This is a genomic window from Allobosea sp. 2KB_26, assembly GCF_052115715.1.
Classification (GTDB): domain Bacteria; phylum Pseudomonadota; class Alphaproteobacteria; order Rhizobiales; family Beijerinckiaceae; genus Allobosea.
Genome location: NZ_JBFRHE010000025.1, coordinates 1 through 54,943, shown reverse-complemented (window position 1 = coordinate 54,943; position 54,943 = coordinate 1). Strand labels below are relative to the sequence as shown.

Annotated in this window: 51 protein-coding genes and 7 pseudogenes; 28 read left to right on the top strand and 30 right to left on the bottom strand. The window is 62.5% G+C overall.

What is annotated here, in order from left to right; all coding sequences use genetic code 11:
• Positions 1 to 97: pseudogene (locus AB4099_RS32605) on the bottom strand (IS6 family transposase); the annotation flags it as partial.
• An 82-nt stretch (positions 98 to 179) separates the two neighbouring features.
• On the opposite strand from AB4099_RS32605, the gene AB4099_RS32600 reads away from it, so the two are divergent.
• Together AB4099_RS32600 and AB4099_RS32595 are read left to right on the top strand one after the other, a co-directional pair.
• On the top strand, positions 180 to 971 hold the full coding sequence (locus AB4099_RS32600) for a transglutaminase-like domain-containing protein (RefSeq protein WP_441481116.1): 792 nt from the start codon (positions 180 to 182) through the stop codon (positions 969 to 971).
• A gap of 164 nt (positions 972 to 1,135) precedes the next feature.
• Positions 1,136 to 1,477: a hypothetical protein gene (locus AB4099_RS32595; RefSeq protein ID WP_441481115.1), complete on the top strand. Its 342-nt coding sequence runs from the start codon at positions 1,136 to 1,138 to the stop codon at positions 1,475 to 1,477.
• Between the two features lie 1,261 nt (positions 1,478 to 2,738).
• Here AB4099_RS32595 and AB4099_RS32590 read toward each other — a convergent pair.
• On the bottom strand, positions 2,739 to 3,008 hold the full coding sequence (locus tag AB4099_RS32590; RefSeq protein WP_441481114.1) for a hypothetical protein: 270 nt from the start codon (positions 3,006 to 3,008) through the stop codon (positions 2,739 to 2,741).
• Between the two features lie 133 nt (positions 3,009 to 3,141).
• Positions 3,142 to 3,648, bottom strand: coding sequence for a YciE/YciF ferroxidase family protein (locus AB4099_RS32585; protein ID WP_441481113.1), 507 nt, complete (start codon positions 3,646 to 3,648; stop codon positions 3,142 to 3,144).
• Between the two features lie 627 nt (positions 3,649 to 4,275).
• Here AB4099_RS32585 and AB4099_RS32580 point away from each other — a divergent pair.
• Positions 4,276 to 4,539 carry a glycine zipper domain-containing protein gene (locus AB4099_RS32580; protein WP_441481112.1) on the top strand — a complete coding sequence of 88 codons (264 nt, stop codon included), beginning with the start codon at positions 4,276 to 4,278 and terminating at the stop codon, positions 4,537 to 4,539.
• 133 nt (positions 4,540 to 4,672) lie between these two features.
• Here the strand turns inward: AB4099_RS32580 and AB4099_RS32575 are convergent, their stop codons facing one another.
• The 3 genes from AB4099_RS32575 to AB4099_RS32565 form a co-directional block, all read right to left on the bottom strand.
• The gene (locus tag AB4099_RS32575) at positions 4,673 to 5,152 is read right to left on the bottom strand and encodes a Ros/MucR family transcriptional regulator (RefSeq protein ID WP_441481111.1); all 480 of its coding nucleotides are present in this window, start codon (positions 5,150 to 5,152) and stop codon (positions 4,673 to 4,675) included.
• Between the two features lie 298 nt (positions 5,153 to 5,450).
• Positions 5,451 to 6,326, bottom strand: coding sequence for an SDR family oxidoreductase (locus AB4099_RS32570; protein ID WP_441481119.1), 876 nt, complete (start codon positions 6,324 to 6,326; stop codon positions 5,451 to 5,453).
• A gap of 717 nt (positions 6,327 to 7,043) precedes the next feature.
• Positions 7,044 to 7,208 carry a hypothetical protein gene (locus AB4099_RS32565; RefSeq protein WP_441481110.1) on the bottom strand — a complete coding sequence of 55 codons (165 nt, stop codon included), beginning with the start codon at positions 7,206 to 7,208 and terminating at the stop codon, positions 7,044 to 7,046.
• Positions 7,209 to 7,479: 271 nt separating this feature from the next.
• Between AB4099_RS32565 and AB4099_RS32560 the strand changes: the two genes are divergently transcribed.
• Positions 7,480 to 7,785, top strand: coding sequence for a hypothetical protein (locus tag AB4099_RS32560; RefSeq protein ID WP_441481109.1), 306 nt, complete (start codon positions 7,480 to 7,482; stop codon positions 7,783 to 7,785).
• Positions 7,786 to 7,901: 116 nt separating this feature from the next.
• On the opposite strand, the pseudogene AB4099_RS32555 reads toward AB4099_RS32560, so the two are convergent.
• Together AB4099_RS32555 and AB4099_RS32550 are read right to left on the bottom strand one after the other, a co-directional pair.
• Positions 7,902 to 8,323: pseudogene (locus tag AB4099_RS32555) on the bottom strand (integrase core domain-containing protein); the annotation flags it as partial.
• Positions 8,324 to 8,453: 130 nt separating this feature from the next.
• A complete protein-coding gene (locus tag AB4099_RS32550) occupies positions 8,454 to 8,786 on the bottom strand; it encodes a four-helix bundle copper-binding protein (protein ID WP_441481108.1) in 333 nt (110 codons plus the stop codon).
• A 284-nt stretch (positions 8,787 to 9,070) separates the two neighbouring features.
• Here AB4099_RS32550 and AB4099_RS32545 point away from each other — a divergent pair, with 284 nt between their 5' ends.
• Complete coding sequence (locus AB4099_RS32545) at positions 9,071 to 9,415, top strand: hypothetical protein (protein ID WP_441481107.1); 345 nt, start codon at positions 9,071 to 9,073, stop codon at positions 9,413 to 9,415.
• 51 nt (positions 9,416 to 9,466) lie between these two features.
• Here AB4099_RS32545 and AB4099_RS32540 read toward each other — a convergent pair whose 3' ends face one another.
• From AB4099_RS32540 to AB4099_RS32525, 4 genes and pseudogenes are all read right to left on the bottom strand, one after another.
• Complete coding sequence (locus AB4099_RS32540) at positions 9,467 to 9,661, bottom strand: hypothetical protein (protein ID WP_441481106.1); 195 nt, start codon at positions 9,659 to 9,661, stop codon at positions 9,467 to 9,469.
• A 999-nt stretch (positions 9,662 to 10,660) separates the two neighbouring features.
• Positions 10,661 to 12,206: pseudogene (locus AB4099_RS32535) on the bottom strand (FAD-dependent oxidoreductase).
• 147 nt (positions 12,207 to 12,353) lie between these two features.
• Positions 12,354 to 13,379, bottom strand: a complete 1,026-nt coding sequence (locus AB4099_RS32530) for a DUF6328 family protein (protein ID WP_441481105.1) — start codon at positions 13,377 to 13,379, stop codon at positions 12,354 to 12,356.
• Complete coding sequence (locus AB4099_RS32525; protein WP_441481104.1) at positions 13,292 to 13,843, bottom strand: phosphatase PAP2 family protein; 552 nt, start codon at positions 13,841 to 13,843, stop codon at positions 13,292 to 13,294. Before AB4099_RS32525 ends, AB4099_RS32530 begins: the two co-directional genes overlap by 88 nt.
• Before the next feature lie 1,159 nt (positions 13,844 to 15,002).
• Here AB4099_RS32525 and AB4099_RS32520 point away from each other — a divergent pair.
• From AB4099_RS32520 to AB4099_RS32510, 3 genes are all read left to right on the top strand, one after another.
• Complete coding sequence (locus tag AB4099_RS32520) at positions 15,003 to 15,488, top strand: cupin (RefSeq protein WP_441481103.1); 486 nt, start codon at positions 15,003 to 15,005, stop codon at positions 15,486 to 15,488.
• A gap of 490 nt (positions 15,489 to 15,978) precedes the next feature.
• Positions 15,979 to 16,278 carry a PepSY domain-containing protein gene (locus tag AB4099_RS32515; protein WP_441481102.1) on the top strand — a complete coding sequence of 100 codons (300 nt, stop codon included), beginning with the start codon at positions 15,979 to 15,981 and terminating at the stop codon, positions 16,276 to 16,278.
• 13 nt (positions 16,279 to 16,291) lie between these two features.
• Entirely contained in the window at positions 16,292 to 16,828 is a 537-nt protein-coding gene (locus AB4099_RS32510) for a hypothetical protein (RefSeq protein WP_441481101.1), read from the top strand.
• 282 nt (positions 16,829 to 17,110) lie between these two features.
• On the opposite strand, the gene AB4099_RS32505 is transcribed toward AB4099_RS32510, so the two are convergent.
• Positions 17,111 to 17,320 (bottom strand): cold-shock protein, encoded by a 210-nt coding sequence (locus AB4099_RS32505; protein ID WP_441481118.1) that lies wholly within the window; start codon positions 17,318 to 17,320, stop codon positions 17,111 to 17,113.
• 429 nt (positions 17,321 to 17,749) lie between these two features.
• On the opposite strand from AB4099_RS32505, the gene AB4099_RS32500 reads away from it, so the two are divergent.
• Together AB4099_RS32500 and AB4099_RS32495 are read left to right on the top strand one after the other, a co-directional pair.
• The gene (locus AB4099_RS32500; protein ID WP_441481100.1) at positions 17,750 to 18,004 is read left to right on the top strand and encodes a hypothetical protein; all 255 of its coding nucleotides are present in this window, start codon (positions 17,750 to 17,752) and stop codon (positions 18,002 to 18,004) included.
• 374 nt (positions 18,005 to 18,378) lie between these two features.
• On the top strand, positions 18,379 to 18,975 hold the full coding sequence (locus tag AB4099_RS32495) for a helix-turn-helix transcriptional regulator (RefSeq protein ID WP_441481099.1): 597 nt from the start codon (positions 18,379 to 18,381) through the stop codon (positions 18,973 to 18,975).
• 790 nt (positions 18,976 to 19,765) lie between these two features.
• Here AB4099_RS32495 and AB4099_RS32490 read toward each other — a convergent pair.
• The 3 genes from AB4099_RS32490 to AB4099_RS32480 all read right to left on the bottom strand — a co-directional run bounded on the left by AB4099_RS32490 (position 19,766) and on the right by AB4099_RS32480 (position 21,233).
• Positions 19,766 to 20,056, bottom strand: a complete 291-nt coding sequence (locus AB4099_RS32490) for a hypothetical protein (protein WP_441481098.1) — start codon at positions 20,054 to 20,056, stop codon at positions 19,766 to 19,768.
• A 104-nt stretch (positions 20,057 to 20,160) separates the two neighbouring features.
• On the bottom strand, positions 20,161 to 21,018 hold the full coding sequence (locus AB4099_RS32485; RefSeq protein WP_441481097.1) for an SDR family oxidoreductase: 858 nt from the start codon (positions 21,016 to 21,018) through the stop codon (positions 20,161 to 20,163).
• Positions 21,019 to 21,044: 26 nt separating this feature from the next.
• Positions 21,045 to 21,233, bottom strand: coding sequence for a DUF3008 family protein (locus AB4099_RS32480; protein WP_441481096.1), 189 nt, complete (start codon positions 21,231 to 21,233; stop codon positions 21,045 to 21,047).
• Positions 21,234 to 22,177: 944 nt separating this feature from the next.
• Between AB4099_RS32480 and AB4099_RS32475 the strand changes: the two genes are divergently transcribed.
• The 7 genes from AB4099_RS32475 to AB4099_RS32445 all read left to right on the top strand — a co-directional run bounded on the left by AB4099_RS32475 (position 22,178) and on the right by AB4099_RS32445 (position 25,608).
• Positions 22,178 to 22,375, top strand: coding sequence for a hypothetical protein (locus AB4099_RS32475; RefSeq protein WP_441481095.1), 198 nt, complete (start codon positions 22,178 to 22,180; stop codon positions 22,373 to 22,375).
• A gap of 51 nt (positions 22,376 to 22,426) precedes the next feature.
• A complete protein-coding gene (locus AB4099_RS32470) occupies positions 22,427 to 22,798 on the top strand; it encodes a phasin family protein (RefSeq protein ID WP_441481094.1) in 372 nt (123 codons plus the stop codon).
• 145 nt (positions 22,799 to 22,943) lie between these two features.
• Positions 22,944 to 23,168, top strand: coding sequence for a hypothetical protein (locus tag AB4099_RS32465; protein WP_441481093.1), 225 nt, complete (start codon positions 22,944 to 22,946; stop codon positions 23,166 to 23,168).
• Between the two features lie 55 nt (positions 23,169 to 23,223).
• Positions 23,224 to 23,577: a CinA family protein gene (locus AB4099_RS32460; RefSeq protein WP_441481092.1), complete on the top strand. Its 354-nt coding sequence runs from the start codon at positions 23,224 to 23,226 to the stop codon at positions 23,575 to 23,577.
• 10 nt (positions 23,578 to 23,587) lie between these two features.
• Complete coding sequence (gene xth, locus AB4099_RS32455) at positions 23,588 to 24,385, top strand: exodeoxyribonuclease III (protein ID WP_441481091.1); 798 nt, start codon at positions 23,588 to 23,590, stop codon at positions 24,383 to 24,385.
• A 187-nt stretch (positions 24,386 to 24,572) separates the two neighbouring features.
• The gene (locus AB4099_RS32450) at positions 24,573 to 25,016 is read left to right on the top strand and encodes a PPC domain-containing DNA-binding protein (RefSeq protein ID WP_441481090.1); all 444 of its coding nucleotides are present in this window, start codon (positions 24,573 to 24,575) and stop codon (positions 25,014 to 25,016) included.
• Positions 25,017 to 25,362: 346 nt separating this feature from the next.
• On the top strand, positions 25,363 to 25,608 hold the full coding sequence (locus AB4099_RS32445) for a hypothetical protein (RefSeq protein ID WP_441481089.1): 246 nt from the start codon (positions 25,363 to 25,365) through the stop codon (positions 25,606 to 25,608).
• 336 nt (positions 25,609 to 25,944) lie between these two features.
• On the opposite strand, the gene AB4099_RS32440 is transcribed toward AB4099_RS32445, so the two are convergent.
• Positions 25,945 to 26,346 carry a PRC-barrel domain-containing protein gene (locus AB4099_RS32440; protein WP_441481088.1) on the bottom strand — a complete coding sequence of 134 codons (402 nt, stop codon included), beginning with the start codon at positions 26,344 to 26,346 and terminating at the stop codon, positions 25,945 to 25,947.
• An 895-nt stretch (positions 26,347 to 27,241) separates the two neighbouring features.
• Here AB4099_RS32440 and AB4099_RS32435 point away from each other — a divergent pair.
• The 3 genes and pseudogenes from AB4099_RS32435 to AB4099_RS32425 form a co-directional block, all read left to right on the top strand.
• Complete coding sequence (locus tag AB4099_RS32435; protein WP_441481087.1) at positions 27,242 to 28,414, top strand: DUF2252 family protein; 1,173 nt, start codon at positions 27,242 to 27,244, stop codon at positions 28,412 to 28,414.
• A 215-nt stretch (positions 28,415 to 28,629) separates the two neighbouring features.
• A complete protein-coding gene (locus AB4099_RS32430; RefSeq protein ID WP_441481086.1) occupies positions 28,630 to 28,896 on the top strand; it encodes a hypothetical protein in 267 nt (88 codons plus the stop codon).
• An 84-nt stretch (positions 28,897 to 28,980) separates the two neighbouring features.
• Positions 28,981 to 29,910 (top strand): annotated as a pseudogene (locus AB4099_RS32425) (DNA cytosine methyltransferase); the annotation flags it as partial.
• Positions 29,911 to 30,000: 90 nt separating this feature from the next.
• On the opposite strand, the gene AB4099_RS32420 reads toward AB4099_RS32425, so the two are convergent.
• The 3 genes from AB4099_RS32420 to AB4099_RS32410 all read right to left on the bottom strand — a co-directional run bounded on the left by AB4099_RS32420 (position 30,001) and on the right by AB4099_RS32410 (position 32,849).
• A complete protein-coding gene (locus AB4099_RS32420) occupies positions 30,001 to 30,990 on the bottom strand; it encodes an ATP-dependent helicase (protein WP_441481085.1) in 990 nt (329 codons plus the stop codon).
• 8 nt (positions 30,991 to 30,998) lie between these two features.
• The gene (locus AB4099_RS32415) at positions 30,999 to 31,550 is read right to left on the bottom strand and encodes a dihydrofolate reductase (protein ID WP_441481084.1); all 552 of its coding nucleotides are present in this window, start codon (positions 31,548 to 31,550) and stop codon (positions 30,999 to 31,001) included.
• Between the two features lie 69 nt (positions 31,551 to 31,619).
• Positions 31,620 to 32,849, bottom strand: coding sequence for a transposase (locus AB4099_RS32410; RefSeq protein WP_441481083.1), 1,230 nt, complete (start codon positions 32,847 to 32,849; stop codon positions 31,620 to 31,622).
• A gap of 285 nt (positions 32,850 to 33,134) precedes the next feature.
• Between AB4099_RS32410 and AB4099_RS32405 the strand changes: the two genes are divergently transcribed.
• Complete coding sequence (locus tag AB4099_RS32405) at positions 33,135 to 34,187, top strand: glycosyltransferase family 4 protein (protein WP_441481082.1); 1,053 nt, start codon at positions 33,135 to 33,137, stop codon at positions 34,185 to 34,187.
• 233 nt (positions 34,188 to 34,420) lie between these two features.
• Here AB4099_RS32405 and AB4099_RS32400 read toward each other — a convergent pair whose 3' ends face one another.
• Both AB4099_RS32400 and AB4099_RS32395 read right to left on the bottom strand, forming a co-directional pair.
• Positions 34,421 to 34,948 carry a hypothetical protein gene (locus tag AB4099_RS32400; RefSeq protein WP_441481081.1) on the bottom strand — a complete coding sequence of 176 codons (528 nt, stop codon included), beginning with the start codon at positions 34,946 to 34,948 and terminating at the stop codon, positions 34,421 to 34,423.
• Between the two features lie 375 nt (positions 34,949 to 35,323).
• Positions 35,324 to 36,394, bottom strand: a complete 1,071-nt coding sequence (locus AB4099_RS32395; protein ID WP_441481080.1) for a YihY/virulence factor BrkB family protein — start codon at positions 36,392 to 36,394, stop codon at positions 35,324 to 35,326.
• Positions 36,395 to 36,587: 193 nt separating this feature from the next.
• Between AB4099_RS32395 and AB4099_RS32390 the strand changes: the two genes are divergently transcribed.
• Entirely contained in the window at positions 36,588 to 36,989 is a 402-nt protein-coding gene (locus tag AB4099_RS32390; RefSeq protein WP_441481079.1) for a hypothetical protein, read from the top strand.
• Positions 36,990 to 37,897: 908 nt separating this feature from the next.
• Here the strand turns inward: AB4099_RS32390 and AB4099_RS32385 are convergent.
• Both AB4099_RS32385 and AB4099_RS32380 read right to left on the bottom strand, forming a co-directional pair.
• A pseudogene (locus tag AB4099_RS32385) lies at positions 37,898 to 38,331 on the bottom strand (transposase); the annotation flags it as partial.
• A gap of 143 nt (positions 38,332 to 38,474) precedes the next feature.
• The gene (locus tag AB4099_RS32380) at positions 38,475 to 40,136 is read right to left on the bottom strand and encodes a winged helix-turn-helix domain-containing protein (RefSeq protein ID WP_441481078.1); all 1,662 of its coding nucleotides are present in this window, start codon (positions 40,134 to 40,136) and stop codon (positions 38,475 to 38,477) included.
• A gap of 240 nt (positions 40,137 to 40,376) precedes the next feature.
• Here AB4099_RS32380 and AB4099_RS32375 point away from each other — a divergent pair, with 240 nt between their 5' ends.
• The 4 genes from AB4099_RS32375 (at position 40,377) to AB4099_RS32360 (ending at position 48,100) form a co-directional block, all read left to right on the top strand.
• Positions 40,377 to 41,318 carry a hypothetical protein gene (locus tag AB4099_RS32375; protein WP_441481117.1) on the top strand — a complete coding sequence of 314 codons (942 nt, stop codon included), beginning with the start codon at positions 40,377 to 40,379 and terminating at the stop codon, positions 41,316 to 41,318.
• Positions 41,319 to 41,469: 151 nt separating this feature from the next.
• Positions 41,470 to 42,093, top strand: a complete 624-nt coding sequence (locus tag AB4099_RS32370; RefSeq protein WP_441481077.1) for an invasion associated locus B family protein — start codon at positions 41,470 to 41,472, stop codon at positions 42,091 to 42,093.
• 428 nt (positions 42,094 to 42,521) lie between these two features.
• On the top strand, positions 42,522 to 45,911 hold the full coding sequence (locus tag AB4099_RS32365; protein ID WP_441481076.1) for an autotransporter domain-containing protein: 3,390 nt from the start codon (positions 42,522 to 42,524) through the stop codon (positions 45,909 to 45,911).
• 992 nt (positions 45,912 to 46,903) lie between these two features.
• Positions 46,904 to 48,100: a Fic family protein gene (locus AB4099_RS32360; RefSeq protein ID WP_441481075.1), complete on the top strand. Its 1,197-nt coding sequence runs from the start codon at positions 46,904 to 46,906 to the stop codon at positions 48,098 to 48,100.
• Positions 48,101 to 48,163: 63 nt separating this feature from the next.
• Here AB4099_RS32360 and AB4099_RS32355 read toward each other — a convergent pair whose 3' ends face one another.
• Positions 48,164 to 49,165 carry an IS30 family transposase gene (locus tag AB4099_RS32355; protein ID WP_441481074.1) on the bottom strand — a complete coding sequence of 334 codons (1,002 nt, stop codon included), beginning with the start codon at positions 49,163 to 49,165 and terminating at the stop codon, positions 48,164 to 48,166.
• Positions 49,166 to 49,384: 219 nt separating this feature from the next.
• Positions 49,385 to 50,239, bottom strand: a complete 855-nt coding sequence (locus AB4099_RS32350; protein ID WP_441481073.1) for a metallophosphoesterase — start codon at positions 50,237 to 50,239, stop codon at positions 49,385 to 49,387.
• Between the two features lie 289 nt (positions 50,240 to 50,528).
• Here AB4099_RS32350 and AB4099_RS32345 point away from each other — a divergent pair, with 289 nt between their 5' ends.
• Positions 50,529 to 50,747 carry a hypothetical protein gene (locus AB4099_RS32345; protein WP_441481072.1) on the top strand — a complete coding sequence of 73 codons (219 nt, stop codon included), beginning with the start codon at positions 50,529 to 50,531 and terminating at the stop codon, positions 50,745 to 50,747.
• A gap of 127 nt (positions 50,748 to 50,874) precedes the next feature.
• Here AB4099_RS32345 and AB4099_RS32340 read toward each other — a convergent pair whose 3' ends face one another.
• On the bottom strand, positions 50,875 to 51,414 hold the full coding sequence (locus AB4099_RS32340; RefSeq protein WP_441481071.1) for a 3'-5' exonuclease family protein: 540 nt from the start codon (positions 51,412 to 51,414) through the stop codon (positions 50,875 to 50,877).
• Positions 51,415 to 51,580: 166 nt separating this feature from the next.
• Positions 51,581 to 51,718, bottom strand: a pseudogene (locus tag AB4099_RS32335) (transposase domain-containing protein); the annotation flags it as partial.
• Between the two features lie 73 nt (positions 51,719 to 51,791).
• On the opposite strand from AB4099_RS32335, the gene AB4099_RS32330 reads away from it, so the two are divergent.
• Complete coding sequence (locus tag AB4099_RS32330) at positions 51,792 to 52,805, top strand: IS110 family RNA-guided transposase (RefSeq protein WP_441481070.1); 1,014 nt, start codon at positions 51,792 to 51,794, stop codon at positions 52,803 to 52,805.
• Between the two features lie 271 nt (positions 52,806 to 53,076).
• Here the strand turns inward: AB4099_RS32330 and tnpC are convergent.
• Together tnpC and tnpB are read right to left on the bottom strand one after the other, a co-directional pair.
• Positions 53,077 to 54,420 (bottom strand): annotated as a pseudogene (gene tnpC, locus AB4099_RS32325) (IS66 family transposase); the annotation flags it as partial.
• Positions 54,421 to 54,519: 99 nt separating this feature from the next.
• A partial coding sequence (tnpB, locus tag AB4099_RS32320; RefSeq protein ID WP_441481069.1) for an IS66 family insertion sequence element accessory protein TnpB occupies positions 54,520 to 54,943 on the bottom strand: 424 nt, incomplete at its 5' end.

The window sequence follows — 54,943 nt, the reverse complement described above, 5'->3', positions numbered from 1 at the left end:
GAAGGCTCAAGGGAAAGCGAAAATACAGCCACACCGCATGCGCGATGATCGCCGGAGGGAACCGATGGCGCTTGTAGCTGATGGTCGGCAGGGTCATGCACGCCCACCTACACGGCTTGCCGCCATGCCGGAGTTAACGTGACAACGCCCACATTCGGTGTGGCTATCGGATCGAGGTCGTGTGCCACCTGCCGACTCCCGCAATCCTGTTGCTCGATCCCCATCCAGCCCGGCATCCTGACATCGTGAGCGGCCCCGCCAGTACCGTTCGAGCTTTGTCGAGTGGTGCCGACGTGCCGCATGCAGAGTATCTCGACGGCTTCGGGAATCGCTGCCGTCGTCTCATCATCCCGCCTGGCGGGGCCGCCTTTGGGAACGACCTGATTCTGGTGGACTCTGGCGAGGTCGACTTTGTCGATCGCGACGCTCCCGAGATCTTCCCGGGAGATCTCCCCTCCGAAGTGTACGAATACATGCTGCCAAGCCGCTATTGCGAGGTCGACGAATTGTCGCCGATGGCCTGGCAGCTATTCGGAAATGTCGCCCGGGGTTGGAATCGCGTTCAGCAGATTTGCGACTATGTAAACGCTCAGATTCGCTTCGATTATCAACTCGCCAGGAATACGCGGACGGCATCCCAAGCGCTGGCGGAAGGGGTGGGCGTCTGCCGCGATTTCACACATTTGGCGGTTGCGCTTTGTCGCTGCCTGAACATTCCTGCCCGCTACTGTAATGGGTTTCTTGGCGACATAGGGGTCCCGAGTGATCCAGCGCCGATGGACTACAATGCCTGGTCCGAGGCGCTTCTCGGAGGCCGATGGTTCACGTTCGACGCCCGCCACAACAGGCCGCGCATCGGTCGAATCCTGGTTGCCAGGGGCCGGGACGCCGCTGACGTCCCCCTGATCCACACCTTTGGCCCGCACATTCTCCAGCGCTTCGAGATCATTACGGACGAAGTTACAGGCTAGCCTTCATTGGCTAAGGAAGACGGGTGCCTTTGGCGGATTTCCGCCCATTTCCGACCGTGTTTCGGACGAGCAGACCCTAGTCCTCTCCGACATTTCCCAGACCGGGTATAGGGCCGCCCAGAACGCAGATATTCAGGACCGCGATATAGTCGCGATCTCGGGCCATGGGCCAGGTCGGCCAGTTCGCGCTCCCGCAGGCGATTGAGCCGCCGTTGTCCCGGGAGTATATTCAGAGCATGTCCGACGAATTCCCTGACATTCTCCGCTCGCCGCTCTGCCAAACCGCCAGGCGCGATGGGGTGGTGGTGCAGGTCGAGATCTACCGTCTCGCGGACAGCGAGGGCTGGACGCTTGAGCTCATCGATGAAGATGGGGGATCGATAGTTTGGGAAGAGACGTTTGCCACCGACGGCGCGGCATTGGCTGAGTTCAATGAAGCGCTTGAGGAAATAGGGCTCTCGAAGTTGATTCAGCCGGATGCAGGCGAACAATCTACGCTGCAGTGACCGATCATCGCGCAACGCCGGGATGCATTATAATGGGTGAGATCGTTCTTGGGCAGGTTCGCGGCCAATGAACACCCACCGACAATCCGAAATTTGGGTGACGATGACGATCATGGCAACACCGTCCTCACATTCCAGCTTGAATGTTTGCTGAAAGACCGAGGTTCCAACTTCGGGTTGCTCGCTGAACAATCGGCCGGCTCGCCCGCACTGCCCGGTTTGCACATACTGGTAGTTCACGCTCCGGCGCAAACCATCCTGGTCGACCAACACACCTTTCCCGGTGAACATAGCTCATAACCGCGAAATGGGTTTGTAAACGCCGCGATGAAGACAGCCGCTGAGTAGGCGCGCGATCGAGGAAGAACTCAACCAATCTGCCTTTGTAGTCATGCCCGCAAGCTCTTCCTGTGCGACTTTGGGACCGCTTCCAATCGTATCCTTGCGGCTCCCAAGGGGAGGACACGATAGCGTCTCGGGCCCGCTCATAGCGCTGCTCTCGCCAAAGCATCTCAGCTCCTTCGACGGGGCTCGACCTTCGAGATCGATGAACGCTCTCCGGTATCCCACCGCACCTTGTCTTGATCCGCCAAGGTGTATTGGCCGACCGCCGAGACAGCGCCTCTCGCCATCGGGTCGACGACGCCGGCCGAGCCCCGTCAGAGCCAGGTGTTGGCGCTCCTCTCTTTAATTCGTGGAACCTACGAAAACGCCTTAGCGTTTCTTCGTCGCGGTCGTCCGTGCCTCAAGCAACGGGAGCAGCGATCATGAACGCCTTGCGTTTCTCCATAGCCTGCTTTGTCTCTCTTCAGGCCGGTCTCGCACTGGCGGGCCCTTGCACTGGGGAGGTCGAAGCCCTCACCAAGACGATGGCTGCAACGGATGCCGGTTCGGGACCCACGTCCGGCGGTATGGCCTCGGCCCAGCCTGGCGCCGGGGCGGCGCAACATCCGCCGGCCGAAATCATGAAACGCGAAGCTCAAGGGAAGGCGACGTCGCCTGAAGACGTCCGCCGCCAGACTGAAGGTCAACCGACCGCCGCCGAGGCAGGAAAGGATGCTCGCCCGTCTGGAGCGAACAAGGCCGAAGCTTCGGCAGCGCTCGAACGGGCGAGGGGCCTCGATCGCTCCGGTCGCGAAAGTGAATGCATTGAGGCGGTTCGGCAGGCAAAGGCTCTGCTTGTGCCTTAGTGAACAGGAGGTTTGGCAAGCTGCTAGAGGCTTTCGCGCCCTCCTGGAGGCGGTCAATTCCGCTGCGCGCCTTACTCCACTGCTTTCAATCGCGCTGTTGGCATCCCTAAGGGGGCGCCGGCGACGATCTTCTCGAAACGACGGACCGCCAGCAGCGCCAGATCGGCCGAAGGGTCGGCCAGCCATAGCTCAGCGATGATACACGCAAGGCGATCGCGATGGCGCGAAGCGCTCGATGTGTCGACCCGAGTCTGGATCTGGCTCCAAGCCTCATCGAACGCCTCGGCCATCCGGGCGATCTCCTCCGGCGTCGCGACCATCGTCCGAAACGGCATCGCCATCCCCCGACGCGATCCGGGCGGATGATACCAGATTGACGAGAACGGGTCGATATTCCGGCCGGTGGGATGGCCGTATGCGATCGCCGGAAAGCCCGCCGAGTGCTGCTCAGCGGGCCATCCCGGATCCCGAACGTCAGGCCGCCTTGGCGACCGCCGCGGAGTTTGCCGGGCCGCTGAGTTGCGTCAGCAACTTGTCCGTCTTGGTCTCTTCGGCGAGGGTTGCGTCGAGTAGGGGCACCACCTCCTTGTGCCCGAGCTGTTGCGCCCACGATTTGAGCGTGCCGTAACGCGTCATCTCGTAGTGCTCGACCGCCTGGGCCGAGGCGACGAGACCGGCGTCGAGAGCAGCGCTGTCGGCATAGTCCTCCATGACGGCCTTGCCTTCATCCAAGATGCCGAGGATCGCGTCACAGGTCTTTCCGCGGGGCGCCTTGCCGATCGCCTCGAAAACCTCGCTGAGGCGCTCGACGTGACCCTCGGTCTCCGTACGATGTGTTTCGAAGGCCTTTTTGAGCTCGGGCGACCTCGCGGCCTTCGCCATCTTGGGGAGCGCCTTCAAGATCTGTTTCTCGGCGTAGTAGACGTCCTTGAGCATGTCGTGGAACAGCTCGTCGAGGGCTTTGGGTTCAGAGGTCGCCATGGTGGTTCTCCCAGGTCGGTGAATGATGTCCAACGAGGATCGGCGCGGCCTGTTCCATGTCCGCTTCGTGGTTTTGAATCGAGCCTGAGATGAGGGGCTTCGTTGCCCTCGGCATTTTGGCAGCGCCGCCAGTAGGGTTGACCAGCGGAGCGCCAACGCCGATCTGCCATGGCTCCAGTGACAAATCCGGTCCTGTGAGGCGCTCACAGAGATTGCCGGTCAGATCCGCGAAGACACAGCGCATTGAAGATAGTTTTAGCGCCGCCAGGTCGGGGGCTCGACGCTGGGCTGTTGACCGCGAATGGAGGGGTAGCATGGCCGAGTGCTCGAGCGTCTTCAGATGTCAAAATGAAGGGCTGAACCCTGGGCCCCGCCGCTCCTGGGAGGACGGCGAGGCCCTCCGGCCGTGCCGGCGTCGAAAGGGGGGATTTGCGGCGCCACCACGCGTAGCCAACCCGTAGCGAAGCGTCGGGTTCCGCAGCGTGTCAGGGAATTTTCGCGGCCAATTCCGAATTGGAACATTCACGTATCGTCATTGTTCCTCATCCGGATAAATCGCGGCGTTGGCGCTCGATCCTCATCGGCCGTGGCATTGTGTCTATGAACTTCGTCCAGGGAGACACCACAATGGGGAAGTTTTTCATCCTGATCGCGATTGCGACCTCACTCGGCGCTTGCACGCAGCGCGAGCAGAATACCGGCACGGGCGCCCTGCTTGGAGCTGGTACAGGCGCGGTCGTCGGTGGTTTGGCCACCGGTCGCGCCGGCGGCGCGCTGGCTGGGGCGGCAATCGGGGGCGCCGGCGGGGCGATCATTGGCTCCGCGACGACGCCGGACCGGGTTTGCTACGGCCGTGACGAGTGGGGACGTAGCGTCCGCTTCGCCTGCTGATCGGCCGCTTGAGTACTTTCAGGCCTATGCAGCGCTCAGGCGGGTCGCGCCCGACCAGGGATAGCGGGCATGATCGACCAAGTCTCCGACGAACAGAGGCGAAGGGGCGGTCACGATGCGCAGGCGCGGTCTGCTATGAGTCGGGCTGCTTTCGCGGACGGCCGGGCTTTGCGCGAGGCGGCTTCGCCAAAGGAACGGAGGCTGAAGCCGGTTTGGCCTTACGGCCCAGGCCTGCTGCCCTTGCGAGAGCGGCCCGCGCCTCTGAATAGTTCGGTGCAACCATCGGATAGTCCGAAGGAAGGCCCCATTTTACGCGATATTGCTCTGGGGTCAGATTATAGGCCGAGCCCAGATGACGTCGGAGGGATTTGAAAGCCTTGCCGTCTTCCAGACAGATGATGGCGTCCGGCGTTACCGACCTCTTGATGGGAACGGCTGGTACTAGCACGGCTGGTGCGGGTGATGTTTCAGATATGGCGCCGAGCCGCGCAAACGCGGAACTCGTGTTCGCGATCAAGCCAACGAGTTCGCTCCGGGGAACGTTGTTGTGCGCGACATAGGCTGAAACAACCATCGCCGTCAGTTCGATCAGGTTGTCATCTTCTTTCGACATAAAAATTCCTGAGTAGAAATCCGCGCTTAAGCATCATCTAATCTGTGGTATGCGTCACTTGCAATAGTGCGGGCAATGCGGGCGCCTCGCTCGGCACGGTGGCAGGCGGATAGATTCGACCGTCGAATGCTCCCGCGCTCCGAGGCTTACGATGATGTCGATGCCGGCCCGAAGTCGCTGCGAGGTCAGGGAGCCTGGAAGAAACTCACAATCCACGCGGTGGTATTGCCGCCGAATGACCGCAACTCCGCGACGGCGGCATCCTGATCTCCTGGCACACGTCGGCACGGTCCAGCCTTCACGCCACCGTGCCGCCACCGTTCGCGCCGTAGATGCCGCCTGTCGTAAAGCTCGCATCATTTGCCGCGAGCTGGACGTAGATCGAGGCGAGTTCGGCGGGCTGGCCTGGGCGCCCCAAGGCGCTCATGCCGCCGAATTTTTGAAGCTTTTCCTCCGTGGCCCCACCGCTGACCTGCAGCGGCGTCCAGATCGGGCCCGGCGCCACGCCGTTGACGCGGATCCCTTTCGGGCCGAGCTGCTTGGCAAGCGACATTACGTAGGACGTCGTGGCTGCTTTGGTCTGGGCGTAGTCGTAGAGATCGGCAGACGGGTTGGTCGCCTGCTCGGATGTCGTGCCAATGATGCACGAGCCAGGCTTGAGGTGGGGCAATGCCGCCTTGATGATCCAGAACGGCGCATAGATGTTCGTCTTCATCGTTGCATCGAAATCGTCGTTCGAGATGTCGAGCACCGAGGCCCTTGTTTGCTGACGAGCTGCATTGCTGACGACGATATCGAGGCCGCCAAGCGCAGCGACTGCGTCGCCAACCAGCTTGGCGCAGAATTCCGCACTACGGAGATCTCCCGGAAGGGCGATCGCCATTCGGCCTTCCGCTTTGATCAACTCGATCACCTCGCGCGCGTCAGGCTCCTCGTCGGGGTGATAGTTGATTGCGACATCCGCGCCTTCGCGAGCGTATGCGATGGCAGCAGCCCGCCCCATGCCGGAATCGCCGCCGGTGATCAGCGCCTTTCTGCCAATGAGGCGGCCGGAGCCCTTGTAGCTCTTCTCGCCGTGATCGGGCCGCGGGTTCATTTTTCTCGCCAATCCCGGCCAGGGCTGAGACTGCTTCGCGAAGGGCGGCTTGGGATATTTGGTCGTCGGATCGGTCATCGGTTGCACCGTCGGGCCCGGCCCGGATTGCGCCAAGGCACCGCTACCGGCCGCAGCGGCAGCGAGGCCGGTTCCCGCCGCGCTGACAACGTTCCGCCGAGTGAAAAGGATGGTGTCATCTGTCATTGGTCTGCTCCTGTCGAAAGGAGGGTCGACAACCGGTATCCGCCGCAGCGTTCCCTACGAGGCGGCTCGCGAGCAAATTAAGAGGGCGGAGAGAGGGAGCCAGCTCTCACCAGCGGCTCGAAGAGATCCTCGAAATTGCAACCGAGCCTGCGCGCTAGTGATCGGATAGACTGAGGTTGGAAGGCCAGGACCGCTTTCCGAAAATTTGCTTGGCCCGCGAGATCGCGCATGCTTCGACGTACAAACGTCGCGCCGATGAGGTGTTGGTCAGGCCCGTCTTCGACAGCCATTTCAATAGCGGATCTCGTCGCACGGTAACGAGCTGAATCGGAAGGCCGGCACTCAGCAATCGGGAGTACAACCGCGGCGGCCCGAACGTGCCACTCCGAATAGGTGAATGGGAGCTCGGCGCGATCATCGGCGAGAGCGCGAAGCTCTTGGAAATTGTTGCGATAATACCAGGGGATGGCCAACATGTAGGTTTCGGAGGGCGTATCCATCGCTGCCCCTCCAGCGAGGCCGATGTTCGGATTGATCAGGATGGAACCCTTGGACGCGCTTCGAGTTCCATGCGCCGGCGCCAACGGTGCGTCAGCCCGATCTTGGTTTCCGCCAGCCAGCAAGGCGATTGAGCGAGATCGAGCGGGCCGCGATGTCCTCCTTGAGCACCTCGGTGTTGATCGCGAAGGCCGCTGCGGCACCCTCTTCAGTTGCGACGATGGCGAGTTGGACGTGGCGGGCGACGTCAGCTGACAAAAACTCCGGGAACTCCAACGGCTCCTGCCGGGAACGGTTCCCCCATCACGTGGCGCTGGGCTCAGGCCGGGAACGCCGCCACGACCGAAACCTCAATTACACCAACGCTCTCACCCGTTACTTCGGGCCAATCCCGAGCTATAATCGTCTCCGCATCGTCCAGTCACCGGCGGGAGAATGTAAGTGAAATGCGCGCGGTTGGCTTTAGGCGAGGCAGCGCTGCGGGGGGACCATATCGCGTCCAGGGGAGTTCAGGCTGAGGAGAAACGACGTGCCCCTGACAATCGCTCCACGTGATCCAATTGGACAGCCAAATCACATCGGCACTCTTGCCGCATTGGAGGCCACGGTGATGATCCTGCTCGGTCACGTCGCGGCGCTCGGCACCGATAGCCCTGAAGAGGCCAACGGCAACCTTGCGGTAATCCGGGGCCATTGCCAGCAGGTCAGGGAAACCTTGCTATCGATGGTTGCGCATTCTGGCAGCTTCGATCCCGACGAATTTGATGACGCCTTCACGAGGGAACTTGATCGCATCTTCGAGGCTCTTAGCTTCACCGTGAACAAGCCGCAGTAGGTCGAGCAATGCCTATGCTGCGTATCGGGATCCCGGCCGCGGCAAGGGGTACGTCTCCCGGGAGCGGACGGCGCAAAGCCATCATCTGAATCTCCTGGGAGTGAGGGCGGGAGCGGCTAGGTGTTCAGTCCCGGCATTTGATGGATTGGATCGAGCCTGAATCGTTCTGGCTCTGAAGTCCAGCATTTGCAGATGAACTCGTAGGGTGTGAGCGCCCTAAGGGTCTTCAGCCGGCGGCCGAAATTGTAGGCGGCAACGAAGTCTGTGAGGTGCGCCTCGAACTGGCGATGATCGTCATAGTGGAAGCGCTTGACGGTCGCTTCCTTGATGGTGCGGTTCATCCGCTCGACCTGCCCGTTGGTCCAGGGATGCCTCACCTTGGTGAGGCGATGCTCGATGCCATTCTCGTGGCACCGCATGTCGAACATGTGGGTGATGTAACGAGCTGTCGGCCCGTCGGCGTAACGAGGCGGGAAGGTGAACTGGATTCCGTTTCCGTGAGCACGGTGTGGACCCGGTACGGTACTGCGTCGATCAGAGCCACCAGGGAAGGCGGAAGCCGAGGTCCGGCCGGTCTTTCTGATCACGCTCCCATGGTGAACCTGGCCCATCGCGCCTCCTTCCACTCACGCGAAAAGACTGCACCATCAACGCCCGGGATCAAACACCTAGGCCGCCATCTTTCGACAGCGTTCTGCGCAACGGCGACAAGCTTGGACGCAGTCGTCCATATTCCCGATCCGCTTGCATTCGGCGGCGCAGTTTTCGCAGATGTCGGCGCAATCCGTGCAAAGGCGTTTATGATGTGGCGAGCCGATGATCATGATCTGGGCGCTGGCGCGACAGGTCTCGGCGCAGGTGAGCATGAGTTGGATATGTTCCGGCGCGGCGTGCGCCCCACCGAGCCTCAGGCAATGGTTTGTGATCATGCCCAAACAGGTTTGGTAGCAGCGCAGACACTCGTCGATGCAGGCCTGCATTTCTGGGGCGAACCGATCCATGGCCTTTCTCCTCGCGCTCGCAGTGGCGCAGAGGCCGCTGCGCGATGAAAAGACGCGTGCAGGGGGCGAGGGTTCCTGGCGCTTGCAATCCAACAATCTCCCGCTCGCCTCCCGCGGGGAAGAGGTCCACGTCGGTCCCGCTCGAGAAGAATGCGATTCCTGATCTTGCGGGTGGTCGCGTTGAGCGCCCGAACCGCGGGCGCGTCGAAAAATGCCCCCTCACGCGCAATGACACCGGATCTGCACGGTATCGTCCCGAGCTGGCCTTGCTATCGACAAGGAGGTTGCGCCTGCTGCTCGGTCTTCTTCGTCAAGTCCGGTCAGGGGCGCTGGCGGGAAGCGATTTGAACGATACCCGGGAGACATCGATGATTTCTGGATCAGGTGTTCTGGTCACGAAGGACGGCGGCCATCGTCCCGTGACCTATGAGTATGTGAGAACGGTCGGGGGGATCGCCGGTCAGCTTGCGTACGCCGGGGCTCAACTTGATCCCGGCCTCTTTGCCGACGAGATGCAGCTGGAGTGTCATGATGGCGCGCTAATGGATGTCGCGCTTTCACTGACCAGTGATAACCAAATCGGATTTGTCGGCCTTCGAGCGGAGCGGGCCGCTTCTGCGCAGCCATGAACGCGATCGTTGAGTCTGAATGCCCCCCAAGCTCGGCCACGGAGCCGCTCCTCAGCTCTCGTCAGTCGGGCGATCCGCGCGGGTCGCGGTAATCACTTGCATGATACTGACGACGATACGGTGAGCGCGGTCGAACTCCTCCAGCGAGGCCGCCGGACTATCGGGTCGGCCAAGCGCCGTGCTGGCCTCGACAGCGGCATGGGTGAGTTCTGCGTAGAGCGCTCGCAAGGTTTCCAGCCTCGTCACCGACGGTTGGCGTTCCCTGCAATCAACCCGCGAGCCCTGCGGTTTCTGCTGACTGGCTTGGAGCCCGACGACATTCGGCGGTCGCTGTACATCACTCTCGTCGTCACTGAAACTCGGCTATCGCCATTCCCATGATGGCGACCGGAGCTGTCGACGCTTGAGCGGAGCTTTTGCGGGTTCATGGCTGGCCTCGTTTCCGTGGGTTGGATGGAATGCAGAAGCACCCAGGAACTCCGTCCGCGTTTCGCGCGAACCCCGAAAGCCAGCTGAGCGGTGATGGATGGAGCCTGACGTGGGAGCACTGCCATGACAGCGGCGCCGGGTGCTGCTGTAGCTGACTAGCGGCCGTGCGGGTTTCCCAGTCGATGTGCCGCGACATTGGATAGACCCTGTCCTCAGCGCAACTGCGAGTTTGACCTGAATGGGCTACGCCCGAAGGGGGGCTTATTCATCCTACGAATGAACGAGGTCGGCCGGCTGCAGAACCCGAGGTGGGGAATTTCGCTGGCGACCGGCTCCGGATGCAACTCGCCGATCTCGCCGTCGTCGCGCGGTGCCGTGAAGATGAGCCAGGTCCGGTCGTAGATCGTGACGGAAATCGGCAGAGCAAGTCCCCCTTCGCAGAACAGTTCTATGTCTGCCGACATCGCATCAGGATCAATTCGAGCGATGTTCCCGACGAACGATCCTTCCCAGAGTTCGCTTCGTCGCCCTAGGGCTAATTGGTAGAGCCCAGGGATCGTCCATATCTGGCGCCGTACAAGCCGACCCGAAGACATTGCCAGTCCCCTTGATAGGATCCTGTCGGATGCGCAGATCGGGCGAAATCACGCACCACTCCCGGAGTTCGCAACGGGCTTCCTCGGAATTTGTTCCTCAGCGGTTCACGCCACCTCGTGCAAGTTGCAGGATTTTGTCGACGCCTCGCGCGCGTCAGAATACGAGCAGATAGGTGCGGCTCGTAGGGGAAACGTTGGGTGCCGAGAGACACGTGATGGATTAGGTCTGGTCTTCGCGCTGCTCGGTGGATTCTGCCTGAGCCAGCGGACTGATCGCCGGGCCATTCAGAACGCTTCCGTCCGGCGCGAAATGAGAGCCGTGACACGGACAATCCCAGCATTGCTCGAAGGAGTTCCAATGCAGGTGACAGCCGAGATGGGAGCAGGCCGCCGAGCGCTCGTGAAGAGTGCCGTCCTCGGCTCGATAAGCCGCGATCTTGTTGCGGCCATCGCGAATGATGGCACCTTGCCCGGGCGCAAGTTCCGCGGCCGAGGCCAGCTCGCCGGGCGCGAGATACTCCGCGAAATTCTTCACGGCTGAGATCATCCCGCTGACGAAGTTCGCAGTTGCCTTCGGCGGCTTGCGGCCGGGATCGTAGACGGCGGCATATTCGTTGGCCTGCCCCTCGATCAGATCGGGAATGATCAGACTGGCGACGACACCGTGCGTCATGCCTTGCCCTGAATCGCCCGTGACGACGAAAACCCGTTTGCTATCTCCTTCGCGGCCGATGAAGCCGCGAATCCAGCGTGTCCATGACCTGGCCGGACCAACGGTACCGGTCTGGACCGATCTTCGGGATGAGCGTCTTGATCCATGAGGTGAGCGCACTGAAACGGGCAGGTGCGTCGTCGGCTTCGCCCGTTTTGTGATCCGCCCCACCGACGATAAGGATGTCCTTGCCGTCCTCTCCCCGGGTGAGGCGCACGTAGTGGTATGGATCCTCGGTATCCCAATACAAGGCGTCGTCGAGCCTGCCGCGGTCAAGTTCGAAGCCCATCGCGTAGGTCCGATACGGAGCCTGTTTGGTGTGCAGGGAAACGAGGTCATGGATAGGCGAGTTGGTTGCGACCACAGCGTAGTCGGCGATTACGGTATGCCCCGACGCGAGCTTCAGTTCGACGCCGCCGTCCCCCTCCACAACCTCGACGACGGGCGTTTCCGCGTGCAGGTGACAGCCCTTTTCGGTCAGCGCCTTTGCCACTCCTCGGAGGTATTTCAACGGATGGAAGGTCGCCTGATCGGGATATCGGAGATAGGGGCGGTCTTCCAGCGTACGCAGGGGGAGGCCCGTTCCGCGCGCAACGCTGACGCCGATCTCCTTCGCGGCCGAAACCTCCTCATGCAAGACGCTTACGTCGCTCTTCGGATCGAGGAACAGAATTCCATCAAGTCGACGGAATTCGCAGTCGATCCCGAGCTCCCGCTGGATATTCTCGATCCTGTCGACCGCTGCGCTTTGGCTGGCTTGAAAACCCGTTGCCAGCTCCGCTCCCCGCATGGAAAGCAGTTCCGACAGCGAGTCGTCGCAGATGGGAGCGAGGTGGCCCGTCGTTCGCGCGGTCATGCCGCCGGCGATCTCTGCGCGATCGAGCACGATGACCGACCGACCTCGCAGGGTCAGCTCATAGGCGATCGACAAGCCGGCAATGCCCGCGCCGATGACGGCAATCTCCGTCCTCGCATCCGCGATCAGGGGTTGGGCGTCCGACGCGACCTGTACGTCCATCCAGACTGATCGGCTCTGTTCGCGCGTCGCGTTCATGGCGCATTCTCCGGGAGAATGTGCGTCAAACGCTTTCGAAGCGCATTGGTTCGAAAGCTCCTGAATGGCGGCGCGCCGAGTCGAACTGGAGCCTGACTCGATGCTTTGAAGCGGACGGAGATTGCCGTGATCGGACGGGTGGTGCCTTCAGCCGACGCCCCCGCCTGATGCATCAGAACGAGGCGACGATGCCCGCTGCCTCGCCCTGGCGAGTACCCACGGCCACAGATGCCAGAGGCCCAAGAGGACCGAGCCTGACAGGATGGCCAAGATCGTCGCCAGCGATCGGTTCGCCGCGATCTTGAACACGACGACGTACATCTCGGCCGCCAGGCCAAGCGCAAGGCAGAAGGTCGCGACGAGAAGCATCCGGCCCGCCAGGACTTGAAACCGGGGATTGTCACCGCCCGCATAGACCAGGCGGTGGAATGCGGCCGGCGCAATCAGGACGATGGTGGAAAGCGCGACAAATGCCAGCGCGGCGCCATGGATCAGCTTCACTTGGACGGGAAGGCACCTGAACCCCTCGGTCAGCACGATCGACAGTTGAAAACCAAGGAGCGCCTGAGCGCCCGGCAGGACCACCCTCGCGTCCGTTAAGACATAGTCGATCTTCGCGGCAAGGGGCGTCTTTTCGTTTGAAGTTGGCACATCCGTTTCCCGCTGATACGCGGCTGGCGCCCCCCACAAGCCAATCGCAAATCCGAAACCGGCGAGTCCCGCTGCGGTTCCGATCGACCAACCGGCGATAAGAGCGCCTGCGATCGCCAGATCAACGGCTAGCGCAACCGCGAACAGCGCAAGTGTCGGGGTCATGATCGAGGTGATGAAGCGATTGATCGCGATCGAGGCTGCGCCGTGCTCGACGATGCGATGCCGCGCGCTCGGCGTGATGAGTAGGCCAACGACCAGGACGATCAATGCGACGACGATCAGCTCGAGAGTCTGTTCCAGCCGGGAGAGCGCGGCGAAGGCGTCTTGGAAGGGCGCATGGAATTGAAACCCAAGCAGAATCTGGGCTCCCAGCATCAGCATCCTGGACTCGTCCAGGGCCGTCTTGGTCTGGTTCGCCAGGGACACGGCTTTCAGATCCGACGCTGGTGTTCGTCGGCGGCGATCAGGTGCTCGAGTTCGGCGCCGAGCGCGAGGCCTGCGGCGACGTCGCTTGGCCAATGGGCTAACACCAGAATTCGCGTGATCCCTAGTGTCGTCGCGAGTAGCCAAATGATCGTCGCCTGTCGCGGGAACGCTCGCGTCGCCATCGCGGCAATCCCGCCCAGGTGCACGGCATGGCCACTCGGAAAGGCGTCGAATGCCTTGCCCGACCGGGTGAACCCCCTTAGTCGAGCGGCGGGTTCCGCTCGGTCGGGACGTTCCTGGACGGTAATCGCCTTCAGCAGATGAGGGGCAACCGCGGTCGCCACCATGACCCGCAAGGCATGGGCCGCGAGGTGTCGGTGGCGCGGGGCCAGGCGGGTGACCAGCCAGAAGCCTGCGCTCAGGCTGAGCGTGAAGCGCTCATCCGCGAGCCAGGTCAGAACACCGGACCCTCTGCGCACCGAGGCGGGAATGGCGCGGGCAACGCTTCGGGCGACCCATTGGTCAAATGGAAAGATCGGAACGCGTAGGAGTTTCATCGTCGGTGCCTTCTGATGGCACCTTGCCAACGCTGCCGGTCGAGCTTTGTTCGCATGCTACGTGGAGTGTAATGCTCTGACGATCGCTCGAAACCGGGAAACGTTACCGCGCTGCGCAACGGCTTCAGGCCTGCCGGGCGCTGGGCCAGGGACTGGCCGAAGATAAAGTGAAGGAACGCTAGGGCAGCCGCCTGCCGCGCACGAAAAGCCCCGCCAACTGGGAGCTGACGGGGCGGTCCTCAGCGACGTGTCCCTCCCTTGCTTTGGCTACTTATTGGATTGCTTGTGCGCTTCGGACGTGTGTTTGTGAGCAGCTTCGCTGTGCTCAACGGCGGCGGCGGCGTGCTGTTTGCCCCCGGTATGGTTGCCCTGATTATGCTCATGCGCCGCCTGGAGATGATGATGGGCAGCGGCTGAGTGATGCGCGGAGGCGGTCATATGATGCTCGGAAGAAGGATGCTTAGCCATAGCCAGTTTCCTTTCGGAGTAGGCCGCTTCGGTTTGGCAACGCGAATGCGGCGGGGCTAAACTGATTCAAGCCGGCATTGTTGCGATCGAGAGAGCCCTTCAAAGGGGAGGGCCTGCCGGCCAGTCCCGGCGAGTGTTCACTCACCTCTGAAAGCACGTTGCTCAATGTCATCGGCCCGGTCGACGATGACCCGTCCGGCCGCCGCCAGCCGCACGGACAAGCGATGAGAGTGCGTCTCGATAAGGGCATCAATGGGGCATTCCGGGCGACGCGACTCGTCGCGTCCCGGACATTCCGCGGGACGCCGCGACCGAGATTATGTTGCGTGCGCAACTCTACCGAGCAGTATTTGCCTTGCACTCGCGTCGCACCGTATTCACCCGTTTCATACCCGCCGGACGGACGAGGATCCTGGGCGCGATGTAAGGCCGACCTGACCCCTGACCGCCTCGGAGCGGATGCCGGGAGGCTCGTCCCTGACCTGGAACGGTTCGTGCCGCCCGCGTAGGGCGCGATCGGCGGCTTCCGGCTCGTTCCCGTAGCGGACGCAATCTGCAGTTCATCGGAAAGAACCATGAGGCGTTGATGGAGTTGTATCTGACGCACTTCAGCGAGCAGGTCGAAGGAACCGGCGTCGAGGAAGTTCCGAGTCAGTGGCGATAGCCACGGTTCACCAGAAGCAGGCCGGCCATGGCAACGATTTCGACGAGAGCTATTCACTTCGAGGAGCGCGCGGGGATACCCAACAATCCACGCTTGCCCGTCATTGTGTACGAAGCCGCTTTTCCCGGCGATCTGGGGGAGCTGGGGACCGTCATGGAGAAGCGCTTCGGCGCAAACGGGTGGCCAGCGCAGTGGCGAAACGGGATCTATGGCTTTCACCATTATCACACGCTCGGGCACGAAGTTCTCGGCATTGCGGCTGGGTCGGCGGAACTGGTGCTGGGCGGTCCCAATGGCAGGATTCTGGGTGTCCGCGCGGGCGATGTGCTGTTGCTTCCGGCCGGGACCGGGCATTGCCGGGTCAATGCTTCAAGCAACCTTCTCGTGATTGGCGCGTACCCTCCTGGTCAAACCGGAGACATCGCTCGCGGCGAACCGAACCCGCTGATCCGGAAGACTATTGCGCTGCTTTTCCCGCGATCGATCCCGTTTATGGGCAGGATGGACCCTTGAGCCAGCACTGGTCCGACACCGTCTGAGGCTTCATCGGCGCACCGTAGTCGACCGGCTTCGGCCGAGCGGTGGCGGCGTCTCATTGGAAGCCCGACGGGCGCGTCTTTCCGGCCCAACCCATCACGGCCGCGCCTGTGCCAGATGATCAGGCAGATCGCCCTGGTTCACGAAGCGCGCCTGCGGATGACTGGCGGGGTGCGTTGATCGCCGACTCCATCTGAGCGGAGAACTTCTCGGCTTCGATTTTCCAATGAAACGCCGCGGCGGCAAGTCACAGACGGCTGCGCTCAGCGCGCCCTGCTGCCGCGCCGCAAGGCCGGCGGGTTAGGCCAGCCGCGAAGCCAAATGGTTCGATCTCATTGATGCATCAACGAAGAGCCTCGAGGGGCGAGAGATCGCTGCGAATCTGACGTCAAGCGGAACAGAAACGGCATCCAGCTCGTTCGAAATTTATCCGCGGCCAAGTCCGCAAATTTCGAGGTGTACGCACATGAAAAAGCTTTTGCTCGCGTCGTTCATCGCGATAGCGAGTTCTGTTGGTGCGTTGGCTCAGACCGCCACCACTTCGCCAATGCCGTCGCCGAAGGGCGACGCAGACAAGAATGCTCCGCTTCCCGGTGCGAATAGCTTCACCGAAAGCCAAGCCAAGAGCCGCCTGGAGGCCAACGGCTATTCGCAGATCGGCCCGCTCACGAAAGACGCGGACGGCGTCTGGAAAGGCAGCGCCACCCACGGCGGCGCCACCGTGAATGTGACCGTCGACTACCGCGGCAACATCACACGCAAGTAACCGGGAGGAAGCCATGACCCAGACACTCACTCGTTCGTACGACAGCTATGAAACGGCTCGCTCGGTGGTCGAGGCGTTGGAGGCTGCAGGCGTGAGCACTGCCGACATCAGCGTAGTCGGTCGACGTGCCGGAGCGGATGACAGCAACGCCGGAGAGGGGGCGGGAATCGGTGCGGCTCTCGGGGGCGCAGCCGGTCTGCTCGCGGGCATCGGATTGATCGCCATTCCCGGAATCGGCCCCGTGGTTGCGGCGGGCTGGCTCGCATCGACGGCCGCGGGTGCCGCGGCCGGAGGGATCGCCGGTGGCGTTGTCGGGGCACTGACGAGGGCGGGGCACAGTGAGGAGGATGCCAACTACTACGCCGAAACGATTCGCCGGGGCGGCTCGGTGGTTTCTGTTCGTGTATCCGATGAGCAGGTTCCAGCGGTCGAGGCCATCCTCGACGGTGCAACACCGATCGACCGGGACGCTCGTCTGGCGGAATACCGCGCTACGGGTTGGAGCCGTTTCGACGAAACCGCGGCTCCCTACCGGTCCACCGTAGTTTGAAAGAAGTTTGCCGGCCCCAAGGGGCCGGCCACTTAGGTGCCACAGCGCCTTGAGCGGGTCGGTGCCGACGACATCGTCTCGGAAGGCCTCAGGGACAAGCCGCTCGGCGTACCCGACGGGAGCGCCGCCGAGGTTCCGATTGGCGCTGGCGATGAAACTGCAAGCGCGTCGGATCGCGACAGCCTCAGGGTTGAAGAGCCGAACCCGGAGCATGGACTTGATCCTCGCCTATAAGGCGAATCCTCCACTGTTCAGACAAGGCTTCGCGCTCGAGACGTGGCCTCACATCGCGCGGAGGTTCTCGGCCGATGTCTTCCCCGAGCGCTTGTCGGGGACAAGTTCATAGGACACCTTCTGACCCTCCTGAAGATCACGCAGGCCCGCCCGCTCAACCGCACTGATATGCACGAAGACATCCTGGCCGCTGTCGTCAGGCGTAATGAAGCCAAAACCTTTGGTTGAATTGAACCACTTTACCGTTCCTGTTGCCATGATACGCCCTTTCCATCGAGAGACGGTCAGCATGGCATGGCGGTCAAATTGCTCAAGTCGAAGTTTTCGCTTCATCTCGCGCGTCAACGAGACGGCATTTCAGGCTTGAATAGCTCAGCCGTACGTGGTGTCGGACCGAGGCAACCGCTCAATCACTGTGCGACGTTTGGAGGACCAAGGGCTTACTTCCCGAAAGCCGTGCCACCGGGCCCCGGGGACAAATCGGGCCCCAACGTAAGGCTTATGGCGGCCGTTTCAGCCCCGCTTATATGCCTCCAGCATCGCAGGGCAAGGCTGCGCCGGTAGCGCAGGGCTGTGGTAGTATAGGCCGCTGCGACATATCCTGAATTGCCAACTGAAACGGAACAAAAGCGGAGCGAGTTTCGTTCCTTTGATCGGATTTGTTCGATCCCAACAGGAGGAATTCCCATGCTCAAATCCACTCTGGCGCTCGCTTCGCTCGGCTTCGTGCTCGCGCTGTCTGCGGCCCATGCCCAGACCCCGAGTTGCAGCCAGGCCGAGCTCACGAAGATGGAAACTGACGCCGGCAAGATGACGGACGCGACAAAGAGGGCCGCGACCATGAAAGAAGTGAGCATGGCGAAGGAAATGATGGCCAAGAACGATACCAAGGCCTGCATGACCCACATGAACAACGCCATGAAGATGATGCCCAAGAGCTGAAACGCCGCCCAACCCAAATGAATCTTGGCGCCAGGAAATTCATCTCCGCCAATCAGCGGGTGACTGATAGGGACGGCGCCGCCACGGCGCGGCGCATTAAGACGAGCGAACTTGCCCGCGGAAGACCGGCGGGTTGCGGCTTAGGTCCGTTTGCCTCAACCATATGGTGACCAATGGCACGTTTGGCATCGAAAAGGACGACATCGTCCGCGGTAAAACCAAGGTACTGTTATGTCATTTGCGAATGTACATGAGAGACTGCCGCTCATGGCCGACCGGCGGTCTTCCTTGGCTGGCGTGGAAGCCGAAGAAATTTCGCGTGTCGCAGATCGGTGGGCAGCTGTCATCATCGACGCAAGGCGATTGATCTGCGATTGTCTGGCTTCATCACTTTTCTCCAGAGACGCGATTACGACGTCGAGACTTTTTCGTCGTGGGCGCAATGGCGCCGCGAACGGCCAAGTCCGCGGCGAGCGGGAACGGTCGTCCTGCGCTATCTCAGCGGTCCGCGCTGCCGCAAGGAGATTGAGCGGGAGGTCGCGGATCTCGCCGGCGACGGCGACGTCGCGCTGGTCCTCCTCTCGGATACCGAGGACGTCGACGAGATTCTGGAGGCCATCGCCGGCGGCGCGAAAGGCTATATTCCGACAACGCTCAGCCTCGACGTGGCACGCGGCGCGATCGATTTAGTGCGTTCTGGCGGCGTGTTTATCCCATCGGGGAGTCTGCTGTCGCCCTACGCGGGCAAGCCGGGAGATGCCATCGGACCACGGCAAATGTTCACACCCCGGCAGGCGGCGGTGTTGGAGGCCGTCCGGCATGGCAAAGCGAACAAAGTCATCGCTTATGAGCTCGACCTGAAGGAAAGCACCGTCAAGGCTCATATCCGGAATGTCATGCGCAAGCTCGGTGCGCATAACCGGACAGAGCTCGCAGTCCGGAGCAGCTACTTACCAGGCGCAAGCGGGTAAGAGGAATTGAACCGCTTGGTTTTGGGAAGGCACAGCTTCTGAGAAAGTTGACCTATGGGGTGCACGCCGACCGTCGTCCTTTAAGGTTCGCAGAGCATGGCGTGGATCGGAGAGCTGCGGGCCAGCCCTGTCTCCCGTCCGAGAAGGCCGAGGGGCCGGGGCCCATCAATCACCCCGGCATTCCTCGATGTCAGAATCCGGGCCGCCGGAATCCTGCTCGCGGCGCTGAGTGAGCTGATTGTGGTCCTCCGTGTGAGGCAAGATCGAACTTGGAGGAGTCCGATGGGTGCAACCCCCATGCGAGCCTGTCTCTTCGGGACGGCTTTAACCGCCTTGCTGTGCGCGGCCGACGCGCAGGCCCAGTCGGCGCCATCACCCTCGCTGCCCGGGCCTGAGCACAAGGAGGGTACCGGCACCGGCTCGGGGTCATCGGGAATGGCGCCGCAGCAGGGCACCGGCAGCGGCGCGACGCAGCATGCCCCGGGCGCCAATCGCCCCGAGTCGGGCGGGCCGCCGCCCTCTGCCGACAGCCAGCAGAACCGCGACTACGGACGGGACACGAGCCCTGCCGGGCAGTCGATGCACCAAAGCAACCCTGCTGGCGGCGCCCCCAAAAACCCTAACTGATTGCCGCGCCATCGGACTCGATCAACGAGCGAATCCTAGCGAATGGTCCGAACGAGCGCGACGATCGAGCGTCCAGGGCTTAGGGGCAGCGCCCCGTACCGGGCAGGTGCCGCCGGGATCGTTCAGGCGGCCCGCGCAGAATCCGGTGCGGCGGTCCAATTCTCTAGTCCCGTTTCAGTTTGCCGAGGTTTCCAGGAAGACCGGAAAGGGGCAAATCGTCCTCTGCTAGAAAGCTGCCTCCTAAGCCTTCCTCGCCGTCGCCTTCTCGCGACGACAGCATTTCGGCGGCGGCCGCGAGGATTTCCGGCGGTGGCTCGACGTCTTCCTGAAGGTGCCATTCAACCGACTCCCGGCTCATGCCTGAGCGGTCGGCAAGGGCGGCTATCCAGTCTTCCCGTGGGAACCGGGCGCCCATCCTCAGGGCGAGTTCACGGCCCGTTCCGATCGGTTCCATTGGTCTCATCATGGCGGCTCCGTCTTGAGGATTGTAGCGAGATCTTATCTACTGAGCCGGTGGTCCGGGGGCAGTCCGGCATTAGGCAAAGCGGCCGTCCTCCCTCAAAGGATCGGATGACCGCCGGTCACGGCCATGGTAGCCCCCGAGACGTAGCTCGAGAGCGGGTCGGCCAGCATCACATAGGCGGTCGCCAGTTCGGCGGGCTGTCCGGGCCGCTTCATCGGCACCTGCTTGCCGAAATTGGCCACGCTATCCGTTGACAGCGTCGAGGGAATTAGCGGCGTCCAGATTGGCCCGGGTGCCACCGCATTCGCGCGGATGCCTTTTTCCGCCAGCAATTGCGCCAGTCCGCCGGTGAAGTTCTGAATTGCGCCCTTCGTCGTGGCATAGACGAGCAAGGTCGGATTCGGCTTATCCGCATTCACCGAGGCCGTGTTGATGATGCAGGAGCCAGGCAGCATGTGCGGGACGGCGGCCTTGGTCAGGTAAAACATCGCATGGATGTTCACCGCGAAGGTGAGTTGCCATTCCTCATCCGAGATCTCGCCGATCTCCTTGAAGCTCGCCTGATGGGCGGCATTGTTGACGAGGATGTCGATGCCGCCGAACTCGGCCACGGCCAGGTCGACGATCTTGCGGCAATGGGCCGGCTCCTGGATGTCTCCGGACACCAGCACAGCTTTCCGTCCCGCCTTCTCGATCCAGCGGCGGGCCTCATCAGCGTCCTCGTCCTCGTTCAGATAGGAGATGAGGACGTCCGCTCCCTCCCGGGCGAAGGCGATGGCGACAGCCCTTCCAATACCGCTGTCCCCGCCAGTGATGATCGCACGCTTGCCCTTGAGGCGGTTGGAGCCGACGTAGCTGTCTTCGCCGTGATCCGGTCGCGGCGACATGGCTTCGGTCCGTCCCGGCATGGGCTGTTGCTGCGCCGAGAAAGGCGGTTCGATGCGCGTCGTCATGCGTGCTTCCTCGCGGCTTGAGCATCTCAGTGCTTGCTATTGTGCTCGGGCTTCCCCGTGCGTTTGGTCGAAGCCATCTTTTCGAGCTCGGTCTCGCTCATCGAGCTCTCCATTGATTTCGAGGCGCCCTTGAGCTCGCTCTTGTTCATGTCTCCGCGCTTGGCAGCGAGCGCTGCGCCCGCAGCCTTCTGCTGAGCAGCTGATTTGGCAGGCATGTCGTCCTCCTCGCTTAGATGAACGGGGGATGGCGTAGGTCGGAAATTAAACCCCGGCGGCGGATCCGAGTTCCGTGCTCGCGATGCAAGTGTCGCCCCCGGGAAGCCGAGGTGCTTAACCCCGGGCTTTGAGGGGCAGTCGTTTCGCGCGATTAGAGCAAACGCACTGTGGGCCATGTTTCGCAACGCAACGAGAGCGCCACGAGGACAGCGGCGATCCCTCGAGCGATAAGGCATGGTCCAGCGAGCCTGACGCGACTCGCAACGAGATCGATCAGAAGACCGTCGCGAAGTGGTGCGCGCCTTCTGGGCTAGGGCTGATCCGCTTTCGCGGTGCACTGTTCGATGGTCGAGGTGTTGCCACTGACGACGGAACATCCGCAGCCCGGCTCCCGCCCGCTGGACTTTCTCCATTGCCGCCAAGGGGAGGTGTGTCGCGCTTCGCGAGAAATTCGCGCAATAGTTGTCTCAATCGCCTGATATCATCGATCAGGACAGTACGCCATATAATGCGCTCTGATGACGTGAGATCGTCCATATATTGGTCAATAAAAATAATCTCTTCGCTGGTGAATTTTTGGGGTTGTGTCTCTCTTGCATCAATGAATAATCGCGCCTTGCAAACGTGGTGCCGATCCAAGCGCGTCAAACGATGATGTCTACAGTGACAAGAATGTAGTGTTGGCGAGATATTTGTCATGACAAACAAATATCACCGATCAAATCAGGTATTTGACGCAAATTTCCAAATCAAAACCGGAAATGTCAGGCAAATTCTGTCGCCTAGGCTAAGGCGGTGGCGCGTAGCTAATGCGCAGCAGCGAGATCAATTTCTGAAAGCGACCTTTCCGTGGCGGGACGTAAGTAGGCATCTCGCCCGATGCCCAAGGCAGCTCCTCTGGGGTGGCCAAGGCGACACAGCTCTCCTCAATAGGGAGGCGGTCATGATTCACGAGCGACACCACGCGCAGCGTGGCCGCGGGCTACGGCGCACCTTCATCCTTGGCCGCAGCGCAGACGGCAGTTGGATCGTCAGCGAGGTCGGTGGCTTCGTTGCGGCCACCTTCCTCAACCTCGGTGAGGCCATTCGCTTCGCTCAGGCCGAGCGCGGAGGTCGAGTGGGCATTGTCGTCCCGCCTTGAAGGCCCGTCTTCACAGGTCCAACCAAAGTCACATTGAAAGGAAGCCCGACCATGCATGACCTCTCGAAAGACCTAACCGAGCCGTGGCAAGCGTCATTAACCGCGGTCACGGAGACAACCCGGCTCGCCCTCGACAATATCCAGAAGCTGAGTGCCCTTCAGCTGAATACCCTGAAGACCTGCATGGACCTGGGCTTCGCGCGCCTGAGGGCCGCCGCGGATATCAAGGGGGCGCAGGATCTTGTGGATTTCCAGGCTGGCCAGATGGAGGCATCGGTGAGCCTGTCGGAAAGGCTCAACGATGCCGGCAAGGCGCTGACCGAGCTGGGCACCGGCCTCATTTCGGAGTGGAGCAAGGTGGCCGCAGATGGTTACGAGCCAGCGAAACCCTTGCGGGTGGATCCGCCACGCAAGGCGGCGTGAGCGAGGTCCCGCCTTAGCAGGTTCCGGACCGGCCTGGAGGTGGCGCGGGTCCCGTTAGCCTGGTGCCTCTACTATCCGACGGACGAGCCCGATCGGGCTGCATCCGAAGAGCGATGCCGAGCTTTCGAGTACGCGGAGTTAATCCATGCAAACCGACAGCGTCGCGACGATTGTTGAGATTGCTGAGGCGCGCGCGGCGTTCGACGTCGCGTGGTCTCAGATCAAGGCTCATGGCCGGATCATCGTGGGTCACGAGACGAGCAGAAAAGAGTGGCTTGCGCGCATCGTTCGGGGGCTTTGTGAGGTGCGGCCCGGCCAAGACGTCGCGCCGCTCGCCCTCAAGCAATTTTTTGCAACGGTTCCAATGTGAGCCGCGTAGTCCCCACAATCGCAGGGTCACGCAGGTCGCCGCATGGATCACCGCCATGGCAGAGAATGTCAATCGTAAGGCCTTCGATGGCTCGGCGCTGCCTGGGATCGACGTCCTGGCGGAGCGCTTGATCGCAACGGCGCGCAGCGCCCAGATCCAGCTTGTAACTGTCGAATCCTGCACGGTCGGCGCGATGGCGCAGGCGTTGTCGCGGCCGTCCGGCGCGGCCCTGGCCCTCGCTGGAGGCTTCGTGACCTACACGAAAGCCGCCAAGGAGAAGCTGGTAGGCGTCCCGGGGTCGCTTCTCGCGGAATATACCGCCGTGCATGCGCAGGTGTGTGTTTTCGAAGCGGATCGAGGCTTGCGGAGAAGGGTGATGTACGAGCAAATCCTCGATTGTTGGCGCTAGTGGAGTGGCCGTGCCCAAGGCTGCCGACCGCCGCGCGAAGATCGCCACCTTCAACGTCAACGGCGTGAATGGGCGGCTTTCGGTCCTCTTGCGCTGGCTCGGGGAAGCCGAACCAGACGTGGTGTCCCTCCAGGAACTCAAGTGCCAGGACGAGCGCTTTCCGGCGCGCGAAATCGAGAACGCGGGCTATGGCGCGATCTGGCATGGGCAAAAGAGCTGGAACGGCGTGGCCATCCTGGCGCGGGGGCGGGAACCCATCCTCACCCGTCGGGGACTTCCCGGGGATCCCGACGACACGCACAGCCGCTACATCGAGGCCGCGGTTGACGGGGTATTGATCGGATGCCTCTACGTTCCAAACGGCAATCCCGTCCCCGGTCCGAAATTCGACTACAAGCTGCGCTGGGTCCGTCGCTTCGAAGCTTATGCGAGCGATCTGCTCGCGTTCAGGATTCCTGTCGTGCTCGCGGGTGACTTCAACGTGATCCCAACCGATCTCGACGTCTACAAGCCGGAGCGGTGGCGCGGCGACGCCCTGTTCCGTCCGGAAGTGAAAGAGGCCTTCCGCACCCTGACCGGGCGGGGTTGGATCGACGCATTGCGCAGGCTGCATCCGGACGAGCGCATCTATACGTTCTGGGACTATTTCCGAAATGCCTGGAGTAGGGACGCTGGGCTGCGGATTGACCATCTTCTGATCTCTCCACCCGTCGCCGACCGGCTCATCGCGGCTGCCGTCGACCGGCATGTGCGGGGATGGGCCAAGGCGAGCGATCACGCTCCCGTCTGGATCGAGCTAACGAGGTAACCGCGACCAACATCACGGAGCCGCCACCGGTGCTTGGCGTTCTCCCCGGGTTCCTCCGCTCGAGCTGCTTTCGCGCGGTCATGAGGACCGCTCAGCCTCTCGAGTTCGCAATTCCTGACCCGATTGACCGCGAGCGCGGAACCGGCCCGGAAGCAGCACGTTAGCCTTCCCGAGCGGAGGGACGGGAATGAGAAGTAAACTGATTCACGCGGCCGCCGGGCAGAAGATCTACGCCGTTATCTTGGAAACCGGCGACGAAGCGATGGCTTGCTTGAACGCGTTCGCCGTCGAGCACGGCATTTCGGCGGCTAGTTTCAAGGCAATTGGCGCCTTCCGCTCGGCAGAACTGAGTTACTTCGACTGGGAGACAAAAGGATACATACCGATCCCGGTCCAGGAACAGGTCGAAGTCGCGTCGCTGACCGGCGATATCGCGGTGGAGCCTGGCGAAAAGCCTGCCGTCCACATGCACGCGGTCCTTGGCAAACGTGACGGAAGCACCGTTGCTGGCCACTTGAGCCGGGGTGATGTCCGTCCCACGCTCGAAATTGTTCTTTCCGAAACGCCGACCCATCTGGCGAAGCGCCGCGACACGGAAACCGGACTCATGCTGATCAGCTTGGATGATTGAGACAGCGCCGATCAGGAAGCCACAAGGCATTGGCCGCTGAGCGCACTTCTGAGTCAGAGTCTCGGAAGTCGACAAAACACTGCAACGCCGACTTCGGGCGGAACAGAAGCGTTAGAAAATCATCTCGCGGTTCAGCCGCGAATTTCGAGGCGTTCGACCCTGAAGAAGCTTATACTTGCCTCGCTATTCGCGATGGCGGTTTCCCTCGGTGCGTTTGCTTAGACCACCCCCGCATCGCCAGCGCGATCTCCGGAGGGCGAGGCGCGAACTGCTTTCGTCTGATGCGATACCCACGACTGTTCGACGAGAATGGCGCCCTCGACAAGTCTCAAGCGGATTCCCAGTCATGACGCTCCGAAACCACGAGGAATATGAGGCTGCCGTTCAGCGCATTGCCACGTTGAGGGATGCGCCCGAAGGATCTCCGCAGGCAACCGAGTTCGTTCAACTCACCGCCGAGATCCGACGCTGGAATGAGGCGCACGAGGGCGAGAACGATCATGGACCGGCCCCGTCCCACAGCTTGCTCACGCCGGACGATCTTCCCTTCTCGGGGCTGCCGGGCAATCTCGGCAAGCTCAAGAAGGACTGAGCCGGCCTCAATCAAATGATCGGATAACCACCGGTCACACATAGGCCGTCGACATAGGGAACGGGCTGCAATCGGGCTTCAAGCGGCCCTTCCGGAACGTCCGCTCGCTCACCGCGTCACGGGTGGGGAATTGGAGGACGGCGACCCGCGAAAAGACGAAGTATGCCCGACCTTATCGCAGCGGCGGCGCCCGAGGCCGTGCCGGCCAAATTGAGCGTGGCGGCCAGCACGCACACAAGACGACCTCAGCCGGGTACGTCGCCGTTTGCGTCGTTCACCGAGACACACGTCGCCACCCCGCCTTTCAGGCGGCGTGGCGACGTGAGGCAGTTTGGCTCATTTCGCGAAGCGGCCTTCATACTTGAACTGGGGCGCGGCCTTTAGCTGTTCCTTGGTGGCGTTGATCCGGGCATTCCATTTCTTGTCCGTCGCATTCCAGGTGATAGCAAGGGCGCTGGGGCTCACCGCAACATAGTGCGTGCCCATGCCGAGAAAGCCGCCGACTGACAGGATGTAAGAAGCCAGGGAGTTGCCGGCGATTACGACATCCTCGATCTCGCCGACATTCTCGTCGCCAGCGTTCCTGACGTTCAGCCCCTTGAGGCTGCTTACGAGCGCTGATGCCTCGTCGACAGAAACAAATACCTTTGAACCCGCCGGAGCGGTGACGGGTGCCGTCTGTGCGAACGCGGTGCCGGACAGCAAGGTGGCGGCGAGAGTAAGAACGATGGCGCGCATGTTCGGAGACCCTTCTCTTAAGTCCGCAGTTCGGGACCGCTGCGGCAGCATGGGAAGGAAATTCCGAGCACCCCCAATCTGTTCCTCAGAGCGCGAACTCTGCGGAACAAACGCGATGCGAGGGCGGGTGAAGGCAGTTGGTGGATGACGACCTGCACACGAGCTTGCGGGGGCTCTGGGGCCGACGCGCCCGCCCCTAGGCTCACGGCAGGATCGCGATCCGGGCGAGCAACTTGACCAGTTCGGCCTGACGCTTGGTATTGGTCTTGGCGAATAGCGCCGCCAGTTGCGATCGCACGGTGGAGGGCCCGACGTGGGTGTTGCGGGCGACATCGGGGCTCGCCGGTTGACAGATGAAGCGCTAGCCGGGTCTCCGCCACGATCAGACCAAACATGCGCTGAAGCACAAATGGATTGGGCTGAAGCCGAGCGTCCAGATCGACCAGCATGACCACGCTGGTGCCCTGCGGGATAGTCTTCGTGTCCTGGTTCAGGATGAACGGCGCGTCGTGCTTGTCCCAAATGACGATCCAACGGAGCGGGCTGAGTGGAGGCCGGTTCGGAGCGCGCGACCCGAACAGGCGGTCCGGTCAAGAGAAAAGTTGGAACCGAAGGAACGCCAAAACGTTCGAGCTTTGCACCACTCGCGCCTTCTCAAATTCGGAGGCCCGCAATGGCCAAACATCATTCTAGGGAGCATCATCAAACGGCTGCGGCGCCGCCAGATTGCTGTCCATCACTATCGTACGGAAGCACCCCACCACGTTCAGTGTCGGCACGATGAAGCGAAGACGCATGAGAACACCGCGCGCGAACCCGGTAACGAAGAGCAAAGGCAGATCCGAACCGCGCAATTGAAGAAGTGAGCGCCTAGTGGCGTAGAGGTCTTTAGCCGATGATTACTGACGATCGTGCGTCTTTATTGGAGGCCCGGCGAAGCCTTAAGATGGCGCGATCGCCGGAGGCTTACATACGCGGCACCACCAAGCTGTTCTATGAATGGCTGGATCGCCGCACAGCGTCGATTCCAGGCGGCCCTGCGATTTGGATTTGTGGCGATTGTCATCTCGGCAACCTAGGCGCCCTCGCAGATTGCGACGGCGAGGTCGCCGTTCAGATCAGGGACTTTGATCAGACGGTCATAGGCAACCCGGCGCATGATCTTATCCGCCTGGGACTTTCGCTGGCCTCTTCGGCACGGGACAGCGACCTACCTGGCGTTACCACCGCAAAAATGCTGGATGCTCTAATTGCGGGATATGCGGCGGCGTCGGTCGAAAACGGGTCAAGCGGACCGCGTCTCAAGCAACCGAAAGACATCAAGAAGCTTCTCAAGCACTCAGTGCGCAGGCGTTGGCGCAATCTCGCAATGGAGAACTTTCAGACAAAACGCCCTTTGCTACCTCGCGATGAATGTTTCTGGGCGCTTCATAGGAACGAGCGTTCAGCCGTTCTGTCCCTTTGCAAGCAAGCGGAACTGCAAATGAGTTTATTCGGGGAAGAGAAGGAGAAAGACTGCCATCGGCAGGTGCTCGACGCCGCCTATTGGGTCAAGGGTTGCAGTTCGCTTGGACGCCTGCGATGCGCGGTTTTGCTCCGAGACGGCAAGCATGGCCGGATTTCGTTGCTCGATATCAAGGAAGCTGCATCCGCCACCGCTCCGTCGGCTTCCGGAGCTCGGATGCCGCGAGACTATGCAGAAAGGGTGGTCGCCGGCGCAAAGGCCCTATCGCCCAATCTTGGCGAGCGGGCGGTGGCATCTAAAGTCGTGAATACGGCCGTTTTCATCCGCGAAATCACTCCGCAGGATTTGAAAATCGAGGTCAGACGCCTTTCTTCAAACGAAATCGAGGCGATCGCACGCTATCTCGGAGGTGTTGTCGGCCACGCTCATGGTAGACAAATGGATGATCAGGAGTGGCACTCGTGGGTCGCCGAGCTTTGCCGCGGACGCAAGAAAGAGCCGGAGGCGCCTTCCTGGCTTTGGTCGAGCGTCGTCGAACTGCTCTCCATCCACGATCAGGCCTACCTCGAGCATTGTCGTCGATATGCGCTGGCGCATCACTAACGGCTCCGCCGATGAGCGACGTACAGGCGGCAATTCGGACTAAAGGCGACGACACAGGTCGCAATAGGCCTCCGGTGGTCTTTGCTACCTAATGCCAGAACGATGAGCCCGCCATCGAGCAAAGCGCGATCGACGTCGCCGTTCTCGTCCGACTGGCCAAGCAGCCTGCCACTGTCCGTGCCGAAGCGCTGACCATGCTGCGCTCTGGGCGGACCTTGTCGCTGGCCGACCTGCGTCTGCTGCGGCGCGACGTGCTTGCCGGTGAGGCACGAGACACAGGGAAGCCGGACCGCAGTGGGATCATCGAGCTGAAGCGTGCTGTCCGGCTGAAGGCTCGGGGTTACGTTGATCGCTTTCTCGAAGATTTAGGTGCCGTCGCAAACGCATTTGCCACCCTCTACAATGAGACGAGCCCCGAGGATCGCTCGCCGGAAACGGTCGCAAGGGTCGATGCGCTGGCACACATGCCCGGCGGCTCGTGAAGCACCTCCGGGCGCTCGTTCCGGGCGACGTGCTCTCGTCTGAGGCGACGTATCTAGGCGAACGTTCTTGGGCCATGGTTCACCGTGACCTCTGCCGCATTGGGGATCGCAAGCTCTGTTCATTTGAGGACTGGTCATGGCCGGACGACCATCCGGGCGATTGGTCTGCATGCAGCCGGCTTCCGCCACGTCGGCATTGTCGAGAGGAATCCTGAGGCTGCCGCGACCCTGCGGGCTAATCGCCCGAATTGGCCCGTCATCGAAGCAGACGTGAATGCAATCGATGTCAGTTGGTTCGAAGGCGTCGATCTCATCGCCGGCGGCCTTCCGTGCCAGCCATATTCCCAGGCCGGTGAGCGCCGGGGCTCGGCTGACGAGCGAGATCTGTTCGATCGCGCGCTGGAAATCATCGAGCAGGTCCGTCCGAAGGCGGTCATGGTTGAGAATGTGGTCGGAATCACGCAAGTGACCCATGCCCTTCGGCGGTTGGCGGTCTTCTCCGAACTTGACCGTCTCGGTTACGATGCGGATTGGCGTGTCATTGACGGACCGGTCTTCGGCCTTGGGCAAAATCGCCGTCGCGCGGTCTTGATCGCGATGCGCCGCGGGATGATGCATCGCTTTCGCTGGCCCCTTCCGCCGGAACTGTCCCCGACATCCGTGGGGACCCTCTTGAGGGATCTGATGGGGGCCCGCGGATGGAAGGGGCTCGAGGAGTGGGTGGCCAGCGCCGACCGCCTCGCGCCCACGCTGATTGGGGGGAGCGCGAAGAAAATGGGGATGGACCTTGCTCAGCCCAATTCGCGCCGAGCCTGGCTCGATATGGGCGTAAATCCCGGGAAGGTTGCCAAGGACGCTCCCGATCCGGACTTTGCCGGTATTCCTTATCTCACCTTGCCGATGCTTGCCCGTCTCCAAGATTTCCCAGTCGACTGGAAGCTCGCCGGATCGCGCCAAGCGCAATTCCGGCAAGTTGCGTACGCCTTCCCCCCGAGGCTGTCCCGCGTCATTGGCCTCGCTATCCAACGCGCACACGCGGGCGAAGAGGTCGACTTGAAGACCGCGATCGAGGCGCCGCTTTTCAAGAAGATCGACTTGGCAGAGCTATCTAGTAGCGGCCATCACGAGGTTCGGTGGCGATCGATAGTTGATGGTCAGGGTCATAACTCGGGCGGTCGGGTGACGGCCCTTGAAGCCCAGGATGAAGTCGGAGGATGCGCCGCGCCAGGAATAGAGCGCCTGGTCATCATCGCCGAAGCAGGCGAGATTCGTTCCGTTGGGGCTGAAGAGTTTGAGCCAGCGATCCTGGGCTGCATTGGTGTCCTGGTATTCGTCTACGATGACGAGGCGGAAGCGATTGGCCCAGGCTTCACCGAGGGCCTCGTTCTTGCGCAGTAGGATCTCGACGTCGTTGATAAGATCGGCGAAGTCGAGCGTTCCAGCGGCCTTCATCTGCTGATCGTATTCGAGCAGGATTCGCTTCATCTCGTCGGTCGGCATGCGTAGATCGGCAGGCCAGTCGCCGAAGACATCCTTCAGGTCGGCGATCGTGGCGCCTCCTGACTTGACCCGCTCGATCTCGTCGAGGGTCGCGCGGACCATCAGGTCTCGCTCACGTCCGACATAGGTCGCCCCGGCACCGTCGATCGTGTCGATGATCGTCGCGATGAGGGATTTCTGGTCGGCTGGGTCGATAAGCCGGAACGCCTCCTCGCCGCAGTGGAGCGCCTGGTGGCTGCGCAGGATGCGCGAGGAGATGGAGTGGAAGGTGCCGACGTAGAGGTTCTCGATATCGATGGATGGGTCGAGGAGTAGCCTCAGGCGGTCCTTAAGCTCCTGTGCCGCCTTTCGGGTGAAGGTGACGGCCATGATCTCGTTCGGCTTGATGCCGCCCGTCTGGATCGCATTAGCGATCTTCGTCGTCAAAACCTTGGTCTTGCCTGTACCGGCTCCGGCTAGCACAAGCAGCGGCGTTCCGGAATAAAGTGCTGCCGCCCGCTGTGCATCATTGAGCTCTGCAAGCGCCGTATTCAGGTCCATGGGGATTGCCCTTAAACAGTGTCCAGAGCAACTCGCCAAATCGAATGCGGTCACGATGGGCCTTAGGCCTCGAGGTGCTCGAAGCGGCCCTCGACCTGGATTCCGTCAACCTCTGCTTCGAATGCGCCGAGCTCCGCCCGCTTTCGCCAAGGCAGAGCTTCATGATCCTCGAGAGGGAAAGTCGCGCTGCCTGCAGCATTGGCGTTGATGTGCGAGATATAGGCTTCGTCGACCTGGCCCAGAAACGCCCTGTAGATTTGGCCGCCGCCGATGATGGCGATTGCCCTTCGACCGTTATGCCGAGCGAGCTGCTGGGCCTTGTGAAGGGCCTCCTGCGGGCTTTGTGCCCCATGCTCGGCATGAGACGCCGAACGGGAGATGGTCACCAGATCGCGGCTGGCCAGATCGGGCAGGGTTTCAGCGGTTACGCGGCCGGAGACGAGGACGCAATTGAGCGTGGTGAGCTTGAAGTGGCGCAGATCGGCGGGCGCGTGCCATGGCAGCGAGCCGTCGGCCCGGCCGATGACACCATTGCACGCGACTGCGGCGATCATGAATGTCGGTACGCCGCCCGAGCGCGCATGCGCGGACGACGGATTGGCAGGAGCAATCATGCCTAGACTAGGAGCCTGTCCGAGTAATGGGGTCGTCGGGCTGGATTGGTGGGGCGATGGTGCAGTCCCTCAATGCCCGTTCTTTGCGAGCTTCAAGAGGTTGTGGGCAGTACAGATCATTGCCCATTCGGCCTGGACGTGATCGAGGCCTCGCAACAGGAACTGGCGGAAGCCTCTTGCCTGCTTGATCTGTCCAAAGACGGGCTCGACCACCTGTTTGCGGAGACGATATCGACTGCGCCGCCCCGCGCGTCGGAGGGTTTCGGCCATTTCGCTCATCATGGGCGTCTTCGGCAGCCTGCGTCGTCCTGCGGCATGCGCCACGCCATGGCGCGCCCGGCCCGGCGGCAGATAGGGTTTGATCCGGCGCTCCTTCATGGCCGTGAGGTTCGCCTCGGTGGCGAAGCCCGCATCGCCCGAGACCTCACGCGGCTTGCGTCCGAGATGAGTAGAAACGTCGTCCACGAGCGGCACGAGCGCGCGATAGTCGGCCGAGGTCGTCACGAGCCGATGCGCGACGATGATCTGATGGGCTGCATCGACAGCGATCTGACCGTTGTAGCCCTGGATGAAGCCGTCGCGCGTCGGCAGAATGCGGCTGTCGGGATCGGTGAAGTTGCGCTGCGCGCGGTCAGGCGGCCCGCCATCCTCGCCTCGCAGCGCTCGGCCCTGCCAGCGCATGCCCGACGAGGCGCCCGGCCCGCTCTCGTCGTCCGGGTCTGGCGGCTCGGCGGCTTCCGCTTCGAGGGCGGCCTTGGCGGCGCGGATCGCCTCCAGCCGACACTGCTTGTCAGCCATCCAGCCCGGCATCTCGTCGCCGCGCCACTCCAGACCGTGCGCATGATCTTCGGCATTCGCCTTCAGCTTCGTTCCATCCACCGCCACATGGCCGAACTGCACGAGCCCGGCAGCTTGGCACAGTCGCAGAACCTGCACGAACAGGTCCGACAGCGCCGAGAGGTGGCGCTTGCGGAAATCGGCGATGGTGCGGAAGTCAGGTCGGTTCAGCCTGGTCACCGCCATCACGTCGACCCCCTCCTCGCAGGCGCGGGCAAGCTGCCGCGAGGAATAGAGGCCCCGGCTGTAGCCGTAGAGAAGCAGCGCCACCATCATCCCGGGATGGTAAGGCGGATACCCCCGTTCCTCGGTGTAGATGTCGAGGATGGCCGAGAGATCGAGGGCCTCCCGCGCCGTGTCCCGAACGAAATGCGCCTGGTGACCCGACGGCACAAAATCATGCACCGAAGCCGGAAGACGCCAGCTTTGGTCAACATCCCACGAGCGAAACGTCTTGGCCATCCGCCAATGAATCACGCGATGACGCCGCCGTCGACCCCATTACTCGGACAGGCTCCTAGGTGTTTGCCGGCAGTCTCGTGGTCTGGGCCGGATACAGTGTCGTCTTTGTCGTGGTGGCCGGAGTGGGGCTGCTCGCCCTTTCCTGATGGTGACAGAAATGCCGGAGACCGTCCCGCGGGTTCCCAGCGGAGAAGAGTATCAGCAGTTTATAAACCCGAACTTTTCTTCAAGAGCGGAGTTACTTGCTCGCCGCCTTGGCGGAGTTAACCTGTTTGGAGAAATCGGATGCGGATTGCGCAAGTTGCACCGCTGGCGGAGTCGGTTCCGCCCCGAATGTACGGCGGCACCGAGCGGGTTGCGTCCTGGCTTACTGAAGAACTCGTTCGGCAAGGCCATCACGTCACTCTGTTTGCGTCGGGCGATTCAACGACGTCCGCCGAGCTTGTCGCTTGCGCTCCGCAGGGCTTGCGACTTGCTGGTATTCGCGATCACACCGCGAGCCACCTTGCTATGCTGGCCAAGGTCCGGGAACGTGCCGCGTCGTTCGATATCATCCATTTCCATCTCGATCTGCTGCAGCATGAGGTCTTCACAGATCTCGCCCATAAATGCGTGACCACGCTTCACGGCCGCTTGGACCTCTCCGATTTTCTCCAGGTCTACGAGGCTTATCCCCAGATGCCGCTGATATCGATTTCCGATTGCCAGCGAAAACCGATGCCTGCAACTGCGAACTGGCTGGCGACAGTTCACCACGGCTTAGGCCCGGGCCTTTGTCCGTTCGACAGGCGGGGAGGGGACTACCTGGCTTTCCTTGGCCGCATCGCGCCGGAAAAGCGACCGGATCGGGCAATCGAGATCGCCAAGCGTGCCGGCATGCCCCTCAAGATCGCGGCGAAGGTGGATCCTGTTGATGAGGAATATTTCAGAACCCGAATCATGCCGCTGCTCGATCATCCCTTGATCGAGTTCATCGGGGAGATCGACGAGGTGCAAAAATCTGCGTTCCTCGGCGGCGCGCGTGCTCTGCTGTTTCCGATCGATTGGCCCGAGCCGTTCGGGCTTGTGATGATCGAAGCGATGGCGGCAGGAACGCCGGTGATCGCCTGGCGCAACGGTTCCGTGCCCGAAGTCGTCAAGGACGGGGTATCCGGGATTCTTGTCGACTCGATCGCCGAAGCCGTCGCAACTGCCCAACACAGCGGTGCGATCGATCGCTTCGCGGTGAGGCAGCATTTCGAAAACCATTTTACCGCCGCGCGGATGGCGACAGACTATCTCGATGCCTTCAATCGATTGCTGGATTCGTCGAGCGAGTCTCGAAAGGCCGCAGAATAGACGCAGAGACGTGAATCAATCCGCTTGACCCTGTCTGATCTCCAGCGCTGAGGAGCAGGGGATGGATGATCAAAGCGTCGCTTCAAGCGAGCGCCAAATCCCGCTGCGCTGCGCAGGTAATTCATCAGAAATCTGACACGACGATTAATGTCACGCTCTCCTTCGCAATTCGATTCAATCCCAAAGGGTCCAATGATTTCAGCTTGGTCTTGAAACATATCGCGTCCTCGGTTCTACAGTCGTGGCAGATGACCCCTGCCGCGGGTGCGGACACTTTTATTCATCCAAACCGGAAGCATCTTGCCGAAGTTATCGCGGCTCACTGGTTGTTTCCGATGATGCGGTCGGCCGGATAATATTGACCTTAGACGCCTTGAGCTTGCGATTGCCGTGAACGACGTCAGCCCACCTGCAATGGCCGCGGCCAGTGCCACACCGGTCTTTGAAAATGTGGCACGTAAGAAAGGCGCGTCAGTCTCCAGGGACGCCTTTGCAGCCGGCAGCGTCGAGGCCGGCCGCCCGCGGATATAGAATGCAAATCCAACGCAAACGCCCGCCGTGACGAGCAGGGCGCCTGCGACGCTCAAGCTTGCGCTGATTGGGCCATACCGAAACGCCAGCCAGCTGTGCGCCGCATCGAGAGTGTAGGCGGTCGCAAAAACAACCAGCAACACAGCACATACCATGAGGGCGTAGGCAATCACCTTTTGTTTGATCGCCGCGGCGAGAGGCGCAACCAATGTGGCGATTAGCGATCCCATGAGCTATTTCGCCGCCCACAAGCCGACTAGCAGGCCCGCGGCTGCCGCCCAGCCAAGTGCTCTAAGAGGCCGAGCCCGAATCTCGTCCATCAGCATTTCCTGGAGTTCCGTCACGCGCCGTTCAGCGATTTCTGCCATTTCGTCTGTATTGACACCCACGGAACGCAAATTTTCTGAAACGGTGCTGCCAGCATCCCTCAGTGATTGAGCCATTTCGGCGCCTTGGGATGCCGAACGGGGCCGGGAGCCGGTTTGTCTCTTGGACGTGGCCATGACGGTCTCCAGGTTGGCGGCAACATCGATGTGAGCCTAACGACCTGCGCCCGTCCCTGTTCCCTTGGTCCTGCTGAAAGCATTCAGCAGCAAATATTCGGGTCATCCTTTGCGATCGGCCGCATCGGCGCCACGCATGCCAATCGGCATCGGCGCACCTGTTGTGGTGTCGAGATAGGTTTGGCGTTCGGCTTCTGAATTTAATTCGGCGCCAACGAGAACGATCGTCGCGGACAACCACATCCAGGTGAGCAGGCCGATCACTGCGCCGATTGCGCCGTAAGTTTTGTTGTAGTCTTCGAAGTTCGCCACGTACCAGGAAAACAACATCGATGCGACCAGCCAGCCAATGGCTGCAAAGCAGGCGCCCGGACTGACCCAGTTCCATTGCGCCTCGTCGCGGCTCGGCCCGCAGCGGTACAGGACTGCTAGCGCAAGAAGGAGAAGTCCGACGAGGGCTGGCCAACGGCCCAATGTGACGAGCCATTCTGCGGCGCCGCCGAGGTGGGAGTAATCCAGGATTACGGGAATGAGAGCGACCGCTCCGAGAGCGGCAAGCGAAAACACCAGGATCCCAAGGGTGAATACCAGCGACACAAGGTTCAGCTTGATAAAGCCTCGTTTTTCGTCTTCGCCATAGGCGACGTTCAGGGCGTCAAATAGCGCTTTCACTCCAGCATTTGCACTCCAGACGGCCAAGCCAAAACTGATTACGAAGGCAAAACCAAGCTTTGTTTCGCCGCCGGCTGCGATACGGCCGACCTGTTCACGAAGGAAATTCGTCGCCCCAGCGGGCAAAAATCCGTCCAGCATATTGAGCTGATCGGCGATTGTGCTCGGATCGGCGGCGAGTCCGTAGAGCGAGACGAATGCGGTTAGTGCCGGGAACAGGGCGAGCAGCCCATAGAAAGTCACACCTGCCGCGACTGCCTGGACCCGATCACGCTCAACCTCGTGGTAGGTGCGACGAGCAATGTCAGACCAACCTTTCGCTGGAATTTCCGTCGGGACGGCCGCACTTTCTCCGGCTTTGGTGTCATGCGCGACCTTCTTCGCGTAGGCATCGTCCCGGGCGCTCCTTTCGGAACGTTCAAAGCGAGAAATCGCATACGCAGACAAGAAGCCCAGTAGGAGGGCTAGCGACACGTCCCTGAGCGCACGTTCATACCGCAACAGCATATCCTCCGTGCGGGGACCAACGCCAACACGCTCGAAATGTTGCGGACCTAGCATTCTTTTGCGTGTGAACACCCGGTTCGCGCCGGACGGGAGAGCGAATTCGGCGTTGCTTAGTGGACAATCACGGTAGCTATCGCGGCGACGGACAGGAGCAGGGTGGCGGCCCACGCTTAGCGAGTTCGTCGAGATGCTTGCGATCGCGGTCTTCCGTCATCGCCGCAACGAACCGATAGAGGTCACGTTGCTTGAAATGATAAAAGCGCTCAACGACAACCTGTCGATGTACGCATTGCTGACGCGCCCGGGACTCGGGCTAGCCGGCAAGTTTCACGAGTTCCCGCCAAACGGCTTGCCCGCTGAGAAGGCGATCTACATGCCCATCGGCTTGATTTTCGCCGATCTCGCCTACTACGCCATCGCCAAAGCCGCGGCGCACGCGACGCTCGACGATGACGGGACCATTCGCTTGAAAGGAGAGAAGCCAATCATCCTGGGGGATGGGATCGTCGAGCGTTCCGCCCTGAACGTCGAAGCGATCAACCAGCGAACTGATGACCTCGCCCAAGCGGCGCGCGGCCAGATCGATTGATCGCTGTCAGGGGTATCAGCCTCGGTGCGGACAACGCGGCGCCCGACGCGGAGCATCTGTCTTGCCGTCATCAAGCTGAAGGCGTCGGGTTTGAGACTGCCGATCGCATCACTTTCATGGACGCGGACAGGATCCGACAGCGGGCGGCCCCCTGTAACCCTGGCATATCTCAATGTTGGCTCCTCGCGCCAAAAACATCTGCTATCGCGTACGATCGATGACATCCGACTGCGCGACCAACGGCGGTCAATCGCGCCGGAATCTCAATAGCCGTCGGCGTCTTTGAACTGCTGCTCCAACGCCGCGGCTCGACCCTTCAGTGCGGGATCGCTCGTCTCGCGAGCCAATCTCTCCGTTCTCGATCGGGCGTCCGCGTAGTCCATGAAGTAGCGCAACGTCGTCTCAGCGCAACATAGGCGCCTCCCGCAAAGGTTCGGCAGGTTGTGCGTCAGTTGCGGCGAGCGGATGCGTCAAAAAGGCAAATTATGGTTCCACTCACACCGAATATTCGCGTGGACAGGCTATTTTGAGCGGGGTGGCAGAAGGTCGGTAAAGAGCAGGGTTCCGGTTTGTCACAAGTGGATTTGCCGTTCACGTTGCCCGGCAGTGCGACGTCGTAAAGCCGCAAGTGCTTTGGAGTCGACAGCAGTTCGAGCGGGAAAGCCCGAGATGTGGCCCCGCATCAATGAGAGGGACGCTAAGCTCAGGCTGGCGTCCTTCTAGAGATTGCGGAACTCGACCTACAATCGCGGCAACACTATGCCCCGATTTTCAATTTGTGAAGAGAGAGGCATGGTGTTTCCGCAGGCGCTAGCATAAGCCTTTGAAATTGTTCAATCTCGGTTTGTGGATTCCGCGGTTAAGTTCCGCAATCTGAGGGATAGTACTTCCGCGGAATCATGCGCGCAGATCGCGCGCATTAAGGCCAGATCGGCAGACGAGGCCGCGCGGGGCAGATAATAGACGCTGCCCCGGCTGATCCCGAGCGCCCTGGCTTGCCGGTTGAGCGGCAGATCGTGCGCGCGGTCGATCATCGCTTTGCGCTCAGAAGGCCTGCCTTGCCCAGCGCACCGGACAAAAAATCGGTCTCCAGCGTCAACTCTCCGATCTTCGCATGCAGCGTCTTCACGTCGATAACGGGCGCGGCCGGCTCCGACTTCGCCTCGGACCCGAACACGCCGACGGCCCCGTCAAGAAGCTGGCTGCGCCATTGCGTGATCTGGTTGGGGTGGACGTCGAACTGCTGCGCCAGGTCGGCCAGCGTCTTCGCGTCCTTGATCGCCGCCAGCGCGACCTTCGCCTTGAAAGCCGGGCTATGGTTCCGGCGCACGCGTCTCGTCATATCCGCTCCTGTTCACGACAATCCTGCCGCGCTCAGGCCGAAAATCCACCTACGCCCGATGTCCAGATGTCCCAAGCCAGCTCTCCGCAGAACACAAAGTGCTTGCAGTGTTCGCTAGGCATCAGCCTTTTGCCGATCGAGGCTCAGTGCTCCGGCAAACCTGCCGCGAGAAGTGCTTTCGCAAGCAACGCGGCCGCGGCCAACAAGATTGGGCTTGCATTTCTGATGGGCAGGAGGACATTTTCCAGGTTCGAACCCGGCCGCAACGCCATGCCTTGATCCATGGCTGATCTCGCTTCAGCCGGCCGTCCCAGGCCTATATAGGCGGCAGACAGCAGCATGTGGCTGCGTCCCGTCGCCGGGGTGATGGCGATGGACTTTTTCAGCCATGGCAAGGCGTCTTCGCTGCGACCCATCAACAGATAGGTCCTCCCCACATTGAGCTTCCATGTCCAGCGCGAGACCTGCGGCGTGTCGTAACTGTCGGCCCGCTTGAACGAGGCCAGCGCCTCCTCGAAGCGGCCCGCCTGGAGCTGGGCGAGACCCATATGCGTCAGCGCGGGTGCGTGCCAAGGATTCAAGGCCAACGCCCTGGCGCAGACAACAAGGCTCTCGGTGAATTCATTGGTGGCGCTGAGGAGCCGGCAAGAGGCGTCGAGGACGGGTATGCTGGTCGGTTTGATCCGCAAGGCGCGTTTCAGGATCGATCCCGCGTGGGCCTCGGCGGCAGCGCTCTCTGTCGGATCGTACCAGATCATCTGAACGCCGCGCATCTGAAGGGCTGCCAGAGCGATGGCGAGATCGACATTGTCGGGATCCTCGGCCAGCGCCTTTTCCAGCATCGCCTGCGAGGTCGCAAAGCGCTCTCGCGACGTGTGGATGATGGACGCGGAGGCCTGCTCGATCACGACCTTGGCGCCGCCGGCCAATGAGCGACCCTCGTGAGTGTCGGCATTGACGAGCGCATTGATGCGCATCGCCAGCGGATAACCGACGCCGGCAACGAGCCGGGACTGCTGCAACGCCAGATCGGCCTCATCGATGACCACCGAGACCGGCGCGGTCCAGATGATCTCCCCGGTCGCCGTCCGGGTCATGCGCGCCTGCGCCTCCCAGGACCGTTCGGTTTTGCGGAGCTCGCCGGTCACGATGAAGTCCGGCTGCTGCGATGTCTGCGGCGCCACGACGCTGATGGTGTCTATCTGCGCCAACCCGTCCGCGAGGCGGGTCGTCACGATCGCCGCCATCGCCTTGTCCTCGTCGCCGGCGGCGATCGGCATCACCGCGATCGATGGCGGCCGCCCCGCCATGAGGCGCCCTGGAGCAAGCATCATCATGATGATGGTGAGGGCGAGGATGCAGCCGAGCCCGGCGGTCGCGACGGCAGCGCGGCGGCGGCGCACGAAGCGGCGCCATGACGAGGCGGGGACGAGCGCAGGACCGGTTTGCGTCGCGCTGCGTAGCGCAGGGTGCGCGGCCTGCGCTACGCGCGTGGCAGGCTCGGCAGAGACCTCGGCCTCGAACAGATACCCGCTGCCGGAGACGACGCGGATCACCTCGCGCCGATCGTCGCCGAGCGCGGTCCTGATCTCCCGGATGCATTGAAACAGGTTGTCTTCGCCGACATGGACGTTGGGCCAGACGGCGTCCATCAGCTCCCGCTTGCTGAGCACGCGCCCGGGATTGGTGGCGAAGAGGACCAGCATGGCCAGGGTTTTGGGGCGCAGCTTCACGGCTTCGCCGGCGGGTCCACGCAACGTGGCGCGCCGCCGGTCCAGTTCAAACCCGGCGAACCGCAGCAGCATGCCTTCGATCACCCCGATTGTTTCATAGAGCGGTTCCCCGGCCCGGAGGTTCGCTGAAATGAGAATACCAGAAAACTTTCAGAAAATGTGCAGCCGCCTTTCAGGACGAGGCGGTTGGCGAAACCGTATCTTCGTGTGCGTGACGGCGTCCAAATCCAGATGGTTCGATTGGCGGGAATCCGCAGGCCGTGGCCTTGATGCCGGCCCGAACCGGGGAAGCGAAACGATCGACCCGTGGCGATGGAAGCCGACCAGGTTTTGGCGCATCCTGCCCTTGGCACCTGCGTCCGCAGGCAGGCAGAGGCGCTGATGCAGCTCCATCAGGCCAGCCCCCGCTTGGCGTCGCCCTTCGCGACGCAGCAGCGCTGGCTGATGTCGCAGGCCGCGCTGGCGCAATATTTCCGCAACGAAGCCGCCGCGGCCGGCAGCGGGCTGTTGGCACAGCGGGTCGTCGACATCGCCCTGCGTCACGGCCTCGCCAGCCGCAACACCGCAGCGGCCTTCGTCAGCGAGATGCTCAAATACGACATCGTCCGCCACATCGCAGGCAGCGCGGGCAACCGGGCGCGGCCGTTCGAGCCGTCGCCTCGGACGCTTGCCATGCTGCTGCACTGGCTCGCTCTCCATCTGGCGACCCTGGACGCGCTCGATGGCGGGCAGCGGTCGGCCGCGCTGGCCGCCCAGCCGGCGCTTCTGCCACTGATCCAGCCGCTGATCGCCGATGGCCTGCTGGCCTCGCGAGAGGTTCGCAAGCCGAGCCGGACGTTTTCGCTGTTCACCTGGGTCAATGACGGGGGCGTCGTGATGGACCGCCTGATCGCCGGTTGCAGGCAGCAAGAGGACGAGACCCGAAACGACGAGGCCGGAGCCGGCGAGACCGGCTCCGGCGACAGCGACGCCGTTCTGGGCCGCGTGATGACCGACGTCACCGCGGTGTCGGGTCTCGCGCTCCGCCTCAACCTGTCGCGCACCCAGCTCGGACGCAAGCTCGCCGCCGCCGAGGCGATGGGCAGCCTCGGCTGGAGCGGGCGGCGGGGCCGCTCGCCGCTTTGGGTCTCCGTTGGCTTTCGGCACGAATATCACAAGGCGCAGTCCGTGAAGCTGGCGATCATCGATGCAGCCTTCGAGGCCTGCTTCGAGGGTGAGCACGGCCTAGGTATCAGCGATGCGGTATCTGCGTGAATTCGGCAATCGGTGGCGATGTGACCATTTTTGGGGGTCGGCCGGTTTCGGCCGCCCGAATGCTATGCCGCTCGAAACCCGCTCGCTATCACCGCCCGGTAGGCGCCGGTCGTGCGCTGTCGACTCGTCGCAGTGCGGCGCTGGAGTGTCCATGATCCGCCGCTTCGCCGCCCCGGGACCTTTCGCTCATCGTATCGGCCTCGTCCTGATGACGGGCGCCGCGCTTTCTGCTTCCTCTGTTCTGGCCCAGCAGGCCGTCAGCAGGCCTCCGGCTGCGGCATCTGCACCGGCGGCGGTTCCCGCTGCCGTCTCGTCCGAGCCGGGCGCGACGACGGCGAGCTTCGGCGACTGGACGCTGCGGTGCCAGCGCCTGGACGTCGACGGCAAGGCGGCGCGCGTCTGCGAGGTCGGCCAGACCATCCAGGTCCAGGGCCAGGCCGCGCCGATCGCGCAGGTCGCGATCGGCCGGCTCAAGCCCGCCGACCCGCTGCGGCTGACGGCGGTGCTGCCGGTCGGCGTCTCCTTTCCCGGCAGCGTGCAGATCGCCTCCGACGAAAAGGACGTCAAAACCCTCGACCTGCCGTGGCGGCGCTGCCTGCCGAGCGGCTGCTTCGCGGACGCCGCCCCCGACGACGACACGCTCAGGCGCTGGCGCGGCGCGAGCCAGGCCGGCCGCATCGTCTTCAAGGATGCGGCGGCGCGCGAGCTGGCGATCCCGTTGTCGTTTCGGGGCCTCGGCCAGGCGCTCGATGCGCTCGCAAGGGAGCGGGTCTGACGCATGAGCATGTGTCAGCTGCAAGGGCCCCCTGACGACGCCAAGACCCTGTCGCGCCGGCGGCGCCTGGTCGCGGCAGCCCTGATCCTCAGCCTCGGATCGTCTGGCGCCCTCGCCCAGACGGCGTCGCAGATCACGCCTGCCACGATGCGCCCGCAGGCGCCTGCACTATGCCTGCACAATGCCTCACTTCACGTTCCGTCGAGGAATGTGAAGACCGGCGCGGCGTTCACCGGCTCGCTGGCGAGTCAAAATTCGTGGCTCCGGTCCGGACGCAAGAGCCAATCCAAAAGACGTTGAGTAACGGGCGTGGTGGCCGCGCGTGGCGCGCGGGCCAAATCGCTGAGAAGTCAGGGGTGATCACGATGATGGGCAATTGCAGCAATCCAACCAGCAGATGTCGGGCCCTCGTGGCCGACGCCTCAGCGGTGGCGCTGCTCGCGGGCGTCGCGCTCGCGGCGCTGGCCGGGACGGCAGCGGCGCAGGATGCGACATGGCTGCTCAATCCCGCCACGGGCGATTTTAACACCGACGGCAACTGGACTCCGGCGACCGTGCCGACCGGCACCGCATCCTTTGGAGTGTCCAACACTATTAACCTGACATTCTCGGCCCCGACCACCACGATCGGCAGATGGACTTTCGATGCGGGAGCATCGAACTACACGTTTACCAACAATGCGCAAACGCTTGACTTCGTCGGCGCTGGCATCGTCGTCAATGGCGGTGGGCTCAGCATCACGAACAACGGGCCGCTGCAATTCCTCAACAGCAGCAGCGCCGGCGGCGCCGGGATCACGAACAACTATGTGCTGGACTTCCGCGACACCAGCAGCGCCGGCAGCAGCGCGATCACGAACAACGGTATTCTGTGGTTCTCCAGCGGCAGCAGCGCCGGCAGCGCCACGATCACAAACCCTATTGGCGCTATCCTGAAGTTCTTCGAAACCAGCAGGGCAGGCACGGCGACGATCACGAACGGCAGTCTCCTGGAGTTCCGCGGCGCCAGCAGCGCCGACGGCGCCACGATCACGAACAACAACCTGCTGGAGTTCTTCGGCAATAGCAGCGCCGGCAGCGCTGCGATCACGAACAATTCCGGCGTGCGGTTCCGCGACACCAGCAGCGCCGGCAGCGCCGCGATCACGAACAATGCCAATCTCCTGTTCTTCAACAACGCCAGCGCCGGCAGCGCCGCGATCACGAACAACAGCACGCTGGAATTCCTCAACACCAGCACCGCCGGCGGCGCTACGATCACGAACGGCAATACCCTTCGGTTCCGCGGCGCCAGCAGCGCCGACGGCGCCACCATCACGAACAACAACCTGCTGGAGTTCCTCGACACCAGCACCGCCGGCGGCGCCGTGATTACGAACAGTTCGAATCTTCAGTTCTTCAACACCGCCAGCGCTGGCAACGCCACGATCATAAACAACGACTTCGTGGGATTCAACGACGCCAGCAGCGCCGGCAGCGCCGCGATCACGAACAATGCCAATCTCCTGTTCTTCAACAACGCCAGCGCCGGCAGCGCCACGATAACGAACGCGAACGTCGCTCTTGTGCAATTTTTTGCGAACAGCACCGCCGGCAGCGCCACGATCGCGAACGACGGAAGTCTGCAGTTTCAGCTCAGCAGCACCGCCGGCAGCGCCGCGATCACGAACAACGGTTCTGTGGACTTTCTTGACGGCAGCACCGCTCTCACCGCCACGATCACAAACTTCAACACCGTGCGGTTCGGCGACACCAGCAGCGCCGGCAGCGCCACGATCACGAACACTGGTGCCGGTTCCCTGGAATTCTACGATACGAGCAGCGCCGGCAACGCCACCATCACGACGAATGCGAACGGCTCGACGACGTTCCTCAACGCCACCACCGGCGGCACGGCGCGGTTCATCCTAGAAGGCAACGGCGAACTCGACGTTTCCGGTCGCGTGGGCGGCGTCAGCATCGGCGCGCTGGAGGGAACCGGCGGGCTCGTGCGCATCGGCGGCGAGACGCTCACGGTCGGCACACGCAACACCAACGGCAGCTTCGGCGGCGTCATCCGCGACGATGGGCTTGCCGGCGGCTTGACCAAGGTCGGCACGGGCACGCTGACGCTGACGGGGACGAGCACCTATACCGGCCCGACGCAGGTCGACGGGGGCCGGCTCATCGTCGACGGCTCGCTCGCCTCGCCGGTGACGATCGGCGCGAACGGCACCTTCGGCGGCTCGGGCACGATCCCGCAACTCACCGTCAACGGCACCGTCTCGCCGGGCAATTCGCCGGGCACGCTGACCGTCAACGGCAACGTCGTCTTCGGGCCGGGCGGCGTCTACGTCGCCGAGATCGAGGGTGCGCAGGCCGACCGCATCAACGCCACCGGCACGGCGCAACTGGCCGGCACGCTGCGCCTCGTGCCGCTGGGCGGGACGTATCTGTTCAACACGCCCTACACGCTGCTTCGCGCGCAGGGCGGACGCACTGGCACGTTCGGCATTGTGCAGACGCAAGGCTCGTTCGGCGCCGGCATCACGTCGCAGGTCGCCTATACCGGCGCCGACGTGAACCTGACGCTCGCGCCGGCTCCGCTCGCGCCGATCGTCGCGGTCGGCCCGCTCGGGATCGGCAGCCCGCGCAACCCGGCCGCCGTGGCTGCCGGCTTCGACGCCGCGCTCGCGGCGGGCGCGAACCTCGACGCCTTCTTCCCGCTCTACAATCAGTCGGCGGCGAACCTGCCCGGGGCGCTCAACACCTTCTCGGGCGAAGTGCATACGTCGGCCGCCGCCATGGGCTTCGACGTGTCGGGGCGCTTCCTTTCGACCATGCTCGACCCGTTCGCGCTCGGTCGGCGCGGGCAAGCGGGGAGCGCGATGGGCGCGCCCTCCTTCTACGCCGCCGAGCAATACGCGAAGGCGCCCGGTCCGCTTGACCGTATCGGCCGCACCTCGCTCGACGTCGCCGCACCCGATCCGCGCTATTCCGTCTGGGGCAGCGTCTTCGGCGCGACCGGCCACGTCGATGGCAGCGCGGGCGTCGGCTCGGCCAGGCGCGACAGCGACCATGCCGGCGTCGCCGTCGGCGCCGACTGGCGCTTCGATCCCAATGCCGCCATCGGCTTCGCGGTCTCGGGCGCCAAGGCCAATGCCTCGCTCGCCAGTGGCCGGGGCTCGGCCGAGGCCGACGCCTTCCAGGCCGGCCTCTACGGCATGGCGCGCGCCGGCGCATTCTCCTTCGGGGCCTCGGCCGCCTATAGTTGGCTCGACGTCGAGGCGCGCCGCACCGTGCCGGTGCTGGGCTTCCAGCCGCTTTCGGCCAAGTATGGCGCCCACGGCTTCGGCGTGCGCGCCGAGGCCGCCTGGGAGGCGCTGCGGTTTGGCGGCATGACGCTCTCGCCGACCACCGCGATCCAGGCGCAGTCGATCCGCACCGACGCCTTCCGCGAGACCGCCGCCCCCGGCGCGGCCGCGGGCGTCGCCGCGCTCGCCGTGAACGGACGCACGTCGAATGCGGTGCGCACCGAGTTGGGCCTGCGGCTCGACGCCGACTTCCGCGCCGGCGCGACCTACCTGACCGCGTTCGGCAGCGTCGCCTGGGCGCATTATCTCGAGCGAGACATGACGATGTCGGCCTCGATCGCGGCGCTGCCGGCTGCGAGTTTCGTCGTGGAGGGCGCGCGCCGCGACCGCGACGCGGCGCTCGTCGGCCTTGGCCTCGACATTCGCCTGACGCCCGCCGTCAGCATCACGGCGCGGGCCGACGGCGCCTTCTCCGCCAACTCCGGCGAGATTGGCGGCTCGGCGGCCTTGCGCGTCCGGTTCTGACCAAATGGCGTTTGCGAAGGGGCGCAGGGCGCGCTACTGATTGGCCATGAACGAGAATGGCACATGACCGGGACCGGGGGCCGGATATTGCGTGCCTGTTCCCCCCGATTTCGGTCGGGGTCGTTTGCTCTTTATCGATCAATTCCGCGAGCCTGTCTTTTATCGCGAAGGGACACGCGACCAAGATGAACCCTGACCGTCGCGATTAACTCGCGCCTCTTGGTTGGCGCGTCGTCCTAGCCCAGCATGAGATGCCGGCCAAGCATCAGCCAAACCGGCTGCAAGAGATCCAGCCGTAGCCATGCCAACGCCTCTCGCAACAACCGCACCGCCTTCAGCGCACGGCTTGCCACGTCCGCTCTGGCGCAGGATCCACAACGGCGATCAGCCAGGCTTGATCGCACGATAGACGAGCTCAAGGTCGGATTGGGCTTGAGGCGTCACCTCCGCGAGATCCAGCAGCGGCTTGCCGAACATCCGTTGAAAGACCGCGTCGAGGAGTTGGTGCATAATCCGGCAGGGGTCGAGCGGACAGCCGCCCGGCGCAGTGCTTGGGCACTCGGATCATTCGCTGCCCGCAACCACGCGATTCGATGCTGTTTGGAAAACAGAGCGACGCCCGCTAGTGCCGGGCGTCGCCTCTCGGATTGCGGAACTCGACCTACAATCGCGGCAACACTATGCCTCTCTTTTCAAAAGGGCCGAAACACATACGGCGTTCGGATTGTGGCTCCGCGTGTGTCCCATTTTGGACAGCTGCCGACGCGAACCAACAAAATTGCGGTCGCTTTTTTGCAACTGCGGCAAACTTCGGTATTCCCCAGCTACGACATTCGCCGCGGTTCGGCAGCTCAGAGCCATCAATTTCGCTTGCCTCGCGCCCGCGACAGAGATCGGCCAAGAGATCGGCCAAGAGACCAGCCATTCTCCATGGAAACTCATTTGATTATAGGCTATCGAGCCCTCTCGAAATCCAATCGAGATCGGCCAAGATGATGCCCATCGAGAGCCCGAGCCGTATTGAACCAGCCCTTTTGGACGAACCTACGGCTGCGATCGCCGACGCTATCGCTGAGCTGTCCGCAGCCGCAGCAACACTCGGTCGGTCCCTGCACCCGCGCACCGCGGCCAACCTGGCCGATCTCGTGCGCATCATGAACACGTACTACAGCAATCTAATCGAGGGCCACGATACACGTCCGCGCGATATTGAGCGGGCATTGGCAGGTCAATTCGATGAGGATGAAGGTCGTCGCAACCTGCAGATTGAGGCGGCGGCTCATGTCCGCGTTCAGGCCGAGGTCGATCGGGTGGCAGCGGCCAATGCGCTCCCCGCGCCCGCATCAGCCGAGTTTCTGAAATGGCTTCATCGCGAATTCTATCGCGGCGCCCCGGAAGCAATGCTCACCATCCGCGGCAGAGATCGGCAAATTCGAATGGATCCCGGCGAGTGGCGGTCACGACCCGAAGAGGATGTCGAGGTTGGCCGGCATGTGCCGCCTTCAAGCGAGCGCGTCGGTGATTTCATGGCATATTTCGAAAACCGATATCGGCTCACTACGTTGGGCAGAGCAGGGCGGATCATGGCGCTGGCGTCTGCCCATCACCGCTTCAATTACATCCACCCGTTTCCCGATGGGAATGGGAGAGTGAGCAGGCTCATGAGCCATGCCATGGCCAGCGTCGCCGATGTGGGGGCCCACGGCCTCTGGTCGATCTCGCGAGGATTGGCCCGAGGCCTAGAGAGCCGCGCGGACTACAAGCGAATGATGGCCCATGCGGATACGCCGCGGCAGGGCGATCGCGATGGGCGAGGGAACTTGTCCGAGGCCGCGCTGAAGGAATTCGTTTTGTGGTTCCTGAGGGTGTGTCTCGACCAAGTGACCTTCATGAGCGAGCTGTTCGACCTGAATGGCTTGGCTGATCGGCTCCGAAGGCACGTGGCCGGCCATCGGAATCTGAAGCCTGAGGCTTCGCGGCTGCTTGAGGAAGCACTGATACGAGGGGAGTTCGAGCGAGGTGAGATCGAACGGATCACCGGACTGCCGGAGCGGACTGCCCGGCGCATCCTGGCAGACCTGCTCAGCTTAGGGCTGTTGGGATCGGAAACACCAAAAGGAAAGGTGTCGCTTCGCTTCCCGGCTGATGCACTCGAGGATCTGTTCCCCCGCCTTTACCCTCGCACCTAATTATCGCCTGAAATGGTGCGGATTCCAGCCGAAGTGCGACAGGCTGGGTTCGAGGCTAGGCGATCATCCGGTCTCCCGTAAACCCACGGCGAAGATCTCGGCCGGCGTGCGGTAGCCCAGACACTTGCGCGGCGTGGTGTTGAGTTGGTGACAGATCTCGCGCAAGCGACGGTCGCGCACTCCTACCAGGTCGGTGCTGCGCGGCAGATGGCGCCGCAGTCGCCGGCTGGTGTTCTCGACTGAGCCCTTCTGCCAAGGAGCGCTCGGATCGCAGAACCAGGTCTCGGCGCCAAGCCCGTCCTTCAGCCGGCGCCAGGCCGTGAACTCAGTGCCACGATCGAAGGTAAAGCTCTGGCGTGCCCCGGCTGGAAGTGGCGCCAGCGCCTCGATGATCTGCTCCATCAACGGAGCCGACTGGCGGTCCGGATTCTTCATCAGCAGCGTGTAGCGGCTGGTCCGCTCGACCAGCGAGGTGACGTTCATCTTGCCAAATTCTCGCCGAAAGATCAGCAAATCGCCCTCCCAATGCCCGAATTCCTGCCGTGCACCGATCCGGGCAGGGCGGCTGGCAATGCTGTTCTGCAGCGGAATCGACACGCCGCGCGGCTTGCGAGCCCCGCGCCGCCGGCGAGCCCGGCGCTGTTCAGGCAGGTACTGAGGTAGTCCCAGGTTCCTGCCTTCGGCGCTGTAGGCGAACTGGTAGATCGTCTCGCAACAGACCCGGACCGAACTCAGTCCATCGCGCTTCAGGCGCCCCGCAATCTGCTCTGGTGACCAGCCATGTTTCATTCGATCGACGATGCTGTGTCGCAAGGCGGAATGGCGCAGCAGCTTGCGCTGACGCTGCCGCCGATCCCTGGCCAGGTCCTGTGCCGTGACCGGAAAATACCCGTCATAGGTCTTGTGCTCCGGGTCGACCCAGGCGTTGCGCCTCAGCTCCCGAAAGATCGTCGAGCGGTGCCGGCCGAGCTCGCGTGCGATCGCATCGACTGACAGCTTCTTGGCATGCAGCCGGTAAATCCGGCGGCGCTCATCCAGATCGAGATGCAGGTAAGCGCAGGCCATTCAGAACACTCCAGGCGTAACTCACTGATTTCTCTCATGAGTCGCACTTGGAAATGGAATCCACCCCGCCTACAGATCCGATTCGCAGAACCGTTATTATGGATCTTAACTATTTGATTTAAATCACTTTTACGATTATTCTAGCATCGCTATCGCGGATCGCGACCACCGACGACAAGGTCTACGCGGTGGGCGCGTTGCCGTATTCCGGAAGGGTTGTCAGCCGCCGAGCCAGGACAAGTCATCGAGCACCGTGCCCTGCCCACGATCGCGCCGCTCGGCCTTCACCTCGACGACTGACCGACGGTCGCCGTCCGTTTGCCAAAACGACAACTCTCGTTTGGGCTGGTCGATCACCAGCACCGATAGCCGACCGCTGGAACATCCGCCCGTATCCATCGAGATGCGGTTTTCCGTGACGACAGGTCGGCCCTCTTCCATGACGGCATGCCCGTGGACCACGACCCGATCCAGGCTGCCGTGGTGATCGAGAAACGGCTCTCTGATCCAGAGCAGGTCCTTCGGCGCTTGCTTGGCGATAGGTGCGCTGGGGCGGATGCCAGCATGTACGAAAAGTATTGGGTCCTCGTCGAAGATGAAAATGGACTGCCGGAGCAGATGCAGATGATCGGGATGATGCTTGAGGATGAACTGCCGCGCGGGATCCATGTCGAGGCCGCAGTAGGAGTCGAGGGTCTGCCTGCCACCATCGTGAAACCAAGAATAGAGGTCCCTCCGGTCATCCTCCAGGAACCGAAGGAACCAGTCGTCGTGGTTCCCACGAACGAAGGTCGACCCTGGATGGTCGGAGAGCACACGCCCGAGGATGTTGAGGCAACCCTTGCTGTCACGCCCTCTGTCGACGATGTCGCCGAGGAAAACGATACGCGGCAGCCGTCCCCGGCGTACGGCGTCACGTTCCACGAAATCGATGATGGCGGTGAGAAGGTCTGAGCGACCGTGCACGTCGCCGATCGCGTAGGTAAGAGGCATGGACATCACGATCGACATTACACTGATCTGGCCGATTCTGGAGCCCGGCACCGCGCCCCGCATCGCAAATTCAGCAATCACGCTACAGCAGCATCGCCGCGCTCAGCCTTATGTACGCCGGGCTCGGCGCTGCACCGCCCACTCTCAGACCGGAACCGTCCGAGGAGCCCGATCAGCCAGACGCGGAGGAGATGGATCGCGCGGCAAGGCGCTGCCTCGCAAAGGCGCAGGCCAAAGCACAGCGGCCTGGTCCCACACCGCGCAAAACGCTCGGATACTGCATCCCGGAAATCTCGCGCGCTGGCCGTCGCAGCCTGGGCTACAAATAAGCCCATGACCTTCGATTCGAACGCTCTCTGAAAGGACCCCAATGACCGAAACGAAAACCTTCCGCCTCTACTGGCTCACCGGCGAAACCGAGATCGTGCGTGGTCCGACCATCACCGCGGCGATGAACAGCGCCGGCTACGGCGGCGGCGCCGTCGCAGCCCTCGACTTCTACAAAGAGGGTGAGGAGCCCACCTATCAGTGGGACGCCGCCAAAAAGACCTGGATCCAGAATCCGGAGCCGGCGGACGCCGCCAACTGACGCTAACGTCCGTTCTGGAGCAGCCCAATGCGAGGTCGATCAATCGTAACCGCTGTTTTCGGGCCACGGCCTCGAGCGGCTGCGGCGCGTAGGCCCAGGGCAGGTCGTCGATCTGGCTCATGGCCGCTCAGCCAACTCGTAAGCTGACCAGAGCCTGGAGGGCCTTGGAATGGCGGGCGGCGTCCGATGCTGCGCGATGTTCGACGGGCCCGGCAAGCTCCAACATTGTTGTCCAAGCATCGAATGTCCTTTCGGGATCTAGCTCACGTTCCGCGATAATGCCTCGGACGACAGTGTCGACCGGCTTCAGATCGAAGGGGCACGGCCTCGCAACGGCATCGTACAGTTGATGCAACCAAAAAGAGTCCCATTGGACGGCGTCCGTCGCGAGAAGCTTTTCCGAGAACGCAAAGTCGAGACGTTTCACGGCATCGAGGACATCAAGCCCTTCCGAAAGCAAACGCTTTCGGGTGATCCCGTGAAGTTCACCCGACTCCTCAGACCAGATCCCGTTATAGAGCCATTCGTGCGTTGGTTTGATCAAGAAGCCCTCGCATTCTAGTAAGCCGGCTGGCGCCCAACCGATCTCGATCGGATAGCTGTCCCGCTCCAGCGCACTGGCTTCGATATCGACGAAAAGGACGGTTTTGCCGCGGAAGGTGACCATGACATCGACAATCTTTCTGCCCTGGGCCGCGGTCGTTCGGAGCGGCGTCGGGACTTACAATTCTCTTTTTTCCTGTGCTTACTAGCATTGATCCGGTCTGCCACCGACAGGCCGGCTGATATCGACTTCATCGTGGAAGGTGTTGGGGGTCATCGCAACCGCTGTTTCAGGCCACGGCCTTGAGCGGCTGGGGCGCGTAGGCCCATGGAAGCAGGTCGTCGATTTGGCTCTGAGGATGACCAGCGACGATGCGGGCGATGACGTCGCCGAGATAGGCTTGCGGGTCGACGGCGTTGAGCTTGATGAGGTGGATGGCCTCCGCTCTCGGCATCATAGTGCAGGGCGGTCGTGGCGATCGCTCACAAGGAGGGCCATCCATGGAAGAGGTCACAACGATCGGGCTTGATCTGGCGAAGCGAGTATTTCAAGTCCACGGGGCGGATGCAAAGGGTCGCCCAGTTCTTCAAAAGAAGCTGCGGCGTGAGGACGTGCTGAGCTTTTTCGCGAAGCTCCCGCCTTGCATCGTTGGCATGGAGGCTTGCGCCTCGCCGCACTATTGGGCACGCGAGATTCGTAATTTAGGTCACGACGCGAGGATGATCCCAGCCTCATACGTGAAGCCCTACGTTGCCAGGCAGAAGAACGATGCCGCCGACGCCGCGGCGATTTGCGAAGCCGTGACGCGACCGGCTGTTCGATCCGCTCCCATCAAGTCGCTCTCGCAGCAGGCCGCGCGGGTGGTACATCGCACACACGAGATACTATCGCGTCAGCGTGTTTCACTGATCAACGCGATCCGGAGCCACATGGCGGAGTTCGGCGTGATTGCGGCGGCCGGTCCTCAGCATGTTGGATCTCTCGTCGAGCGGATCTCCCATTCGGAGACGCCGCTACCTGATATGGTTCGAGCTGCCTTGAGCATTCTTGCGGATCAGCTCATCGCCCTTACCAAGCAGATCAACGAGCTCGAGGCCCAGATGCGGAAGCATTGCCGAAAGGAGCCAGAGGCAGCGAGACTGCTCACCATTCCCGGCATCGGTCCGATCACCACGAGCGCCATACTGGCCGGCGTTCCCGACATTCGAGGTTTCAAGTCTGGACGTGACTTCGCGGCTTGGCTTGGATTGGTACCGCGTCAGAACTCAAGCGGCGGCAAGGAACGATTGGGCAGGATTACCAAGATGGGTGATCGAACAATCCGACGTTTGCTGGTCATCGGGGCCATGTCCACGATCCGATGGTCGCGCAGCAAGGAGAGCTTTGCCGAGAGCTGGCTCGGAAGGATTATCGCCCGCAAACCGGTCAAACTCGCCGCGGTCGCCTTGGCGAACAAGATGGCCAGAATCATCTGGGCTGTGATGACGCGGCAGGAGACGTACCGGGCCGCATAGGAATCGACAGTCAGGAAAAGCCGAGTCCTGGCAGTCGTGGTGCAACGGCGCTGAATGGGAAGATGACGCGATAGTTGAAAGACGAGATCGGGATATCCAGCAAACCTGTAGGCGCTTCGAGCGCGAGAGCTTGTTACGGACCCGATCCGCGGATCTCATCTGGGCCGGCGAGCCGAATGTGCCGCCTTATGTAGGCCGGACACATGCAAGCCGCCGACTTATCGCTCATTGCCCAAACCAAACCCTTGCACCGCGGAGGCCATCCACACATGCAGGTCTCCACCAGCGAGGCGATGAGCGCCCAGTGCTCGCCGCCGCCGTCGCTGCCGGCAAAGAGCACATTCTTCCGGTTCAAGGCGATCGGTCGAATGGCGCGTTCGACGACGTTGGAGTCGATTTCGACGCGGCCGTCGTCGAGGAAGCGACTGAGGCCCGCCCATCGCGAGAGTGCGTAGCGGATGGCCTCGGCGAGTTTGCTCTTCTGGCTGACCAGGCCGAGCTTCGCCTTCAACCACGGTTCGAGCGCATCGACGATCGCGCGGCTTCTCACCTGGCGCATGTCGCGGCGTTCCTGGGCCGGACGGCCGCGGATCTCACCCTCGATGCGGTAGAGTTCGGCGATCCGCGCGAGCGCTTCCGTGGCGATCGGCGCGGGACCGCCTTGCGCGAGATCGTAGAACTTCCGCCGGACGTGAGACCAGCAGAAGGCCAGGCTCACGGCTTTGCGGTCGGCCAGGATCTTGTAGCCAGCGTAGCCGTCGACCTGAAGCGTGCCCATGAAGCCTTGAAGATGCCGGACCGTCTGCTCGGCCTTGCGATCCGGCGCATAGAGATAAGCCACGCCGGGCGGATCCGATCCGCCCCAGGGACGGTCGTCGCGAGCGTAGGCGAAGAGCTGGCCTGTCTTGGTTCGGCCGCGGCCCGGATCGAGCACCGGCGCCGTGGTCTCGTCTGCGAAGAGCTTGGTCGACGCCTTCAGTCGCTCGAACAGACGCTCATGCACTGGCCGCAGGAGGAAGGCTGCCTTGCCGACCCAGTCAGCCAGGGTCGAGCGGTCCAGGTTCACCCCTTGCCGGGCATAGATCTGGGCCTGCCGATAAAGCGGCAGGTGGTCGGCGTATTTGGAGACCAGAACGTGGGCGACGGTCGCCTCGGTCGGGATGCCGCCCTCGACGAGCCGGGCGGGTGCCGGCGCCTGGACCACGACCTCCTCGCAGGCACGGCAGGCGTATTTCGGCCGGCGCGTCACGATCACGCGGAACTGGGCAGGAACGATATCGAGACGCTCGGAGACGTCCTCGCCCATCACATGCAGCGCGCCCCGGCAGCACGGGCAGGTTTTCTCCTGAACGTCGATGATCTGCTCGACCCGCGGCAGGTGCGCGGGCAGCGACCCGCGGTTGGCGCGGCGCTTCCTGGCCCGCTCGGCCCGTTTGCCAGGATCGGCTGCCTCCTCACCGGCGAGGCCCTCGGCCTCGATCTGCTCGACCTCCTCGAGCCCCAGCAGCAACTGGTCGACCGGCAGGCTCTCGGCCCGGCGCCCGAACCGATGGCGCTGCAACTCCTTGATGATCTGGCGCAGCCGCTCGTTCTCGGCACGCTCCTCCGCCAGCATCGCCCGAAGCGCGATCGGATCGTTGGTCAGTGGTTTGGTTGCGTCGCTCACGAAGCCGATTCAATCAGGGATTACAGTGGCTTGCCAGCGCTTGAACGATCAACTTGCCGCGACGGGCACGCGTGTCTCGCGCCGCTCATGCACCCGTCGCCAGTCAAGGCCTTCAAGCAGTGCCTGAAGCTGCGCCGCGGTCAGCCGCACGATACCGTCGGCAATGCCGGGCCACTGGAACTTGCCGTCTTCCAGCCTCTTGGAGAACAGGCAGACGCCCGTCCCATCGAAGTAAACCAACTTGATCCGGTCGGCGCGCCGCGCCCGGAACACATAGACCGCGCCAGAGAACGGATCGGCGCCCATGCCCTCGCGCACCAACGCGGCCAAGCCCTCCGCGCCCTTGCGGAAGTCGACCGGCTTCGTCGCGATCATGACGCGGACCGCGCCGGTCGGGCCGATCACGAGCCGGCCTTCAACGCACCCAGCACCGCCGCGATCGTGGCCGGGGAGGCCCCGTTTTCGATCGTCA

Coding starts and splice junctions, on each gene's coding strand:
- AB4099_RS32595 (WP_441481115.1), top strand. CDS start 1,136: ATGGGCCAGGTCGGCCAGTTCGCGCTCCCGCAGGCGATTGAGCCGCCG.
- AB4099_RS32590 (WP_441481114.1), bottom strand. CDS start 3,008: ATGGCGATGCCGTTTCGGACGATGGTCGCGACGCCGGAGGAGATCGCC.
- AB4099_RS32585 (WP_441481113.1), bottom strand. CDS start 3,648: ATGGCGACCTCTGAACCCAAAGCCCTCGACGAGCTGTTCCACGACATG.
- AB4099_RS32580 (WP_441481112.1), top strand. CDS start 4,276: ATGGGGAAGTTTTTCATCCTGATCGCGATTGCGACCTCACTCGGCGCT.
- AB4099_RS32575 (WP_441481111.1), bottom strand. CDS start 5,152: ATGTCGAAAGAAGATGACAACCTGATCGAACTGACGGCGATGGTTGTT.
- AB4099_RS32570 (WP_441481119.1), bottom strand. CDS start 6,326: ATGACCGATCCGACGACCAAATATCCCAAGCCGCCCTTCGCGAAGCAG.
- AB4099_RS32550 (WP_441481108.1), bottom strand. CDS start 8,786: ATGGATCGGTTCGCCCCAGAAATGCAGGCCTGCATCGACGAGTGTCTG.
- AB4099_RS32525 (WP_441481104.1), bottom strand. CDS start 13,843: ATGAAACTCCTACGCGTTCCGATCTTTCCATTTGACCAATGGGTCGCC.
- AB4099_RS32520 (WP_441481103.1), top strand. CDS start 15,003: ATGGCAACGATTTCGACGAGAGCTATTCACTTCGAGGAGCGCGCGGGG.
- AB4099_RS32515 (WP_441481102.1), top strand. CDS start 15,979: ATGAAAAAGCTTTTGCTCGCGTCGTTCATCGCGATAGCGAGTTCTGTT.
- AB4099_RS32510 (WP_441481101.1), top strand. CDS start 16,292: ATGACCCAGACACTCACTCGTTCGTACGACAGCTATGAAACGGCTCGC.
- AB4099_RS32505 (WP_441481118.1), bottom strand. CDS start 17,320: ATGGCAACAGGAACGGTAAAGTGGTTCAATTCAACCAAAGGTTTTGGC.
- AB4099_RS32500 (WP_441481100.1), top strand. CDS start 17,750: ATGCTCAAATCCACTCTGGCGCTCGCTTCGCTCGGCTTCGTGCTCGCG.
- AB4099_RS32490 (WP_441481098.1), bottom strand. CDS start 20,056: ATGGAACCGATCGGAACGGGCCGTGAACTCGCCCTGAGGATGGGCGCC.
- AB4099_RS32485 (WP_441481097.1), bottom strand. CDS start 21,018: ATGACGACGCGCATCGAACCGCCTTTCTCGGCGCAGCAACAGCCCATG.
- AB4099_RS32480 (WP_441481096.1), bottom strand. CDS start 21,233: ATGCCTGCCAAATCAGCTGCTCAGCAGAAGGCTGCGGGCGCAGCGCTC.
- AB4099_RS32475 (WP_441481095.1), top strand. CDS start 22,178: ATGATTCACGAGCGACACCACGCGCAGCGTGGCCGCGGGCTACGGCGC.
- AB4099_RS32470 (WP_441481094.1), top strand. CDS start 22,427: ATGCATGACCTCTCGAAAGACCTAACCGAGCCGTGGCAAGCGTCATTA.
- AB4099_RS32465 (WP_441481093.1), top strand. CDS start 22,944: ATGCAAACCGACAGCGTCGCGACGATTGTTGAGATTGCTGAGGCGCGC.
- AB4099_RS32460 (WP_441481092.1), top strand. CDS start 23,224: ATGGCAGAGAATGTCAATCGTAAGGCCTTCGATGGCTCGGCGCTGCCT.
- AB4099_RS32450 (WP_441481090.1), top strand. CDS start 24,573: ATGAGAAGTAAACTGATTCACGCGGCCGCCGGGCAGAAGATCTACGCC.
- AB4099_RS32445 (WP_441481089.1), top strand. CDS start 25,363: ATGACGCTCCGAAACCACGAGGAATATGAGGCTGCCGTTCAGCGCATT.
- AB4099_RS32440 (WP_441481088.1), bottom strand. CDS start 26,346: ATGCGCGCCATCGTTCTTACTCTCGCCGCCACCTTGCTGTCCGGCACC.
- AB4099_RS32435 (WP_441481087.1), top strand. CDS start 27,242: ATGATTACTGACGATCGTGCGTCTTTATTGGAGGCCCGGCGAAGCCTT.
- AB4099_RS32415 (WP_441481084.1), bottom strand. CDS start 31,550: ATGATTGCTCCTGCCAATCCGTCGTCCGCGCATGCGCGCTCGGGCGGC.
- AB4099_RS32410 (WP_441481083.1), bottom strand. CDS start 32,849: ATGGCCAAGACGTTTCGCTCGTGGGATGTTGACCAAAGCTGGCGTCTT.
- AB4099_RS32405 (WP_441481082.1), top strand. CDS start 33,135: ATGCGGATTGCGCAAGTTGCACCGCTGGCGGAGTCGGTTCCGCCCCGA.
- AB4099_RS32400 (WP_441481081.1), bottom strand. CDS start 34,948: ATGGGATCGCTAATCGCCACATTGGTTGCGCCTCTCGCCGCGGCGATC.
- AB4099_RS32390 (WP_441481079.1), top strand. CDS start 36,588: ATGCTTGCGATCGCGGTCTTCCGTCATCGCCGCAACGAACCGATAGAG.
- AB4099_RS32380 (WP_441481078.1), bottom strand. CDS start 40,136: ATGCTGCTGCGGTTCGCCGGGTTTGAACTGGACCGGCGGCGCGCCACG.
- AB4099_RS32375 (WP_441481117.1), top strand. CDS start 40,377: ATGGAAGCCGACCAGGTTTTGGCGCATCCTGCCCTTGGCACCTGCGTC.
- AB4099_RS32370 (WP_441481077.1), top strand. CDS start 41,470: ATGATCCGCCGCTTCGCCGCCCCGGGACCTTTCGCTCATCGTATCGGC.
- AB4099_RS32360 (WP_441481075.1), top strand. CDS start 46,904: ATGATGCCCATCGAGAGCCCGAGCCGTATTGAACCAGCCCTTTTGGAC.
- AB4099_RS32355 (WP_441481074.1), bottom strand. CDS start 49,165: ATGGCCTGCGCTTACCTGCATCTCGATCTGGATGAGCGCCGCCGGATT.
- AB4099_RS32345 (WP_441481072.1), top strand. CDS start 50,529: ATGACCGAAACGAAAACCTTCCGCCTCTACTGGCTCACCGGCGAAACC.
- AB4099_RS32340 (WP_441481071.1), bottom strand. CDS start 51,414: ATGGTCACCTTCCGCGGCAAAACCGTCCTTTTCGTCGATATCGAAGCC.
- AB4099_RS32330 (WP_441481070.1), top strand. CDS start 51,792: ATGGAAGAGGTCACAACGATCGGGCTTGATCTGGCGAAGCGAGTATTT.